At 60.9% G+C, this 55,599-nt stretch carries 57 protein-coding genes and 1 pseudogene (1 of these 58 cut by a window edge); 21 read left to right on the forward strand and 37 right to left on the reverse strand.

All coding sequences use genetic code 11. The features are described 5' to 3' along the window. Positions 1–185: 185 nt before the first annotated feature. Positions 186–335, forward strand: a pseudogene (locus AB1E33_RS18355) (integrase core domain-containing protein); the annotation flags it as partial. Positions 336–519: 184 nt separating this feature from the next. Here the strand turns inward: AB1E33_RS18355 and AB1E33_RS18360 are convergent. Then, positions 520–1,632 carry a hypothetical protein gene (locus AB1E33_RS18360; protein WP_372578721.1) on the reverse strand — a complete coding sequence of 371 codons (1,113 nt, stop codon included), beginning with the start codon at positions 1,630–1,632 and terminating at the stop codon, positions 520–522. A 1,422-nt stretch (positions 1,633–3,054) separates the two neighbouring features. Here AB1E33_RS18360 and AB1E33_RS18365 point away from each other — a divergent pair. From AB1E33_RS18365 to AB1E33_RS18380, 4 genes are read left to right on the forward strand one after another with little or no spacing between them, the layout of a single operon-like run. Continuing rightward, entirely contained in the window at positions 3,055–3,714 is a 660-nt protein-coding gene (locus AB1E33_RS18365) for an ABC transporter ATP-binding protein (RefSeq protein WP_372578722.1), read from the forward strand. Next, positions 3,692–5,272 (forward strand): KpsE/RkpR family capsule polysaccharide export protein, encoded by a 1,581-nt coding sequence (locus AB1E33_RS18370; protein WP_372578723.1) that lies wholly within the window; start codon positions 3,692–3,694, stop codon positions 5,270–5,272. Before AB1E33_RS18365 ends, AB1E33_RS18370 begins: the two co-directional genes overlap by 23 nt. Before the next feature lie 3 nt (positions 5,273–5,275). Continuing rightward, positions 5,276–6,109: a 3-deoxy-8-phosphooctulonate synthase gene (kdsA, locus tag AB1E33_RS18375; RefSeq protein WP_372578724.1), complete on the forward strand. Its 834-nt coding sequence runs from the start codon at positions 5,276–5,278 to the stop codon at positions 6,107–6,109. Positions 6,110–6,129: 20 nt separating this feature from the next. Further along, positions 6,130–7,626: a phosphomannomutase/phosphoglucomutase gene (locus AB1E33_RS18380; protein WP_372578725.1), complete on the forward strand. Its 1,497-nt coding sequence runs from the start codon at positions 6,130–6,132 to the stop codon at positions 7,624–7,626. 41 nt (positions 7,627–7,667) lie between these two features. Here AB1E33_RS18380 and AB1E33_RS18385 read toward each other — a convergent pair whose 3' ends face one another. Next, on the reverse strand, positions 7,668–9,644 hold the full coding sequence (locus AB1E33_RS18385) for an AsmA family protein (RefSeq protein WP_372578726.1): 1,977 nt from the start codon (positions 9,642–9,644) through the stop codon (positions 7,668–7,670). Positions 9,645–9,747: 103 nt separating this feature from the next. On the opposite strand from AB1E33_RS18385, the gene rimO reads away from it, so the two are divergent. Beyond that, entirely contained in the window at positions 9,748–11,136 is a 1,389-nt protein-coding gene (gene rimO / locus AB1E33_RS18390; RefSeq protein ID WP_372578727.1) for a 30S ribosomal protein S12 methylthiotransferase RimO, read from the forward strand. 31 nt (positions 11,137–11,167) lie between these two features. On the opposite strand, the gene AB1E33_RS18395 is transcribed toward rimO, so the two are convergent. Together AB1E33_RS18395 and AB1E33_RS18400 are read right to left on the reverse strand one after the other, a co-directional pair. Continuing rightward, on the reverse strand, positions 11,168–11,608 hold the full coding sequence (locus AB1E33_RS18395) for a fasciclin domain-containing protein (RefSeq protein ID WP_372578728.1): 441 nt from the start codon (positions 11,606–11,608) through the stop codon (positions 11,168–11,170). Between the two features lie 235 nt (positions 11,609–11,843). Then, entirely contained in the window at positions 11,844–12,236 is a 393-nt protein-coding gene (locus AB1E33_RS18400) for a hypothetical protein (RefSeq protein ID WP_372578729.1), read from the reverse strand. A 198-nt stretch (positions 12,237–12,434) separates the two neighbouring features. Between AB1E33_RS18400 and AB1E33_RS18405 the strand changes: the two genes are divergently transcribed. After that, complete coding sequence (locus tag AB1E33_RS18405; RefSeq protein ID WP_372578730.1) at positions 12,435–12,677, forward strand: CDGSH iron-sulfur domain-containing protein; 243 nt, start codon at positions 12,435–12,437, stop codon at positions 12,675–12,677. 1 nt (position 12,678) lies between these two features. Here the strand turns inward: AB1E33_RS18405 and AB1E33_RS18410 are convergent, their stop codons facing one another. The 3 genes from AB1E33_RS18410 to AB1E33_RS18420 form a co-directional block, all read right to left on the reverse strand. After that, positions 12,679–12,930, reverse strand: a complete 252-nt coding sequence (locus tag AB1E33_RS18410; protein ID WP_372578731.1) for a DUF6455 family protein — start codon at positions 12,928–12,930, stop codon at positions 12,679–12,681. 70 nt (positions 12,931–13,000) lie between these two features. Next, positions 13,001–13,363, reverse strand: a complete 363-nt coding sequence (locus tag AB1E33_RS18415) for a YigZ family protein (protein ID WP_372578732.1) — start codon at positions 13,361–13,363, stop codon at positions 13,001–13,003. Between the two features lies 1 nt (position 13,364). Continuing rightward, positions 13,365–14,072, reverse strand: a complete 708-nt coding sequence (locus tag AB1E33_RS18420; protein ID WP_372578733.1) for a M48 family metallopeptidase — start codon at positions 14,070–14,072, stop codon at positions 13,365–13,367. A 127-nt stretch (positions 14,073–14,199) separates the two neighbouring features. Between AB1E33_RS18420 and AB1E33_RS18425 the strand changes: the two genes are divergently transcribed. Then, the gene (locus AB1E33_RS18425; protein WP_249708321.1) at positions 14,200–14,454 is read left to right on the forward strand and encodes a DUF8831 family protein; all 255 of its coding nucleotides are present in this window, start codon (positions 14,200–14,202) and stop codon (positions 14,452–14,454) included. Here AB1E33_RS18425 and AB1E33_RS18430 read toward each other — a convergent pair. Then, positions 14,439–14,717, reverse strand: a complete 279-nt coding sequence (locus AB1E33_RS18430) for a DUF167 domain-containing protein (protein ID WP_372578734.1) — start codon at positions 14,715–14,717, stop codon at positions 14,439–14,441. The two genes, AB1E33_RS18425 and AB1E33_RS18430, sit on opposite strands and share 16 nt — an antisense overlap. Before the next feature lie 127 nt (positions 14,718–14,844). On the opposite strand from AB1E33_RS18430, the gene AB1E33_RS18435 reads away from it, so the two are divergent. Both AB1E33_RS18435 and AB1E33_RS18440 read left to right on the forward strand, forming a co-directional pair. Then, a complete protein-coding gene (locus AB1E33_RS18435; RefSeq protein ID WP_372578735.1) occupies positions 14,845–15,423 on the forward strand; it encodes a nitroreductase family protein in 579 nt (192 codons plus the stop codon). Next, on the forward strand, positions 15,408–16,124 hold the full coding sequence (locus tag AB1E33_RS18440) for an EI24 domain-containing protein (protein ID WP_372578736.1): 717 nt from the start codon (positions 15,408–15,410) through the stop codon (positions 16,122–16,124). Before AB1E33_RS18435 ends, AB1E33_RS18440 begins: the two co-directional genes overlap by 16 nt. On the opposite strand, the gene AB1E33_RS18445 is transcribed toward AB1E33_RS18440, so the two are convergent. Together AB1E33_RS18445 and mce are read right to left on the reverse strand one after the other, a co-directional pair. Next, a complete protein-coding gene (locus AB1E33_RS18445; RefSeq protein ID WP_372578737.1) occupies positions 16,125–16,400 on the reverse strand; it encodes a DUF1467 family protein in 276 nt (91 codons plus the stop codon). A gap of 40 nt (positions 16,401–16,440) precedes the next feature. Continuing rightward, entirely contained in the window at positions 16,441–16,845 is a 405-nt protein-coding gene (mce, locus tag AB1E33_RS18450; protein ID WP_372578738.1) for a methylmalonyl-CoA epimerase, read from the reverse strand. Positions 16,846–16,982: 137 nt separating this feature from the next. On the opposite strand from mce, the gene AB1E33_RS18455 reads away from it, so the two are divergent. Together AB1E33_RS18455 and AB1E33_RS18460 are read left to right on the forward strand one after the other, a co-directional pair. Beyond that, positions 16,983–17,702, forward strand: coding sequence for a response regulator (locus tag AB1E33_RS18455; RefSeq protein ID WP_372578739.1), 720 nt, complete (start codon positions 16,983–16,985; stop codon positions 17,700–17,702). Between the two features lie 3 nt (positions 17,703–17,705). Then, positions 17,706–17,849, forward strand: coding sequence for a hypothetical protein (locus AB1E33_RS18460; protein ID WP_372578740.1), 144 nt, complete (start codon positions 17,706–17,708; stop codon positions 17,847–17,849). Between the two features lie 281 nt (positions 17,850–18,130). On the opposite strand, the gene AB1E33_RS18465 is transcribed toward AB1E33_RS18460, so the two are convergent. The 7 genes from AB1E33_RS18465 to AB1E33_RS18495 form a co-directional block, all read right to left on the reverse strand. Next, positions 18,131–18,481, reverse strand: a complete 351-nt coding sequence (locus AB1E33_RS18465; protein ID WP_372578741.1) for an H-type lectin domain-containing protein — start codon at positions 18,479–18,481, stop codon at positions 18,131–18,133. Between the two features lie 119 nt (positions 18,482–18,600). Beyond that, complete coding sequence (locus AB1E33_RS18470) at positions 18,601–19,011, reverse strand: F0F1 ATP synthase subunit epsilon (RefSeq protein WP_372578742.1); 411 nt, start codon at positions 19,009–19,011, stop codon at positions 18,601–18,603. Positions 19,012–19,023: 12 nt separating this feature from the next. Beyond that, complete coding sequence (atpD, locus tag AB1E33_RS18475) at positions 19,024–20,448, reverse strand: F0F1 ATP synthase subunit beta (protein ID WP_372578743.1); 1,425 nt, start codon at positions 20,446–20,448, stop codon at positions 19,024–19,026. A gap of 20 nt (positions 20,449–20,468) precedes the next feature. After that, positions 20,469–21,344: a F0F1 ATP synthase subunit gamma gene (locus AB1E33_RS18480; RefSeq protein WP_372578744.1), complete on the reverse strand. Its 876-nt coding sequence runs from the start codon at positions 21,342–21,344 to the stop codon at positions 20,469–20,471. Positions 21,345–21,356: 12 nt separating this feature from the next. Beyond that, positions 21,357–22,895, reverse strand: coding sequence for a F0F1 ATP synthase subunit alpha (gene atpA / locus AB1E33_RS18485; RefSeq protein WP_372578745.1), 1,539 nt, complete (start codon positions 22,893–22,895; stop codon positions 21,357–21,359). Next, positions 22,896–23,456 (reverse strand): F0F1 ATP synthase subunit delta, encoded by a 561-nt coding sequence (locus AB1E33_RS18490; RefSeq protein WP_372578746.1) that lies wholly within the window; start codon positions 23,454–23,456, stop codon positions 22,896–22,898. 305 nt (positions 23,457–23,761) lie between these two features. Beyond that, the gene (locus AB1E33_RS18495; RefSeq protein ID WP_372578747.1) at positions 23,762–24,496 is read right to left on the reverse strand and encodes a methyltransferase domain-containing protein; all 735 of its coding nucleotides are present in this window, start codon (positions 24,494–24,496) and stop codon (positions 23,762–23,764) included. Positions 24,497–24,539: 43 nt separating this feature from the next. On the opposite strand from AB1E33_RS18495, the gene gloB reads away from it, so the two are divergent. The 3 genes from gloB (at position 24,540) to AB1E33_RS18510 (ending at position 28,785) form a co-directional block, all read left to right on the forward strand. After that, positions 24,540–25,325 (forward strand): hydroxyacylglutathione hydrolase, encoded by a 786-nt coding sequence (gloB, locus tag AB1E33_RS18500; protein ID WP_372578748.1) that lies wholly within the window; start codon positions 24,540–24,542, stop codon positions 25,323–25,325. A 176-nt stretch (positions 25,326–25,501) separates the two neighbouring features. Beyond that, positions 25,502–27,826: an ATP-dependent Clp protease ATP-binding subunit ClpA gene (gene clpA, locus AB1E33_RS18505; protein ID WP_372578749.1), complete on the forward strand. Its 2,325-nt coding sequence runs from the start codon at positions 25,502–25,504 to the stop codon at positions 27,824–27,826. Then, positions 27,826–28,785, forward strand: a complete 960-nt coding sequence (locus AB1E33_RS18510; RefSeq protein WP_372578750.1) for a M23 family metallopeptidase — start codon at positions 27,826–27,828, stop codon at positions 28,783–28,785. The genes clpA and AB1E33_RS18510 overlap by 1 nt, the downstream gene beginning before the upstream one ends. Positions 28,786–28,795: 10 nt before the next feature. Here the strand turns inward: AB1E33_RS18510 and AB1E33_RS18515 are convergent, their stop codons facing one another. The 3 genes from AB1E33_RS18515 to AB1E33_RS18525 all read right to left on the reverse strand — a co-directional run bounded on the left by AB1E33_RS18515 (position 28,796) and on the right by AB1E33_RS18525 (position 32,219). Further along, positions 28,796–30,448: a peptidoglycan -binding protein gene (locus tag AB1E33_RS18515; protein ID WP_372578751.1), complete on the reverse strand. Its 1,653-nt coding sequence runs from the start codon at positions 30,446–30,448 to the stop codon at positions 28,796–28,798. A 3-nt stretch (positions 30,449–30,451) separates the two neighbouring features. Then, positions 30,452–31,624 carry a biopolymer transporter ExbB gene (locus AB1E33_RS18520; protein WP_372578752.1) on the reverse strand — a complete coding sequence of 391 codons (1,173 nt, stop codon included), beginning with the start codon at positions 31,622–31,624 and terminating at the stop codon, positions 30,452–30,454. A gap of 64 nt (positions 31,625–31,688) precedes the next feature. Next, positions 31,689–32,219: a gamma-glutamylcyclotransferase gene (locus AB1E33_RS18525; RefSeq protein ID WP_372578753.1), complete on the reverse strand. Its 531-nt coding sequence runs from the start codon at positions 32,217–32,219 to the stop codon at positions 31,689–31,691. A 69-nt stretch (positions 32,220–32,288) separates the two neighbouring features. Here AB1E33_RS18525 and AB1E33_RS18530 point away from each other — a divergent pair, with 69 nt between their 5' ends. Further along, positions 32,289–33,290 carry a DUF2125 domain-containing protein gene (locus AB1E33_RS18530; RefSeq protein ID WP_372578754.1) on the forward strand — a complete coding sequence of 334 codons (1,002 nt, stop codon included), beginning with the start codon at positions 32,289–32,291 and terminating at the stop codon, positions 33,288–33,290. 16 nt (positions 33,291–33,306) lie between these two features. Here AB1E33_RS18530 and AB1E33_RS18535 read toward each other — a convergent pair whose 3' ends face one another. From AB1E33_RS18535 to AB1E33_RS18570, 8 genes are all read right to left on the reverse strand, one after another. Then, the gene (locus AB1E33_RS18535) at positions 33,307–34,119 is read right to left on the reverse strand and encodes a methyltransferase domain-containing protein (protein ID WP_372578755.1); all 813 of its coding nucleotides are present in this window, start codon (positions 34,117–34,119) and stop codon (positions 33,307–33,309) included. Between the two features lie 146 nt (positions 34,120–34,265). Next, a complete protein-coding gene (rpsD, locus tag AB1E33_RS18540; protein ID WP_372578756.1) occupies positions 34,266–34,886 on the reverse strand; it encodes a 30S ribosomal protein S4 in 621 nt (206 codons plus the stop codon). A gap of 180 nt (positions 34,887–35,066) precedes the next feature. After that, entirely contained in the window at positions 35,067–36,266 is a 1,200-nt protein-coding gene (locus AB1E33_RS18545) for a DUF1501 domain-containing protein (RefSeq protein WP_372578757.1), read from the reverse strand. 13 nt (positions 36,267–36,279) lie between these two features. Then, a complete protein-coding gene (locus AB1E33_RS18550) occupies positions 36,280–37,662 on the reverse strand; it encodes a DUF1800 domain-containing protein (RefSeq protein ID WP_372578758.1) in 1,383 nt (460 codons plus the stop codon). A 139-nt stretch (positions 37,663–37,801) separates the two neighbouring features. Then, the gene (aspS, locus tag AB1E33_RS18555; protein ID WP_372578759.1) at positions 37,802–39,577 is read right to left on the reverse strand and encodes an aspartate--tRNA ligase; all 1,776 of its coding nucleotides are present in this window, start codon (positions 39,575–39,577) and stop codon (positions 37,802–37,804) included. An 87-nt stretch (positions 39,578–39,664) separates the two neighbouring features. Continuing rightward, positions 39,665–40,333: a CPBP family intramembrane glutamic endopeptidase gene (locus AB1E33_RS18560; protein WP_372578760.1), complete on the reverse strand. Its 669-nt coding sequence runs from the start codon at positions 40,331–40,333 to the stop codon at positions 39,665–39,667. Then, on the reverse strand, positions 40,326–40,976 hold the full coding sequence (locus tag AB1E33_RS18565; RefSeq protein WP_372578761.1) for an aminotransferase class IV family protein: 651 nt from the start codon (positions 40,974–40,976) through the stop codon (positions 40,326–40,328). Before AB1E33_RS18565 ends, AB1E33_RS18560 begins: the two co-directional genes overlap by 8 nt. Then, on the reverse strand, positions 40,931–42,052 hold the full coding sequence (locus AB1E33_RS18570; RefSeq protein WP_372578870.1) for an aminodeoxychorismate synthase component I: 1,122 nt from the start codon (positions 42,050–42,052) through the stop codon (positions 40,931–40,933). The genes AB1E33_RS18565 and AB1E33_RS18570 overlap by 46 nt, the downstream gene beginning before the upstream one ends. Before the next feature lie 182 nt (positions 42,053–42,234). Between AB1E33_RS18570 and carB the strand changes: the two genes are divergently transcribed. Further along, complete coding sequence (gene carB, locus AB1E33_RS18575; protein ID WP_372578762.1) at positions 42,235–45,579, forward strand: carbamoyl-phosphate synthase large subunit; 3,345 nt, start codon at positions 42,235–42,237, stop codon at positions 45,577–45,579. A gap of 6 nt (positions 45,580–45,585) precedes the next feature. Here carB and AB1E33_RS18580 read toward each other — a convergent pair whose 3' ends face one another. Together AB1E33_RS18580 and AB1E33_RS18585 are read right to left on the reverse strand one after the other, a co-directional pair. Continuing rightward, complete coding sequence (locus tag AB1E33_RS18580) at positions 45,586–47,046, reverse strand: MFS transporter (RefSeq protein ID WP_372578763.1); 1,461 nt, start codon at positions 47,044–47,046, stop codon at positions 45,586–45,588. Positions 47,047–47,125: 79 nt separating this feature from the next. Beyond that, a complete protein-coding gene (locus AB1E33_RS18585) occupies positions 47,126–48,154 on the reverse strand; it encodes a bifunctional enoyl-CoA hydratase/phosphate acetyltransferase (protein WP_372578764.1) in 1,029 nt (342 codons plus the stop codon). Between the two features lie 169 nt (positions 48,155–48,323). Here AB1E33_RS18585 and AB1E33_RS18590 point away from each other — a divergent pair, with 169 nt between their 5' ends. Then, on the forward strand, positions 48,324–49,448 hold the full coding sequence (locus AB1E33_RS18590; RefSeq protein WP_372578765.1) for a beta-ketoacyl-ACP synthase III: 1,125 nt from the start codon (positions 48,324–48,326) through the stop codon (positions 49,446–49,448). A gap of 83 nt (positions 49,449–49,531) precedes the next feature. Here the strand turns inward: AB1E33_RS18590 and AB1E33_RS18595 are convergent, their stop codons facing one another. Further along, positions 49,532–49,972: a MarR family winged helix-turn-helix transcriptional regulator gene (locus tag AB1E33_RS18595; RefSeq protein WP_372578766.1), complete on the reverse strand. Its 441-nt coding sequence runs from the start codon at positions 49,970–49,972 to the stop codon at positions 49,532–49,534. Positions 49,973–50,125: 153 nt separating this feature from the next. Here AB1E33_RS18595 and AB1E33_RS18600 point away from each other — a divergent pair, with 153 nt between their 5' ends. Continuing rightward, the gene (locus tag AB1E33_RS18600; RefSeq protein WP_372578767.1) at positions 50,126–50,722 is read left to right on the forward strand and encodes a YceI family protein; all 597 of its coding nucleotides are present in this window, start codon (positions 50,126–50,128) and stop codon (positions 50,720–50,722) included. A 99-nt stretch (positions 50,723–50,821) separates the two neighbouring features. On the opposite strand, the gene AB1E33_RS18605 is transcribed toward AB1E33_RS18600, so the two are convergent. Then, positions 50,822–51,280: a hypothetical protein gene (locus AB1E33_RS18605; RefSeq protein WP_372578768.1), complete on the reverse strand. Its 459-nt coding sequence runs from the start codon at positions 51,278–51,280 to the stop codon at positions 50,822–50,824. A gap of 365 nt (positions 51,281–51,645) precedes the next feature. Here AB1E33_RS18605 and AB1E33_RS18610 point away from each other — a divergent pair, with 365 nt between their 5' ends. Continuing rightward, complete coding sequence (locus AB1E33_RS18610; protein ID WP_372578769.1) at positions 51,646–52,242, forward strand: thymidine kinase; 597 nt, start codon at positions 51,646–51,648, stop codon at positions 52,240–52,242. 15 nt (positions 52,243–52,257) lie between these two features. On the opposite strand, the gene AB1E33_RS18615 is transcribed toward AB1E33_RS18610, so the two are convergent. The 5 genes from AB1E33_RS18615 to AB1E33_RS18635 all read right to left on the reverse strand — a co-directional run bounded on the left by AB1E33_RS18615 (position 52,258) and on the right by AB1E33_RS18635 (position 55,420). Next, complete coding sequence (locus AB1E33_RS18615) at positions 52,258–53,208, reverse strand: 2-hydroxyacid dehydrogenase (RefSeq protein ID WP_372578770.1); 951 nt, start codon at positions 53,206–53,208, stop codon at positions 52,258–52,260. After that, positions 53,208–53,546, reverse strand: coding sequence for a tRNA-binding protein (locus AB1E33_RS18620; RefSeq protein ID WP_372578771.1), 339 nt, complete (start codon positions 53,544–53,546; stop codon positions 53,208–53,210). Before AB1E33_RS18620 ends, AB1E33_RS18615 begins: the two co-directional genes overlap by 1 nt. Further along, the gene (proC, locus tag AB1E33_RS18625) at positions 53,539–54,354 is read right to left on the reverse strand and encodes a pyrroline-5-carboxylate reductase (protein ID WP_372578772.1); all 816 of its coding nucleotides are present in this window, start codon (positions 54,352–54,354) and stop codon (positions 53,539–53,541) included. The genes AB1E33_RS18620 and proC overlap by 8 nt, the downstream gene beginning before the upstream one ends. Positions 54,355–54,389: 35 nt before the next feature. Continuing rightward, positions 54,390–54,890, reverse strand: coding sequence for a type III secretion system chaperone family protein (locus tag AB1E33_RS18630; RefSeq protein ID WP_372578773.1), 501 nt, complete (start codon positions 54,888–54,890; stop codon positions 54,390–54,392). A gap of 281 nt (positions 54,891–55,171) precedes the next feature. Further along, entirely contained in the window at positions 55,172–55,420 is a 249-nt protein-coding gene (locus tag AB1E33_RS18635) for an accessory factor UbiK family protein (RefSeq protein WP_372578774.1), read from the reverse strand. 95 nt (positions 55,421–55,515) lie between these two features. On the opposite strand from AB1E33_RS18635, the gene lgt reads away from it, so the two are divergent. Beyond that, positions 55,516–55,599: the beginning of a prolipoprotein diacylglyceryl transferase gene (gene lgt, locus AB1E33_RS18640; RefSeq protein ID WP_372578775.1), read on the forward strand. It continues 816 nt past the right edge of the window; only the first 84 of its 900 coding nucleotides appear in the window; its start codon is at positions 55,516–55,518; its stop codon lies beyond the right edge, outside the window.

The raw sequence follows: 55,599 nt of genomic DNA on the forward strand, positions 1-55,599 counted from the left end.
TCCTACGCCAAGAAGTTCCAAACTACGGTCGCGAGCTAGAAGCTCGACGATCAAGGCATGGACCACATCCGCGGCGCCCCGAACCATCCGCAGACCCAAGGCAAGATCGAGCGCTGGCATCAAACCTTGAAGAACCGCATCCTGCTGGAAAACTATCACCTTCCCGGGGCGCTCGAGCAGGCTAAGGCAAACCTTCCAGCATTGTCAGCGACAACGGCACAGAATTCACCAGTCGGGCGATCCTCAAATGGGCCAATGACAACGGCGTCGAGTGGCAGTACATTGACCCCGGCAAGCCACAACAGAATGCTTTCATCGAGTCATTCAACGGCAGCTAGCGTGATGAGTTGCTCAAAACGACCACAACGAATATGAAATTCAAACTCGCAAAATCTCGTTAGGAATGAGAGAGCAGCGGGGAACAGGTCATAGCTTAACGACAAATATCTGGGGTTCTTAGGTATCACATCGGGTTGCTGAGACCGCATCAGTCAAGCTTCAATTAATCGAACCAAGACGCTAAAGGGCTATTGGTGAAATACCGCCAGCGAAAGCTGCCAGAACCGGCGCTGTTACTGCGAAGCCAGCGCGCAGGTAATCTATCGCGCCATCTTGCAGTCCTCTTGAAGCCCTCCAGTCCTCAACATCGACTTGGTCGCCTGGAGGTGCGCCTTGCCCCACCTTCTCAGCAAGTGTTCGAGTTCGGCCATCCAATATCAGGGCCACAGGCAAGTAAAAGCTAAGTATCAAAAGGCTAAAATACGTGCCGGTAAACAGCGCTGAAGCGAGCACGAGCGCACCATAGGCGGCTTGCTCAGCCTCCTCTACCAATGGAAGCGGCCAGTACATCCAACTTGTCGCGAACAACATGCCGAAAGTAAGTACGATGCTGGACATATACAGTTGCTGGCGCATCTGCTTAATGTTTTGCACCAAGAGCGCGGCCTGTTCCTCAATATCGTCTCCGTCGGGTGTTTCCAGACAAAGAACCATTCCGACAATCAGAGCGCCAACAGCAAGACCTGCGAGGACGTTGACGATGTCCAATATGCGATTGAACAATGATATTGCAGGCACCTCGCCGCAGCGACCCAACAGCCAAAGATCTTCCGGCCCAATACATCCCGGTAAACCTCCTCGCGACAGAGCAGCCTCAAAAAAGGCCGCCCCAAGTCGATGATAAACTCGCGTTCCATCCGGGCTAATATTCTGCTGAACCGTGGGAATAACAGCTAACAACAGGACGATGATAACTGTGGCTATCGCTGCCGCCCTTGTTTTAGGCACTGTTGGACGAGCAAGGTTTCGAACCAACATTGCGACAGCAAGGACCGCCAGAGCGGCAAAGAACCAAGTCGCGGCAAGAAATCTATGCCGACCCACTGCCTCCAGCCAAGGACGCTCGGTTTGAAGAATGTCTGTTGGAACAGCTACGTCTACGGCAATCAAATGGTTGGTAATGAAGGCGTGAATCCAGAAGACGAGCATAGGGCCTAACGCTATGGCAAAATAGCGCATTCTCACTTCCCGATAGACCACGACCGGATTTCCCTTCTTGGCTGAATTCATGAAGAATGGATACCACAAAATCAGCACCCAATCTTTGGCAAATTTGAGCTCTTCCCGAGCCAAGATCAGCGGCGAGTCATCCGGGAACGAGCGGATATCAAACCACTTGAAGCGCGTACCGTCCGGGTTCCGCCAATCGCCCAGTCGGATTGAGCTGCCGCTTGACCCATGACAGGTCAGTGCGGCCCGAAATACACGCAGGTTAATAGGCCACCAGTTTCATAGCGACAGTCCGTCAACACCCGCGTGACCGTTAGGCATCCAATCGCCGTCCCCGTTCACTATCTTCGATGACCCTATCCTTGCACCTGCTGGCACCTGCGCGCGGATGATGAACTGGTTGGGGTAGAGCGCGTGTTGTTTGTGCGAATAAGAGCGCTATCGGCCTCGGGTTTTGCGTGGGCGTGCCGGCAGACCAAGCGGTAGTCGCCGGGTGAGCCGAAGTGTCAAAAGCACTGCGCCCTGCGACCCGTCAGAGGCGAAAGACCAACTCGCAACTGAATACGCTAAACTCCCGAAGCAACGGACGGCTCTAAGAGCAATGCCAGAAGGTCGAGGATTTATTCAACAGACTTTGACGGTTCCGCCGGATCGCCTTGTGTTGCGAGAAGACAATCAGTTCATTCAAGGTCTTGGTCGAACTCGCCAGCGCAATGGTTTGGATCCCTTAAATGCAGACGCCGCTTAACAGCTGCATCCTAATTGCGCGACGGGCGTCCATTCTTGACGGCTTTTGCTCAACGCATTCGCAATCGTGACGTGATTTCGTGCAACGGCGGTGCAAATGACTTTGTACGGCTTCCCGGCTTTGCGCAAACTATTAGTGCAAACATTCAGGTTCAGGTTGTGATGCGAGGCACCCAATATTGCCTGGATCATCAGGTGTTTCAGCGATGGGCGTTCTTACGCGAAGGGTTCCGCTGTCCTGCGCAAACGGAGCCGACCACGCAAGAGCCGCAGCTAGTTCGCAGGTCATGGCACCAAGTTCGGGCATTTCGGTAATCACCATTGTGCTGGCAATCAGGCTGATCCACGGGAAGTAACGGTGAACGACAGCAATCTCTGCCAGTGCATCCTTACTTGATATGGTTGCATTGATCCGATCTTCGAGTTTCCTTCCCCGGCGATCAAGAGCGCGCACTTGAACGGAACCAGACTACCGGGTTTGGCGCGTGGGCGGTGTTGGGGGGGCAAACCAGTCGACGCAGAGCCTGCAGGCCCTTATTTCGTTACTCAGGAGGGCTGATAGGATTCCTGGCATCTTTCGCGAAGGGATGGCAGACATGCGGCCTATCACGTTGCCGAATCTCTCTGCCGCCGTTCACATCTGCTACGGCAAGCGGTTTCGCGTTGATTATTTGTTTCATATTTCGACATAATGTGGCCCATATCAGCCCCTAGGCTGGAACCAACCCGAAAACGGGATAGCAACAGGGACCACAATTGCGTTCCCGGATGAACGACGCAGGCCAAAGCAGATCACCGATGCTTGAATTTGACACTGTCAGCAAGTCATTCTGGACGGGATCACAACGCAAGGTGATCCTCGACCGGGTGTCGTTCCGGGTCGAAATCGGAAAGTCCCTTGGCGTGCTGGCCCCGAATGGCACCGGCAAGACCACACTCATCAACATGATAGCCGGGTTGGAAAAACCCGATGAGGGCACGATCCGCCGCGAATGCAATATCTCGTTTCCGCTGGGTTTCATGGGCGGAGTCGTCTCGCGCGTCTCAGCAATGGAGAACTCCCGCTATATCGCGCGGCTCTATGGCATGGACCCCGACTATGTCGAGGCGTATTGCCGTTGGCTCTGTGATCTGGGGGAATATTTCGACCAGCCTCTGGGCACCTATTCGTCAGGAATGCGGGCCCGGTTTTCATTTGCCCTGATGCTTGCGCTGGATTTCGACATGTATCTAATCGATGAAGGGATGCCCGGCTCCACCGATGTGGAGTTCAATCGTAAGGCTGGCGCCATTCTGGAGGAACGTCTTCGCACCACCACAATCGTGATCGTCTCGCACAGCCCGGCCGTACTCGAAAAATTTGCCCGCCAAGCCGCTGTCCTTCTGGATGGGCAGCTCTATATATTCGACACCTTGGAAGAAGCGAAGCAGATCTATGACTACGAAACCCAAGGCTAGAAAATTCCGCATCCGGCGGACCGAGTCGGGCAGTGCCACACCCGAGGCGCCGGAGGCCATTGACAGCAAGGTAGAACCGGCGTCCCCCGCACCGGGCGCGGAACCTGAACAAGCTGCGCAGTCAGATACCAGCGCCATCAAACGCGAAGGCCTGACCGGCCGCCAGTTGCGGATGGCGCGGCGGATGGCGCAAAAGCACAACCTGCCTGCTACGTCCGATTACGATGCAGTCAGACTGCTGCGGGAACATGGCATCGAGCCGTTCAAGCGGCCGAACATGCTGGAATTGGTGGTACCACGTGAAGATGACGAGCCTGCCAAGACAGGCAAGGCGCGGCAGGACGTACAATTGCCGCAAACCGTGAAGCCCGGACAGCAGACGCTGCCCGCCCCGGACATGAGCCCTGCCAAGCGCCGGGAAATGGAAATCACCCAGATCCAGCGCGACATCGCCCGCCGACGCAGGCGCAAGATGATGATGCTGATGGCGCGGCTGGCGTTTTTTGTGCTGCTGCCAACGGCAATCGTGGGCGCGTATTTTTATAACATCGCGACACCGATGTATTCGACAAAATCGGAGTTTGTGATCCTTCAGGCCGATGGCGGGGGCGGCAGCGTCGGGGGCTTGTTTGCCGGCACCCAGTTTGCGACCGGACAGGATTCGATCTCGGTTCAGTCCTTTCTGGAATCAAAAGAGGCGATGTTGCTTCTGGACCGGGATCGAGGGTTCAAGTCGCATTTCTCGCAGCCCTGGGTCGATCCAATCCAGCGTCTTGCAGCGGACGCCACCAATGAAGACGCCTACAAGACATATTCGCGGATCGTCACAATCGGATATGACCCGACCGAAGGCGTGATCCGGATGGAGGTCAGCGCAGCCGACCCCGAAACCGCAACCGAGTTTTCCGAGAGCCTTCTGAGCTACGCGGAAGATCGGGTGAATGATCTGTCAGGGCAGAAACGCGACGACCAGATGCGCGAGGCGCATGAAAGCTTCGAGGGTGCGCAGCAAGAGAGGCGCAATGCTCAGGAAGCTCTGGTCGAACTGCAGATGAAAGGCGCCGTGTTGGACCCGCAGGGTGTGATCGCCGGACTTCGGGCCCGCATCAACACAGTTGAACTGGAGTTGCAGGAAAAGGAACTGCAACTGGCCGCCCTTCTGGATAATACCCGCCCCAACCGCGCCAAGGTGGAAGGCACGCAATCCGACATCAAACGATTGCAGACCCTGTTGGACGGGCTGAACGCCGAGATGGTGGACGCTTCGAACGGCGAGAACTCGCTTGCACAGCTGAGCGTGCGGATACAGATGGCCCAGGCGGATCTGGTCTCGCGCGATTTGATGCTGCAATCGGCCCTGCAACAGATGGAAACCACGCGGATGGAAGCAAACCGGCAGGTGCGTTATCTGACTGTGTCGGTCAATCCGGTGCCCAGCCAGGAGCCAAGCTATCCACGCAAGTTCGAAAATACGATTTTGGCATTCCTGGTCTTTGCTGGTATCTACCTGATGATCTCGCTTACCGCGTCGATCCTCCGAGAACAGGTATCTTCATAGACCATGAAACATGTGCAAGTGGCCGATCTGAGTATCGGCAATGACCGCCCGCTGACCATCATAGCGGGTCCCTGCCAATTAGAGTCCGCCGACCATGCGCAAATGATCGCAGGCCGGATGAAGGAAATCTGCGCCGAGCATGGCGCTCAGTACGTCTTTAAAGCCAGTTACGACAAGGCCAACCGCACCTCACTAAGCGGCGCGCGCGGCATGGGGATCGAAGCCGGGCTTCAGGTTCTGGCCGATATTCGGAGTTCGATGGATGTGCCCGTCCTCACCGATGTGCATTCTGAGGTGCAATGCGCGCAAGCCGCGCAGGCCGTGGACATCCTGCAAATCCCCGCTTTCCTGTGCCGCCAAACCGACCTGTTGCTGGCCGCCGGTAATTCGGGTGCCGCAGTCAACGTCAAGAAAGGCCAATTCTTGGCGCCATGGGAAATGGCAAATATCGTCACCAAGGTTGAAAGTACCGGCAATGAGCGCATCCTGTTGACCGAACGTGGTGCCTCGTTCGGGTATAACACGCTGGTGGCCGACATGCGGTCGCTCCCGATCATGGCCCAGACCGGTTATCCGGTGGTGATGGACGCCACCCATGCGGTCGCGCAACCCGGTGGCAAGGGCAGCTCTTCCGGCGGACAGCGCGAATTTGCGCCTGTCATGGCCCGGGCGGCCGTCGCCATTGGCACTGCCGCGGTCTTCATGGAAACCCATCAGGATCCGGACAACGCCCCTAGCGACGGGCCGAACATGATCTATCTGGATCACATGCCGAAACTCATCGGCACCCTGATGAAGCTCGACGCTCTGGCCAAGGCCGACCCGGTCGAAATCTGAATAGATCAAGAGATAGTGTCATGACCAAACCCCTGCCCGAGGTGTCACCCAACACCTGGAGTTTCCTACGCGATGCAATGATCAAACCAACCGGGTTTCGCGAATATGACGCGCGCTGGAAATACCCCGATGAGATCAATCTGCCCGGCATGACTGCGCTGGGTCTGGGTCTTGGCACGCAAATGCACAGGCGTGGAATTGCGCCGGTGATCGCGGTAGGCAACGACTATCGCGACTATTCTCTGGCCATCAAGAACGCACTGATGCTTGGGCTGATGCAAGCGGGCATTCAGGTTCGGGATATCGGCCCGGCGTTGTCTCCGATGGCCTATTTCGCTCAGTTTCATTTGGACGTGCCCGCAGTTGCGATGGTGACGGCAAGCCACAATCCAAACGGCTGGACCGGCGTCAAGATGGGCTTTGAGCGCCCGCTGACCCACGGACCGGACGAGATGGCAGAGCTGCGCGACATCGTTCTGAACGGCGACGGCCAACCCCGATCCGGCGGATCGTATGAGTTCGTGGACGGCGTGCGCGAGGCTTATATCGACGATTTGGTCGGCGATTTCCGTGTCTCGCGCCCGCTGAAAGTGGTCTGCGCCACCGGTAACGGCACAGCCTCGGCCTTTGCGCCCGAGATCTTCCAGCGCATGGGTGTTGAGGTCGTACCCAGCCACAACACGCTCGACTACACCTTCCCCCACTACAATCCCAACCCCGAAGCCATGGAGATGCTGCATGACATGGCCGATACCGTCAGGGCCAGCGGCGCCGATCTGGCGCTAGGCTTTGATGGCGACGGCGACCGCTGCGGCGTGGTGGACGACGAGGGCAAAGAAATATTCGCCGACAAGGTGGGTGTGATCATGGCCCGCGATCTGGCCAAACTGCATCCCGGCGCCACCTTCGTGGCGGATGTAAAGTCGACCGGGCTCTTTGCGTCGGACCCGGAATTGCAGGCGCTGGGGGTCAAGGCCGATTACTGGAAGACCGGCCACAGCCACATGAAACGCCGGGTCAAGGAAATCGGCGCGCTGGCCGGGTTTGAAAAATCGGGTCACTACTTCCTCGCCGAGCCGATCGGGAGGGGCTATGACTGCGGAATGCGCGTGGCAGTCGAAATCTGCAAACTGATGGATCGCAACCCCGGCAATTCCATGTCGGATCTGCGCAAGGCTCTGCCCAAGACCTATTCGACCCCGACCATGTCACCCTATTGCGCCGATACCGAGAAATATGAGGTGCTTAAACGTCTGGTCAGCAAGCTTGAGGCGCGCACCGCCGAGGGCGGCTCCATCGCGGGTCGCAAGATCGCACAGGTGGTCACCGTCAACGGCGCTCGGGTGATCCTCGACAATGGCGCCTGGGGACTGGTCAGGGCCAGTTCCAACACACCCAATCTTGTGGTGGTCTGCGAAAGCCCGGAAAGCGATGCCGAACTACGGGCGATCTTTTCGGATATCGATGCGGTGATCCGCACCGAACCTCTGGTGGGGGATTACGATCAGACAATCTGAACTTGCGGCAGGCATTGCTCCTGCCGCGCGTGCAGCGCAGATCAATCGCCTCCGAACAGTTTCAGAAGACCCTTTTTGGCTTCATCTTCCAGCTTGTTCTTCAGTGCTTCTTCGGCATCCTCGGTGCTTTCGATAGGGGCATCCAACTCTTCGCTCAGCTTACCGTGCAGCGCCTTCTTCGCCGTATCTCCGACCTTGTCCAGTTCCGCCTCCGCCGCCGCTTCAATCACCTTTTTCAGGTCGGGCTTGATCGACGGGTCCGCCCAAGGGCCGACGATGCGAATAGGCACCTCACGCCCCCTGCCCGAATTGGCGCGCAGCAGCACTGGCGTGAACAGGTAGTCGATATCGCGCGCGCCGATACCGACGCGCCCCTTGCCGTCGGCGCGGTAATTGTTCAGCGACAGGAGCAGGTCCTGATTGTCCAAATTGCCCTTTTCCATGGTGAAGCTGGCGGTCAGGCTGTTGAACACGGTGGTGCCGCCCGTGCGTGTATGGCCGTCCATCAGGCGGTGCAGATCGAAACCCGTGATGACACCACGGCCCATCTTCAAGCTTCCGGAGCCCGATAGCGAGTGCATGATCTGGTCTTCCGTCTGTCCGGCGCCGAGAAATTTTAACGTGCCAGAGGCATGCCCCGAAAAACGACTGACATCCGCAATCGCAGTCAGTGCCTGGTTAAGGTCGACATCCTTGGCACTCAGATCGCCGCCAACAGATAGGCCGTTGCGGTTATTGGCCACGAGCCGCCCGCTTATCAAGCCGGAAAACACCGAGACCTCTTTCAGCCTGAGCACCGCACGAGAGCGTTCGATCTTCAGGGTCACCAGGGTCTTTCCCAGATCGAATTCCGGCAGTTTGACCGCTTGCGCCGTCAGGTTGATGGTTCCGTCGACAAGCCCGAGCGGTGAAACGTCAATCGGGGACTTCGACCATCCGGCTTCCTGACCCGAGCGTGCGGCACCTCCGCCGCCACCGCCTGACGACTTGGTCCCTGTCGAGGCCAGCATCGAGAAATCCAGCGTCTTTGCCCTCAGGTTTACCTTGATGTCGGGTTTACTCGCTAACATCACATCCGCGCCCCCGTTCAACTGGTTGCCGTCCAGCTTCAGAACCATCTTGCGCAAGGACAAGCGGCCATCATGGGTATAGGTCGCCTTGCCCGTGATCCGGGCGGACCGGCCCAGACCGTGGGGAATATCGACCTTGCTTTGCCCAAACGCCGCGAGCAAGCGCGCTGTGTCGCTGCTGTCCACCGACACTTGCCCTTCGGCATCGCCCTCACGCGAGAACCGGCCATCGAAACCAACCGTTCCGGCGGCGCTGCTTACGCCGAGGGTGACCGGCGAGGCGAGGCCATCATTCAATATCTGCGGGTTCGCCAGTTCAGCCGTGATCGCAAGCGGGTCGCCACCCAGAGACAGATTGGCCTCCAGATCAAGGGGCCCATCAGCCTTTGGCCAGCTGGCCGTCAGGTCTACGCCTGCCTGTTGCAGCTCGACCTTGCCGTCGCGGGTATAGATCAGTTGCGCATCTGTCAGGATAAGCTGTTCCAGCGAGAAATCCGCTGGTGCCGCGTCACCCTCCCCGCCTGATCCAGCTGAGCCCCCCGATGCGCTAGAACCTGCCGCCTGCGGTTTTGACAGATCCCAGTTCGCCTTGTCACCCTGCACATCCAGCCGCAGGGTTGGGCGTTCCGCCAGCAGTTTTTTGACCCGGATTGCACCGGTCAGCAGATCAGGGGCGGACACCCCGACCGAAAGCTGGTCGGCGCTCAACATGGGGCCGGATGTGGCCCAGGACGCGTTGGCGATGGTGACCGGCCCGGCCTCCAACCCCAGAACCGGCCAGAGTGACACTTTCACCTTGCCGTCGAACGTGACCTCGCGCCCGGTTTCGGCGCGGATCTGATCGGCGGCAATCTGTGCCAGTTTCTCGCCCGGCAGCAGCAGCAAAGTGCCGACGACAAGACCCAGCACTGCAACAACGACAAAAACGATACGAAACAACCAGCGCATGCCCTGCTCTCACCTTTTTTGGAAGGGTTTTTCGAATTATGGCAAGCGCCGCCCCGCTGCGCAACGTTTGCACGTGCGCGGCAACGCCTCTATATGCGCGAGCATGAGCACCAATCCACCTGATCTCCGCCCCGACCTCGCCCCCGCAGCCCGGATCGCCGATGCCCCCCGAACTGGCCAGCCGACCATCGGCATGGTCTCGCTCGGCTGCCCCAAAGCGCTGGTGGATAGCGAGCGCATCCTCACAAGGCTGCGCGCCGAGGGGTATGGAATCTCGCCCGACTATTCCGGGGCCGATGCGGTGATCGTTAACACCTGCGGGTTTCTCGACAGTGCAAAGGCGGAATCGCTGGATGCGATTGGCGAGGCGCTGACCGAAAACGGCAAGGTGATCGTGACCGGCTGCCTGGGGGCCGAACCGGACTATATCCGAGACCACCACCCGCGCATTCTGGCCGTGACCGGCCCACATCAATACGAACAGGTGCTGGATGCTGTGCATGGGGCGGTGCCACCCGACCCGGACCCGTTCGTGGACCTGCTACCCGCCTCGGGCGTCAAACTGACACCGCGTCATTACAGCTATCTGAAGATCTCGGAAGGTTGCAATCACAAGTGCCGCTTTTGCATCATTCCCGACATGCGCGGGCGCTTGGCCAGCCGCCCCGCCCACGCGGTACTGCGCGAGGCGGAAAAACTGGTCGACAACGGCGTGAAGGAGTTGCTGATCATCAGTCAGGACACCTCTGCCTACGGGCTGGATCGCAAATATGACGTGAACCCATGGAAAGACCGTGAGGTACGCAGCCATATTACCGATCTGGCACGCGAACTAAGCCAGTTCGATGCCTGGGTGCGGCTGCATTATGTCTACCCCTACCCTTACGTGCGCGACCTGATCCCGCTGATGGCCGAAACCGGTGGGTTGCTGCCTTATCTCGACATCCCGTTCCAGCACGCCCACCCGGATGTTCTGAAACGCATGGCCCGGCCTGCGGCGGGGGCTAAAACTCTGGACGAGATCGCCGCCTGGCGCGCGATCTGCCCGGATATCATCCTGCGATCCACATTCATCGTGGGCTATCCCGGTGAGACCGAGGCAGAGTTCCAAACCCTGCTCGACTGGATGGATGAGGCACAACTGGATCGCGTCGGTTGTTTTCAGTACGAGAATGTGGACGGTGCCCGTTCCAACAACCTGCCTGATCATGTCGCCCCCGAGCTCAAGCAGGAACGCTGGGACCGCTTTATGGAAAAAGCGCAGGCGATCTCCGAGGCCAAGCTGGCCGCCAAGGTCGGCCAGACGCTGGATGTGATCGTCGATGAGATCGACGCCGAGGCCGCCACATGCCGCACAAAGGCTGACGCGCCCGAGATAGACGGGAACCTGTTCATCGATGAAGGGTTCGAGGGGTTGAAACCTGGCGATATCGTTACGGTCGAGGTGGATGAGGCCGGGGAATACGACCTTTGGGGGCGTCTCTCGGCCTAGGGTTGCGGCCCCTTGCGGCGCCGCGTTGCCCTTAGCTAGCGGGCAGGATGACCTTGTCGATCACATGGATGACGCCGTTTTCGGCCTCGATATCCGGCGTGACGACGTTGGCGTCATTGACCATGACACCATTGTCGAGGTCGATGGTCACGGTGCCGCCCTGCACCGTTGCAGCGGACATGTCATCGGTCAGGTCTCCGGACATCACCTTACCCGGCACAACGTGATAGGTCAGAATCGCGACCAGTTGGTCCTTGTTCTCGGGCTTGAGCAGGGTCTCAACGGTGCCCTCGGGCAGCGCGGCAAAGGCTTCGTCCGTGGGGGCGAAGACGGTAAACGGGCCCGCGCCCTTGAGCGTGTCGACCAGATCGGCGGCCTGCACGGCCGCGACAAGCGTGGTGAACGAGCCAGCTCCGGCGGCGGTGTCGACGATATCCTTGGCATGACCCCCGGCAAAACCGGCAGTGGACATCACAATGGTGGTTGCGGATGCGATGGCGAGTTTGCAGAAGATGGTGGGTTCTCCTGTGGTTCAGACGCTTCGAGTGCATCACAACCGATACGGGTCCAGCCGCGCTGCGGTTCATGTCCGTGAGCCAGAAAAATCGCTTGATCCCTGAGCCGGTCGCACTAAGCCGCGCGAGTTGGAATCATCCAATCACAATGATGTGAATGCCTGCGGCCTGACTGGCCACCGCAGCACCATATCAGTGGCTGTGATCGACGACATAGGCGGCCAGTTCGGCGTCGCCATCAACCTTTTCCCACATCAGCACCCGCAGTTCATAATCCGTGCTGAGCAGACCAAAGTGATAGTCCGAATAAACCCGTAGCACCTGTGTGTCCTGATCGATCAGCGCCGACCGGATGTCAGACGAGAGTTCCGGATCATTTACATGGTATGGCGTCCACGCCGCCATATTGCTCTGAAAGAACGAGACCTGGTCTTCGACCCCGGCCGTGTCCAGAAAGTTCAGAACTTCAGTGGTGGCGACCGGCTGACCGTCGGACTGATGCTGCCTGATCGTCTCTCGGGAAAATCGTTGAAATTCGGATGAGAATGGATCCGCTGCATAAACAGATGCTGCTGTACCAAGCATCAAAGGGATGCTGCATTTTATTAACAATGAGATCATAACTACTCCTGCAACTCTTCTTAAGGTTGTCATGAGCCAATTTGTTTAAAAAGTCATGAATTCCCAACTTGAGACTTTATTTTTCTTCGATAACCGCGCTCTACCATTCCCGGCGGCCCGCGTTATCCTTGGACCAAGACATCAGCCAGCAAGGAGAGCCACATGTCAGACGCGCCCGTCGTTGCGCAAAAAGCGCCCTATCCGGTCGAGGTCACCGAAGGGAAAACCTATTTCTGGTGTGCCTGCGGCAAATCGGCAAAGCAGCCCTTTTGTGACGGGTCCCACAAGGGCAGCACGATCACGCCGGTGAAATACACCGCCGAGGCCGACAAGAAACTGTTCTTTTGCGGTTGCAAGCACTCACATAAGAAGCCTCTTTGCGACGGCAGCCATTCCAAGCTTTGACTTAGGGTTTGAGACGTTTCAGCAATTCAGTGTTCCGGCAATATCCCGGGGCGGCCCCGGCGCTGTCGTTCACAGACAGCCAGGATTCGCAATGCTCCGGGTTCGAGCAACCGGTGCAGGTAAGCACGGCATCGGCGATCTCGTCGAATTTGAGGTCCCCGCACATCGCCGATTCCTCAAGGTCGACGCCGACTGCGCGGGCCATCCGATCCACCAAAGATGCATGACGTTTCAGTACTTTCGGGCTTTGCATGATCTTCCCTTCGCGCGTTGCTGGCCAGGGACAGGCTATCGCGGCCCGCTGGCGCGAAATATGATTCAGGTCAAATGCCACATTGATCGAGATAGGCGCGCACCGCGTCCTGAACCCTGCGGAACCGGTCGCCGCCCAGCTTCTTGCCACCATACCAACGTGTCACGACGATCACGTGGTTCTGCAGCTCGGCACGTTCCATCATCCGCAGAATCACCATCGACGCGCCGCTTTCGCCGTCATCGGCTTTGAGCGCCCCGCTGGGTAGAAGCGCCGCCCAGGTGTTGTGGGTAGCTTTCGCATAGGCGCGGTCGGATTTGAGTTCCGCCAGCACCGCGTCCACCCCGGCCCGGCAGTCGACTGGTGCGCCGGATACTGCGTATTTCGATCCGCGATCAGCCAGCACAACCCCAAGCTGTGTGAGCTTTGACACTTCAGAACCCCACCTGAGCTGAAGTGCGGCGCACGATCTCGACCCGTTCCGCATTCGGCGGATGCGTGCCAAGGAAACGGTCACCGGGATCCGGCAAACGTGAGAAGAACGCGGCACCCACGATCGGGTTGTAACCGGCACGGGCGGTGATGATGGTGCCCAACTCATCCGCCTCAAGTTCGAACTCCTTGGAATAGCTGCGTGCGCCCACCACCGCGCCAATCTTCTGCGCATCCTCGACGGCGGCTTCATTGCCGCCGGTGATCGTCGCGAGTTCGGCAAAAATCGCGGCACCGGCCGCCGCGTTTTGGGCCTGCCGGTCCAAGTGCCCCTGAATATGATGTGCGGCTTCATGGCCCATCACAAAAGCCAGTTCATCGGGGTTGTGCACGGTTGCGATCATCGAGGCGGTGAAGGTGAGGACCGGGCGGCCATCCTCGTCGAGACTCTGAAAGGCATTGACCGGGGCGCGGGGGTCGGGATCGACCACGATACGGAAATCGCAGTTCACATCACGGGTCCGGCGGCGGCATTCCTCAATCGCGCGCGGGGTTACCGCACGGCTGACCTCGGTAAAGGTGCGCGCGGCCTCTTGCGGCGTATAGACCGGAGCGGACGACCCGTCCGCCGGAGGCCTGCCAGCAGTCTGGGGTGGCAACTCAAGGCAGGCCGTCAAACTGAGGGCCAGAAAAAGCACGAGGCGGCGCATAACATGGGGGCCTTTCGGTGGAACTGCTCGTGGCGGAACCTAGCCCGTCCTCCCACCGGCTGCCAGCCCTGCGAGAACACGATCTGTTTTGCTTGCAACCCACCGCCCACGTCGTCACTCTGAGCGCATGTTTACCATTGAGCACGAATTCGACGCCACGGTCATCACCTTGATGGATGAGGGCGAAACGCCGCTGCTGGAGGATGTGACCATCAACTCCTTTGCCGAATGCGTCACGCTGGAGCAGTTGGATCCCCGAACCGACCAGGTCCAGAAAATCACCCTGTCGCCCGAACAATTGCGAGATCTGGCCGCAGCCCTTGACCTGCCCGAAGGGGTCTATCAGATGCGCGAGGCCCCGCGCGGTCAGCCACCCTCATAACGAAAGGTCTTGTCCCGTGCAGTCTGGCCGCGAATCAGCGTCAGGTGGCTTGGCGCGATGCCGATGGCACGGGCCAGCAAGGCGCGCACCGCCGCATTGGCGCGCCCATCCGTAGGCGGGTCGGTCACCGTCACCCGCAACGCCCCTTCCCGGCGGATCAGACTGTTGCGCGCTGCCTTGGGCGTGACACGCAGATTGATCTCTGTGCCCGAAACCGCGAGATCCCGCAGATCGGCCAGGTCTTTGGCTTTGGGTTTTCCCATGACTCGCACTCTCTCCCGGATAGGGGAGAAGGACCAGCGAATTTCCCGGCAGATGCGGCCAAATTGCCCTTGAAACCGGACGCCAGGTGACAGAGATAGCAGGAACGGATGTAAAAAGAGTTTACATATGCCCCAGAACGATCAGACCGTCCTTGATTTCCTGCAGTCGCGCCGCTCGCGCCCGGCCAAAACGCTGGTTGCCCCGGCGCCGACCCGCGCGGCGTTGATGCCGCTGCTGACCGCCGCCGCGCGCAGCCCCGATCACGGCAAGCTGGAGCCGTGGCGCTTTGTCGTGCTGGAACAGGGCGCGATGCACCGACTTGCCGAACTTACTGCACAGCGCGGCGAAGCTCTGGGCAAATCAGCCGAGGACATCGCCAAGGGCCGCAGCCAGTTCGATCAGGGCATTCTGGCGGTGGCGGTGATCGAAGTTCAGAAACCGTCGGAAAAAATCCCCGCCATCGAACAAAGCTATTCCGCCGGTGCGGTTTGTCTTGCGCTGCTCAACGCGGCGCTGGCCTCGGGCTGGGGGGCCAACTGGCTCAGCGGGTGGCCCTCGCATGATCGCGGCTTCTGCAAGGCCGGACTGGGCCTGGCGGAGAACGAGCGCATCGCGGGTTTCATCCATATCGCCACCGAAGGCAGCAAGCCGCCGGAACGCCCGCGCCCCGATCTGGATGCGATCACCGAATGGGTGTCGCAATGATGATCCTGAATTCCTTCTTTCTGGCGCTGGGTCAGATAGGCGATCCCAGGTTTCGGGGCGTGCTATTGCGCGGGGTCGGCCTGACCATCGCCCTGCTGATCGCTGCCTGCATCGCCGCGATCTGGCTGATCAATTGGCTGTCGGGCAGCGAAATCTCACTGCCGTTCATTGGTGCCGTTCCCTGGCTGAACGATGTGCTAAATTATTCCGGCATCGTTCTGGTACTGATCCTGCCGGTGTTTCTGATGGTGCCGGTTGCCTCAGCCATCACCTCGCTGTTCCTCGATGAGGTGGCGCAAGCGGTCGAGGACCGGCACTATCCCACCCTGCCCCGGGTGTCCGCCGTTACCGTCTCCGAGGCGATCCGGGATTCGCTGAGCTTCATGGGTATCCTGATCGTCGCCAACATTCTGGCGCTGATTCTCTATGTCATCTTCACGCCACTGGCGCCCTTCATCTTCTGGGGGCTGAACGGGTTCCTTCTGGGGCGTGAGTATTTCACGCTGGCCGCCATGCGCAGGCTTGGCCGTGAGAAAGCTTATGAACTGCGCGCACGCCATACCGGCACGATCTGGCTGGCCGGAACGCTGATGGCGATCCCCTTGTCAGTGCCATTGGTGAACCTGCTGATCCCGGTTCTGGGAGCCGCGACCTTTACCCATATCTATCACGCGCTGAACGACCAGCGCGCGCGTGCCTGATCACTGAACCGGCGGCAGATTTTCGGTCCAGTCGAAATCGCTTACGCTGATGACGCCGGACAGGATTGTCCCGGCGATGATCACCCACAGGATCGCCGCCACACCGGTGGTGATCCAGGCCTTTTTCTTCAGGTGATGATGCTCCGGAGCCCCCGCATGGGTGCCCGGAACGATGTCGCCCAGATCGCCCTGGGTCTTGATGCGGATCGGAAGCACGACGAGGAAGGTCATGAACCAGATCACCGCATAAAGCACGATGCCGGATGTGATGCCCATGTCGCTGCGTCCTTTCGCGTTGGGGTTTCCCGTGTCGGGCTCAGACCTGTTCCAGTTCCACCAGACAGCCGTTGAAGTCCTTGGGATGCAGGAACAGGACCGGCTTGCCATGGGCGCCGATCTTGGGCTCGCCCGACCCCAGCACCCGCGCGCCGGTCTCTTTCAGGTGATCGCGCGCGGCAAGGATGTCCTCGACCTCATAGCAGACATGGTGAATGCCGCCAGCCGGGTTCTTTTCCAGAAACCCGTTGATCGGGCTGTCCTCGCCCATCGGATAGAGCAGTTCGATCTTGGTGTTGGGCAATTCGATGAACACCACCGTGACGCCGTGATCGGGTTCGTCCTGCGGCGCGCAGACCTTTGCGCCCAGAGCGCTGCGATACTGCTCGGACGCGGCCTCCAGGTCAGGAACGGCGATGGCTACATGGTTCAGTCGGCCAATCATGGCGGGTCTCCTCATTGCTCGGTCGGACGGTTTTGACCACGCGCGGCCCTAAAGGGCAAGAGCGGCAGGTGCGGCATTAACTCCGCATTAGCCGCCATGACCTAGCGTTGGGCGGATCTGCTGAGAGGAGTTTCACCATGGACGATTCGGATCCCTTCGCCACCGCCCATGTCACGCCCACCATCGACCGGCCGCTGCTGGGCCTGACCATTCTGGTGGTCGAGGACAGCCGCTATGCCTGCGAGGCGATGCGCCTGCTTTGCCTGCGCAGCGGGGCGCGCATCAGGCGGGCTGACAATCTGCGATCGGCGCGGAGGCATCTGCGGGTCTATCGCCCGTCCTGCCTGATCGTCGATATGGGGCTGCCGGACGGATCGGGGGCCGATCTGATCGCAGAACTGGCGTTATCCGTGCCCCGCGTGCCGGTGATTCTGGGCATCTCGGGCGATGATCAGGGCGAGGCTTTGGCCATCGCCGCCGGGGCAGACGGATTTCTTGCCAAACCGGTACATTCACTGGCCGCTTTCCAGAACGCGGTGCTGTCGCGCATGCCGACGGACAATCACTATCCGCCGCTGGTGTCGATCAGCGACGAAATGGTCGAACCCGATCGCGTTGCCTATCACGACGACATGGCCCACGCCGCCACGGTGATGACCGAAGAAGCCAATGACAAGATACTGGACTACGTGGCGCAGTTCGTGCGTGGCGTGGCCCGTAGCGTACAGGATACCGCACTGGTCGATGCGGCGGAACGGCTGGCCCGCGCCCGCGCCCGTGGCGCGCCGGTCACCAGCGACGCCGCCCGGTTGGCCGGGCTGGTTCAACAACGCTTACAGGACAGAAAGGCGATATGAGGCATGTTTGAGGTGATTCTGGCAGCACTGGCAACAATTGCACTGGGGCTATACGGACAGGTCCGCATGCGGGCACGCAACATCCGGCGCAACCGCGCACGCCAACAGGTGGGCCCGACAGTTCCGTTGAGGCTGGGCCGGGGCTGAACCGGCCTCGACCCAGCGTAGTTCAAAGGATCGGAATAAATGCGGCGGATCAACCCGGCGCGTTCAAAGAGCATCTGAGCATCTCATTCGCACCACTTGCACTGGGATTCTGGCTTTGCGCCTTGCAATCCCAGCCAATGCTGTCGGCCGAGCCGTCATAGCGATCCGCAATCACGTCAATTTTGGCAGTGCAGAGCAACAGGATCAGGATTTTGTCAAATTCCGATTTGGGCACGTTTGGGCAGGAGCGGACACCGCGCGAAATCTATCAAGGCGCGCAGTCAATAGACCTCCCAATCGTCGTCATGCGGCACGTCGCCGATCGCGGTCCAGGCCACCCGCAGGCGCGCGACGCGGGTATCGGCCCAGGTTCGAAATACGGCATCAAAACCGTGTTCGGTGACGTTCTCGGCATTCAACTCGGCCCGCACCGCCGAACTGGTATCGAAATCCCACAGCGACATGCTGAGTTGAACGGCAGGAGCAGTTCGGAATGGCTCTTGGAACTGAACCTTTGCACGGCGCTCACGCGGACCATTGCCGGTCCACATCTCACCGCCATCCTCGAAATCCGAGAACAAGCCAAGCTCGCCCTGTAGAATGCCCACTGGGTGGGTCGAAAAAATCTGCATCACGTCAACTGGATTACTGCGTCCGACGGACACTAGAGACGGATTTCGTCAATTCCAAGGAAACAAATGGCCGGCCCCAGAGGGAACCGGCCATTTTCAAGTATTGCAAAAAACCCGCATCACAAGCTCATATGTGTGCCCAGAGCTTCCATATCGGCCAGCAGCTTGGCTGCCTCGTCCACGATGGTGTGTTGGCCCTGATCGACAGCGCTTTGATGCGAGGCGCGCGCCTCAGCGATCATGTCGTCCAGATGCGCCCGGGTCACTTCGCCCACCGGGATCGCCTTTTCGGCCAGAACCGACATGGCATCCGCGTTGATCTGGGCAAACCCACCGGTCACCAGAAACTCGGCACTGCCATCGGGCCCTTCGGCCTTCAGGATACCGGGCCGCAACGTGGTAATGGTGGGGGCATGATCGGGCATTGCCGTCATGTCACCATCCGCGCCGGGGATCTGGACCGCGCTGACCGGGAACGAAGCAAGGCTCCGTTCCGGGCTGACGAGGTCGAATTGCATGGTGTTTGCCATCAGGTTTTCTCCTTAGGCGGCTTCTGCAGCCATCTTCTCGGCTTTGGCGATCACTTCGTCGATGCCACCAACCATCAGGAAGGCTGCCTCGGGCAAGTGATCGTACTCGCCGGCCACAACGGCCTTAAACGACGCGATGGTAACATCCAGAGGAACCTGAACGCCGGGCGAACCGGTGAACACCTGGGCCACGTCAAAGGGTTGCGACATAAAGCGTTCGATCTTACGGGCGCGGGCAACGGTCAGCTTGTCCTCTTCGGACAGTTCGTCCATGCCGAGGATCGCGATGATGTCCTGCAGCGACTTGTAGCGCTGAAGGATCTGCTGCACGTCGGTTGCAACGGCGTAATGCTCTTCTCCAACGATGGCCGGATCAAGCAAGCGCGAGGTCGAATCGAGCGGGTCAACCGCCGGATAGATACCTTTTTCCGAGATCGCGCGGTTCAGAACGGTGGTCGCGTCGAGGTGTGCAAACGAGGTGGCCGGCGCGGGGTCGGTCAAGTCATCTGCGGGAACATAAACGGCCTGAACCGACGTAATCGAACCGGCTTTGGTCGATGTAATCCGCTCCTGCATCGCGCCCATATCGGTCGCCAGCGTAGGCTGGTAGCCCACCGCTGAAGGAATACGACCCAGCAGAGCCGAAACCTCGGAGCCAGCCTGAGTAAAGCGGAAGATGTTGTCGACAAAAAACAGAACATCGGTGCCGGTTGCGTCACGGAACTGTTCCGCCAGGGTCAGACCCGACAGGGCGACCCGCATACGCGCACCCGGAGGCTCGTTCATCTGGCCATAGACCAGTGCGATTTTTGAATCTTCAAGCTTATCAGGAACGATAACACCGGATTCAATCATCTCGTGGTACAGGTCATTCCCTTCACGGGTCCGTTCTCCAACACCCGCGAACACGGACACGCCCGAGTGCACCTTGGCAATGTTGTTGATCAGTTCCATGATCAGAACGGTCTTGCCAACGCCAGCGCCGCCGAACAGACCAATCTTGCCACCTTTTGCATAAGGGGCCAGCAAGTCAACAACCTTGATGCCAGTGACCAATACTTCGGATTCAGTTGCCTGATCCGAGAACTCGGGGGCTTCTTGGTGAATGGCGCGGGTTTCAGTGGTTTCGACAGGTCCCTTTTCGTCGATGGGCTCACCCACAACATTCAGAATACGACCCAGCGTGGCGTTGCCGACCGGAACCGCGATCGGTGCGCCGGTGTCTGTCACGGGCGCACCGCGGACCAGACCTTCGGTTGCGTCCATTGCGATGGTCCGCACAGTGTTTTCGCCTAGGTGCTGTGCAACTTCCAGAATCAGCTTCTTGTCGTTGTTGGTTGTTTCCAGCGCGTTCAGAATTTCAGGCAGTGCGTCATCGAACTGCACGTCGACGACGGCCCCGATGATCTGAGTGACTTTGCCTTTTGCATTCGCCATGTTTCGTCTCCGGTTTGTCTCTACAGCGCTTCGGCGCCGGAAATGATTTCAATCAACTCGTTGGTGATCACGGCCTGACGCGAGCGGTTGAACTGGATGGTCAGCTTGTCGATCATCTCGCCCGCGTTGCGGGTTGCGTTGTCCATCGCGCTCATCCGGGCACCCTGTTCCGAGGCCCCGTTTTCAAGCAGGCCCGAGAAGATCGCGGTTGCGACCCCTTTTGGCAGCAGGTCGGCCAGGATGGCCTCTTCGCTGGGCTCGTAATCATAGAGCGTGCCGCTGTCATCCCCTTCGACCTCGTCAAAGGCGGCGGGGATGATCTGTTGCACAGTCGGGATCTGGGTCACCACGTTCTGGAACTTGGCGAAGAAGATCGTCGCCACGTCGAACTCGCCCGCATCAAAGCGGCCCAGAATGTCGCGCGCGATATCCTGCGCATTGGTATATCCAAGGCGCTTTACTTCGCTCAGATCCACGTGGCCGACAAAGAATTCGCCGAGATCACGCTTGAGCGCGTCGCGGCCTTTCTTGCCGACAGTCAAAACCTTGACGGTTTTGCCTTTACCGCGCAGTTCCTCTGCCTTCACACGGGCCAGCTTGGCGATGCTCGAATTGAAGCCGCCGCAGAGCCCGCGTTCAGCGGTCATAACGACCAGCAGATGCACATCGTCCTTGCCGGTACCGCGCAACAGCATCGGCGCGCTGTCGCTGCCGCCGACCGAGACCGCCAGCCCCGCCATTACGGTGTTGAACCGTTCGGCATAGGGACGCGAGGACTCGGCCGCTTCCTGAGCGCGGCGCAGTTTTGCAGCCGCGACCATCTGCATGGCCTTGGTGATCTTGCGGGTCGATTTGACCGACTCGATCCTGTTTTTTAGGTCCTTAAGACTTGGCATTGCCGCCTCTCCTTAAGCGAAGGTTGCGGCGTATTCGTCCAGCGCAGCCTTGATCTTGTCGGACGCATCACCCTTGATCTTGGGATCTTCGGTGGTGATCCAGTCCAACAAATCGGCGTGCTTGCCACGCAGATGCGCCAGCAGACCGGCCTCGTACCGGCCAACTTCCGTTACGTCGATCTTGTCGAGGTAGCCGTTGGTGCCCGCGAAGATGACGCATACGATTTCCGCGTTGGTCAGCGGCGAATACTGCGGCTGTTTCATCAGTTCGGTCAGGCGCGCACCCCGGTTCAGCAGCTGTTGGGTTGCGGCGTCGAGGTCAGAGCCGAACTGCGCAAAGGCCGCCATTTCGCGGTACTGAGCCAGTTCCAGTTTCACCGGACCGGCAACCGATTTCATCGAGTTGGTCTGAGCCGAGGAGCCCACACGCGACACCGACAGACCGGTGTTCACAGCAGGACGGATGCCCTGATAGAACAGCTCGGTTTCCAGGAAGATCTGGCCGTCGGTGATCGAGATCACGTTGGTCGGAATAAAGGCCGACACGTCGCCACCTTGGGTTTCGATAACCGGCAGTGCGGTCAGCGAACCGGCACCGAAATCTTCGTTCAGCTTCGCCGAACGCTCCAGCAGGCGGGAGTGCAGGTAGAAAACGTCACCCGGATAGGCTTCGCGTCCCGGCGGGCGGCGCAGCAGCAACGACATCTGACGATAGGACACGGCCTGTTTGGAGAGGTCATCATAGATGATCAGCGCATGGCGACCATTGTCACGGAAGAACTCGGCCATCGCGGTTGCGGCGTAAGGTGCCAGGAACTGCATCGGCGCCGGGTCGGACGCGGTTGCGGCAACCACGATCGAATAGTCGATGGCCCCGGATTCTTCCAGACGCTTAACCAGCTGTGCCACGGTCGAACGTTTCTGGCCGACGGCGACATAGACGCAGTAAAGCTTCTTGCTCTCGTCATCGCCTGCGGCTTCGTTCACCGATTTCTGGTTCAGGATGGTGTCCAGCGCCACGGCGGTCTTGCCGGTCTGGCGGTCACCAATGATCAGTTCCCGCTGGCCGCGGCCAATCGGGATCATCGCGTCGACCGATTTCAGGCCGGTCGACATCGGTTCGTGCACCGATTTACGCGGGATGATGCCCGGCGCCTTGACGTCGGCCACGCCACGCTCGGTCGCGTTGATCGGGCCCTTGCCGTCAATCGGGTTGCCCAGACCGTCCACAACACGGCCCAGCAGTTCGTTCCCGATCGGAACGTCCACGATCGCGTTGGTGCGCTTGACGGTGTCGCCTTCTTTGATGTCCCGGTCGGAGCCGAAGATCACGACGCCGACGTTGTCGCTTTCCAGGTTCAGCGCCATGCCCATGATGCCGCCGGGAAACTCGACCATCTCACCGGCCTGCACGTTGTCGAGGCCATAGACGCGGGCAATCCCGTCACCGACACTCAGCACGCGACCGATCTCGGCCACTTCTGCTTCCTGACCAAAATTCTGGATCTGGTCCTTCAGGATTGCAGAAATCTCTGCAGCTTGGATACCCATCTATCCGACCTCTTTCATTGCATTCTGTAGGGAGTTGAGCTTGGAGCGGATCGAGCTGTCGATCATCTTCGAGCCCACTTTGACGACAAGACCGCCAATGAGGCTTTCATCGACGGTCGCGTTGATACTTATGGTTTTGCCCACCTGCTCACCGAGCGTCGCGGACAGCTTTTCCATCTGGGTCTTGGTCAGCGCCTTGGCCGACGCCACCTCAGCGGTCACTTCGCCACGCTCGTCGGCCAGCGCCGTGCGCAGCGCCGCGATCAGTTGCGGCACGACGAACAGGCGGCGCTTCTGCGCCATCAGGCCCAACGCGTTGCCCAGCACCGGGTCCAGGTTCATCTTTTTGGCAATTGCGCCAATGGCCGCAGCCTGATCAGCCCGCGAGACCAGCGGCGAGTGGATCAGGTCGCGCAGATCGGCACTGGCGTCCAAGGCTTCGGCCAAATCGGTGACGCCTGTCTCCAGGCCGTCAAGGTTCTTGTTCTCTTTCGCGATCTCGAAGATCGCGGTGGCGTAACGCTCGGCGATGCCGGCGGAAATCGAAGCTGGTTCGGACACGTCCACCCTTCCGCTACTTGGCCCCGAATTCGTGCAAAACAGCCAAACCGGGGGTGTGATAAAACCCCGCCAGGACGGCAGGGCATCAAAATCACCGGGGATGTAGCAGAGCGTTCACAACGTCGCAATACAGTATAACTGCGGCGCACTTATCCTCAAATCATTTGTTTTCAGAGGGTTAGGTGAAAGTGTGACGCTTTGCCCTCACTGTCTGCCTGAAAAATGTTACGAGATTGCAAGTTTTCGCGATTCCTACCGCATGTTTATTCGCCTGGAAGGGCGCAGAATGATACCTGTCTTTGCGATCAAGCTGGCTTGAGCAGCCCATCCAAAGCCTTAATGGGACGCTTCTGCTCGGGCCGAACGACGCGCCCGCTGGGCGGTTGTATGCGTTTGCTGGCCTCGACCATGAAAACGCCACCCGCCATGATCGTCGGCAAGCGTGTTCCGGTTTTTTCGATGAGCGCCCCGGATTTCAGCCAGAACCGCCGGAAGGATGGCGGTTGGTACAGCGCCGAGCAGTGCGCGTCGGGCAGAAAGTGATGCTCTTTCAGTTGTGCTTCCAACTGGCCCAATGTGTAGGGCCGCCCGAATCCAAAGGGTGTCTTGTCTGACCGCGACCACAGCCCGGCGCGATTGGGCACGATAAACATCGCCTTGCCGCCCGGGCCCAGCGCACGCCAGCATTCGTCCAACACGTTGCTGGGTCGTTCCGAGGTTTCCAGCCCGTGCATCACCACCAGCTTGTCCACATGGCCGGTCTCGACCGGCCACATGGTTTCTTCGGACAAGACCGACACATTGGGCATTCCGGCAGGCCAGGGCATCACGCCCTGCGGTCCGGGCATCAGCCCGATCACCCGGCGCGCCTCCTTCAGATAAGGGCGCAACAGCGGTACCGCAAAGCCGAACCCGGCCACAGTCTGACCATGCGCCTCAGGCCACAGCTCCAGCAGCCGCCCGCGAATGGCCGCCTGCGCCGCCCGCCCCAGCGTGCTGCGGTAGTAGAAATTCCTCAGATCCTGGACGTCCAGATGCATTGCAGGCGCTCGCTTGATCGGCTTAGCTTGGCGCAGTCTAGCAATGAAAGGGCAAAAGGCCATGCCTCTTGAGATCGTCACAATCCCCTGCCTCAGCGACAATTATGCCTTTTTGATCCATGCGCCGGGCAGCGGGCTGACCGCGCTTGTGGACGCGCCCGAGGCCACCGCCATCGAGGCCGAGCTTGACCGCCGCAGCTGGGCGCTGGATCAGATCTGGCTGACCCATCACCACTGGGACCACGTGGACGGGGTCGAGGCGCTGCGTGCGCGCTACGGTGCCACCGTGGTGGGCGCGGCAGCGGATGCGCAGCGCCTGCCCAAACTCGATCTGGAGGTGCGCGAAGGCAGTGTCTTTTCCATGTCGCGTGAGGATGTGCAGGTGATCGATGTGCCCGGCCACACCGTTGGGCATATCGCCTATTATATGCCACAAAGCCATGCGCTGTTCACTGCCGACAGCCTGATGGCACTGGGATGCGGGCGGTTGTTCGAAGGAACGCCCGAACAGATGTGGACCTCGCTGTGCAAGCTGGCGTCGTTGCCGGATGACACCATCGTTTACTCCGGCCATGAATACACGCAGGCCAATGGTCGTTTCGCGGAAACAATCGAGCCTGAAAATGCGGCATTGAAAAAACGCATCGCGGATATAGCTGAGGCAAGATCGGCCGGGCGGCCCACCGTCCCCTCCGAATTGGCCTTGGAAAAGGCCACAAACCCCTTCCTGCGGGCCAAGGAACCGGAAATTCAGGCGAATCTGCGGATGAGCGGCAAGGCACCGGTTGACGTGTTTGCGGAAATCCGGGCCCGCAAGGACAGATTCTGACGCGCGTTTTCCCGACTTCACCGCATCAGTCACATTAAATGTGAGGATGATTTAGCAAAAAACCCTTGAAGCCGCCGCATGTTCAACCAAACTCTAATAATATGAGGACATGGTTGGTCTGGGGGGACCAACACCAAATCCGCCCCCTGCCAACCCCAGTATAGAGGAGCACGCCGGTGCCTTCATTCTCGAGCACACTAGAACAAGCCATCCACGCGGCTCTTGCAGCTGCGAATGAACGGCGCCACGAATTCGCAACGCTCGAGCACCTGCTTCTGGCACTGCTCGACGAACCCGACGCGGTGCGGGTGATGAAAGCCTGCAGTGTCGATCTGGATGAGTTGCGCGGAACCCTGGTCGAATTTATCGACGAAGACCTGTCAAACCTGGTAACCGATATCGACGGGTCCGAGGCGGTGCCGACCGCAGCGTTCCAGCGGGTTATCCAGCGTGCCGCGATCCATGTGCAAAGCTCTGGCCGGACCGAAGTGACCGGCGCCAATGTCCTGGTCGCCATCTTTGCCGAACGCGAAAGCAACGCGGCCTATTTCCTGCAAGAACAGGATATGACCCGCTATGACGCGGTGAACTTCATCGCTCATGGCGTGGCCAAGGACCCCGAATATGGCGAAAACCGCCCGGTCTCAGGCTCTGATGAGGCCGAGGAAGAGACCCAGACGACAGCAAGCGAACCGGAACAGAAGGAAAGCGCGTTGTCGAAATACTGCGTCGACCTGAACGCCAAAGCGCGTGACGGCGATGTCGATCCGCTGATCGGTCGTGACCTTGAGGTGGAGCGCTGCATTCAGGTGCTGTGCCGCCGCCGCAAGAACAATCCGCTGCTGGTGGGCGACCCCGGAGTTGGCAAGACCGCCATCGCGGAAGGTCTGGCGCGCAAGATCGTTAATGGCAACACACCCGAGATTCTGTCGGGCACCACGATCTATTCGCTCGACATGGGCGCGTTGCTTGCGGGCACCCGGTATCGTGGCGATTTCGAGGAACGGCTCAAGGCCGTCGTCTCGGAACTGGAGAACCACCCCGACGCAGTGCTGTTCATTGACGAGATCCACACGGTGATCGGTGCCGGTGCCACTTCGGGCGGCGCGATGGATGCCTCGAACCTGCTCAAACCCGCCTTGCAGGGCGGCAAGCTACGCACCATGGGCTCGACCACCTACAAGGAATTCCGCCAGCATTTCGAAAAGGACCGTGCTCTGTCGCGCCGGTTTCAAAAGATCGATGTGAACGAACCCACGGTCGAAGACAGCATCAAGATCCTGCGCGGCCTGAAACCATATTTCGAAGAACATCACGACATCAAATACACCGCCGACGCGATCAAGTCTGCGGTCGAGCTGGCGGCGCGCTACATCACCGACCGCAAACTGCCCGACAAGGCCATCGACGTGATTGACGAGGCTGGCGCAGCCCAGCATCTGGTGGTGGAAAGCAAGCGCCGCAAGACTATCGGCGTGAAAGAGATCGAGGCCGTGGTCGCCAAGATCGCCCGCATCCCGCCAAAAAACGTCACCAAAGACGATGCCGAGGTTCTCAAGGACCTCGAAGCCTCGCTCAAGCGCGTGGTGTTCGGACAGGACAAGGCCATCGACGCACTCTCCAGCGCGATCAAGCTGGCCCGCGCGGGCCTGCGCGAGCCTGAAAAGCCCATCGGCAACTACCTGTTTGCCGGTCCCACCGGTGTCGGCAAGACCGAGGTGGCGAAACAGCTGGCCGATACGCTGGGGGTCGAACTGCTGCGTTTCGATATGTCGGAATACATGGAGAAACACGCGGTCAGCCGCCTGATCGGTGCGCCTCCGGGCTATGTCGGATTTGACCAGGGCGGCATGCTGACTGATGGCGTCGACCAACACCCGCATTGCGTGCTGCTGCTGGACGAGATCGAAAAGGCGCATCCGGATGTGTTCAACATCCTGCTGCAGGTGATGGATCATGGCGAGTTGACCGACCACAATGGCCGGACGGTGAATTTCCGTAACGTTGTCCTGATCATGACCTCGAATGCCGGGGCGCAGGAACAGGCCAAGGAAGCCATTGGCTTTGGTCGTGACCGTCGCGAAGGCGAGGACACCGCTGCGATCGAGCGGATGTTCACGCCGGAGTTCCGTAATCGCCTGGACGCGGTGATCTCGTTCGCGCCGTTGCCGAAAGAGGTTATCCTGCAGGTGGTCGAGAAATTTGTCCTCCAGCTTGAGGCGCAGCTGCTGGATCGCAACGTGACCATCGAACTGACCCGACCGGCCGCCGAATGGCTGGCTGACAAAGGCTACGACGACAAGATGGGCGCCCGCCCGCTGGGCCGCGTCATTCAGGAGCACATCAAGAAACCGCTGGCCGAAGAGCTGCTGTTCGGCAAACTCGCCAAGGGCGGGGTGGTGAAGGTCGCTATAAAGAACGGCGAGTTGGATCTGCAGATCAACGGCCCGCGCCAGCCGCGCATTCCGGGCGACAAGCCTCCGCTGCTGACCGCGGATTGATGTACGGGCGACTGCTCGCAACACTTGCGCTCGCTGCCGGTCCGGCGGCGAGCGATCCGGTCCTGAGCTTCCCGGTTGACTGCAATCTGGGTGAAACCTGCTATATCCAGCAATTCGTTGACCGTGATCCCGGCGCCGGTGCCCGGGATTTCATGTGTGGCGCGCTGTCTTACGACGGCCACAAAGGCACCGATTTCGCACTACCCACTTTACGCGCCATGCAGCAGGGCGTGGATGTACGCGCCGCCGCCCCAGGTATCGTGCAGGGCACCCGCAATTCAATGCCCGACCAGCTTTATTCCAATGACACGACCGCGCAGGTCGACGGGCGCGAATGCGGCAATGGCGTGGTGCTGAAACATCCCGATGGCTGGGAAACCCAGTATTGCCATCTGCGTCAGGGGTCGGTCCGCGTCAGCTCCGGCGAGATCGTCGATGCTGGTACCGTGCTGGGTCAGATCGGGCTGAGTGGTAAGACCCAATTCCCGCACCTGCACCTTTCGGTGCGCAAGGGCGGACAGGTGATTGACCCTTTTGACACCTCCGACCGGGCACAGTGTGGACAAACCGGTGCAAGCCTCTGGGCCGACACGCCAGATTATATCCCGGGTGCGCTGATGGATGTGGGCTTCGCCCCGCAGGTTCCCGAATTCATCGATGTTCTCGCGGGCGACGCCGCGCAGCAGGTGCTGCCCGAGCAAAGCTCCGGCCTGGTCTTGTACGGCCTCGCCTATGGTGGACTGAAAGGCGATGTACTGCGGATCGAAATCATCGGCCCGGACGGACCTTTCGGCGGGCAACAGGTCGCATTGGAGCGCAACCGCGCGCGATTCTTTAGGGCTTACGGCAAACGTTTGACCGCTGATCGCTGGCCGTCCGGCACCTATACCGGCACGGTGAGCCTGCTGCGGAATGGGCAGGTGATCAGCCGGAAATCGACGACGGCGACCGTCCAGTAACCATCGCCTTTCACTTCTCGGTCAGTTTCAATTCGATCCTCCGGTTCTGCGCGCGGGCTTCATCGGTATCCGCTGTATCGAGCGGCTGGAATTCACCAAATCCGTTCGCCGCCAGCCGGTTGGGCGCGATCCCCAGCGCGTTCACCATATAACGAACAACCGACAGTGCCCTGCCCTGGCTGAGCTCCCAATTGTCGCGATAACGCCCGGTGCCGCCAAGCGGCGTGTCGTCGGTATGGCCATCGACCCGGATCACCCAGTTGATCTCGGGCGGGATATCGCGTGCGATGCCACGCAGGATCTCGGCGATCTTGGCGATCTCGAACCGCCCCTCGGGTGACAATGTCGCCGAACCGGGCGCAAACAAAACCTCGGAGGAAAAGACAAAGCGGTCGCCCTCGATCCGCACGCCTTCCTGCTGACCCAGCACATCGCGCAGCCGTCCGAAAAACTCTGACCGGTAGCGTTCCAGATCCTTGGCTTGCGCCTGCAGGTCCTCGGCCTCCGCTTCCAGCCGCTTGCGTTCTGCTTCTTCCAAGAGGCGCCGCCGCCGCTCTTCGGATGCGGCACGGGCCAGCGCGGTGTTGAGGTCCTGACCCAGCGACTGCAACTGCACCTGTGCCGCCTCATCGCGCGCCTTGTAATCGTCCAGCAGCGCCTGCAACCCGCCCAACTGGCTGCGCAGCGCCGCTATCTGCTGGTTCAGCAGCGCCGTCTGGCGCTGCGCCTCGGCCGAGACCTCCTGCTCTGCCGCGAGCAAGGCGCGGGCCTGCGCCAGCAGCGCGGCGCGGGTATCGGCCTCATCGGCCTTGGATCGGGCAGCCTCCAGATCGCCCTTCAGCGCATTCCTGGCCGCATCCGCTGCCGCCAGCAGCGTCAGCGTCTCTTCGGCCTCCTTGCGCTGCGCCTCAAGCGCCAGCGTCATTGCGGTCAGTTCAGTATCGGCATTGCGCAGCCGCGCCCGCAGCGCTTCGGCTGCGGCAGCTTCGGCCAGCCGCGCCGCCTCTTCCGCGTCAATCTGGCTCTGCAGCGCTGCGATCTGCTCACTGCTTTCCGTGCTTTTGCTTTGCAGATCGGCCACCAGCGCCTCAAGCGCTTCACGGCGCGCAGCAGCAAGGCGGGCCGCCTCGACCTGCGCATCGACCTCGTTGCGCGATTGCGCCAGCGCAATGTTGAGTGCCTCTTGTTCCGAGAGCAATTGCTCCTGCAGGGCCGCGAGATTGTCCACATTGGCCAGGGCCGCATCGCGATCGGCGATCAGTGCCGCAACCTGTACCTCAAACGCGGTGATCTGTGTCTGCGCCTCGGTCAGGGCGGCATCCTGCCGATCCCGTTCCGCCGTCAGGGTTGCGATCAGGGTCTGCGCCTGCGTCAGACTGCCCTGCGCCTCGGACAGCGTGGCGTTCAGCGCACCCACCCGTTGCCGCAACTGATCGTTTTCCTGTTCTTCCAGCCCTAACGCCTGGGCCAGCGCCGAGACCTCATTCGACAGCGCGTCCAACTCGCTTTCCTGCCCCGAAATCGTTTCGCGCAGCACGAATTGCACCACCATGAAGATGGTCAGCACAAAGGTCAGCACCATCAGCAGCCCGGTCATCGCGTCAACGAATCCGGGCCAGACCGAGCCCTGGAACCGTTGACCTGTGCGCCGGGACAGAGCCATGGGTCAATCCTCGTCCACGATGGGCGTGTCGCTGCGGCGAGTCAGCGCCGTGACGAGCGTGTCGATATCCCTGCGCAGCTCGGCCATGCTTTCCTGCCGTCCGGCCGAAATCTCTTCGAGGATGCGCAGCATTTGCACATCGATCGAGCGCAGCCGCATCCGGCTTTCGGCATCAAATCCGTCGCTGTATTCATGGCTGCGCAGCAGTTCCACATGCGCTTCCTGATTGGCGGCAAGACGTTCCAGCGCGCGGGTGACACCGTCTGCATCGGATTGGCGCTGGTTCATCTGGGCAATCGTGTTGACCAGATCGCCCATCTTTCCCGCAAGCGCTGCACGGTCCTGTTCGGAGCTTTCGAACATCACCCGCAGCCCATCCATCTGCTCGGTCATCGCCTCCATCACGCCATCCATGACGCCCGCATCGGACCCGCCATCATCGCCGGATGAGAACCCGACCCGGGTGATGGTCGACAGCCATTCCTCCAACTCGCGATAGAACCGGTTCTGGCCGTGGCTGGCAAAAAGCTCCAGCAAGCCGACGATCAGCGACCCGGCAAGACCCAACAGGGATGACCCAAAGGCAACGCCCATACCCTGTAGCTGCGTTTCCAGACCAACCATCAGCCGGTTGAACACCGCCAGCCCCTCTTCACCCTCTTGGGGATTGAGGCTGCGGATGGTGTCGACAATGGCAGGAACCGTCGTGGCAAGACCAAAGAAGGTGCCCAACAATCCCAGGTAAATCAGCACATTGGTGATGTATCGGGTGATCTCACGTTCTTCTTCGATCCGCTCGGCCACCGAATCAAGGATCGAGCGGGTCGAGGTAGAGCTGATCTGCATCCGCGCACTGCGCGCGCTGAGCAGCGTGGCCAGCGGCGCCAGAAGCTGCGGCGCGGGAATGCCCTCGCGTTCAAACCCGCCGACAAAACCATCGATCCAGCGCACCGATCCGATCAGCTGGAAGACCTGCCAGAAACAGGCCAGAACGCCGATGACAAAGACCAGTAGGATAAAGCCGTTCAGATACGGGTTCGCTTGAAACACCGAGGCGACGCGCGGCAGCGCCACGAAGACGCCGAACCCCGACAGGCCAATTACGACCAGCATCATGATGATCTGCCGGAAGGGGCGCGAGAATTGCGGTCTCGCCTCGAAACGTGCCTGCGCCATGCGCGTGTCCTGATTTTCTGCTCTGGCTTGAACCTACCGAAAAGCCACCCGCAAGGCCAAGGCTTTATGCGGTCAAGGCGCGGACACGCGTGGTCAGCCAGTCCAGATCAGGGTCGCTCAGCCCGATCTCGGCCAAATGTTGCGCCGTATTGTAGAGATAGTCGGTATTCGGCCCGCGCCCGCCCGCTGCGCGGGCAATGATATGGGCCTGGTCCTCAAGCGCGAGGCCGCCGCAATATTGCACATGATGGGGGTCGATCACATAGGTGACAGCGGTGACCTGCTCGCCGCTTGCCAGTTCAACCTCCAGAATCCGTTCCAGATAGGCAGACGAGATCAATTCGCGTTCGCGCAGCTCGGCCAGCGTCTGGTCCTCGTGCCCCGCCTGCACTGACAGGGCAAGGCCCTGGCAATGGGCCCCAGCAACCTCGTCCAGCGCCAAAACCAGCCCCGGCTTTTCTTCGGTACCCCGGTGGTGAATGGAACTCATGCAGAAAGATCGCGCATAGCCATGCAACGTCGCAACCGCGCTCCGGTCCACCGGAAAGCCGGGGTTCCACAAAAGCGAGCCATAGCCGAATACCCACATCGTCATCGCACTGGTCCTTGCCTGTTTCGCCCTATAAATACCAAATCAAAGCCGGTAAAAAGGGGCCAATCGAGCATGCGCCGTTTGCTGAAACTCGCCATTCTGGTGATCGTGCTGTGGTCAGGCTATTGGTTTGCCGCCGCCTACGGGCTGCGCAGCAGCATTGCGGCGTGGTTTGCCGCACAAGAGGCACGTGGCTGGCAGGCCGATTACGCCGCGATCTCGACCGCTGGTTACCCGCTGCGCCACCGGACCACGCTGACCAGCCCGGCCTTGGCCGACCCGCGTACCGGGACCGCCTGGCAGGCCGACCGGATCGCGCTGGACAGCCCCGCGATCTGGCCCGGGCGGCAGACCCTGCGCTTTGCCGACACGCCGCAGCGCCTGTCCTATTTCGACCAAACCGTCGTAGTGACAGCGCAGGACATGACCGCCGACCTGCATCTGCATCCCGGTATCCGGCTCGAATTGCGGCGCATGTCCCTGACTTCGGGTGGCTGGAGCATCGATACCGCGGACGGCACGGTTCTCGAGGCCGACACGCTGTCCCTTGCCATGGCGCAGGAGGGTCAATCCGACAGCTACACGTTCGGGGTCACCGCCGAGGGGTTTTCCCCCGGAAACACCCTGCGGCGCTTGCTGCACTCTGACAGCGCCCTGCCCCGCAGCTTCGAGGCGCTTGAGCTTGATATGGTGGTCCGCTTTGACAAGCCCTGGGACCGCAGCGCGCTAGAGGAGCGCCGCCCGCAGCCGCAGATGATCGACCTACGCCTGGCCGAGATGCGCTGGGGTGAATTGCGGCTTTTCGCGACCGGAGAGCTGGATGTCGACCCGCAGGGCATCCCCACCGGAGAGATCGCGCTCAAGGCGGAAAACTGGCAGGAAATGCTGGCCATGGCGCAGGCGGCAGGCGCCATTCCCGAACAGGCGGTCGGCCCAACAAGCCGCGTTCTGGGCATGCTGGCGGGGCTAGGCGGCAACCGCAGTTCACTGGACGTGCAGCTGAATTTCCGCGACGGGTTCGTCGCACTTGGCCCGATCCCACTGGGACCGGCACCCCGGCTGATCCTGCGCTGAAGACGCCCTTGCCCGTTCACAGGTTGTTAGGCTTGATCGCAATCTGGCTGACATAGGACATGAAGCCAAAGAACTTGTCGGCCTCAACCCGCCGCCGTGCCTCTTGCTTCAGCGCGTCGGCCGTTTCCGGGAACAGTAGGCCGGTTTCCACCATCCGATCCGCACCTCTTTCAATCACGGTCATGAAATAGGCGGCCTCGCCTTCCGCGACATAGCCGTGTCCCTGCCGTGACCCGAGCGCAAATCCCGCCCCCGTCAGCATCTCGGTGATCTGGCGCATGATCCACAGATTCGTCACGTTCTGGTTGATCATGAAACGGATGATCTGATCCAGCGGGTCAAAATCCGAGATCTGGGCTGTGGCGGTATCGTAATCCCCGTCACAGATCACCAGCGTTCCCCCGGGTTTTAGTACCCGAAACGCTTCGGTAACGGCCTCTTGCGGCTCGGGAACATGGCACAGCAATGTATGCATCAGGACAAGGTCAACCGAAGCGTCCCGCAACTCGGTCCGCTTGGCGTCACCTGTTTCAAAACTTAACCGGGGATCACCTGAAAAATGGGATTGCGCCCGCGCCACCATCACCGGCGACGGCTCGATACCAAGCGCCCGCGCGGCCCCGGCCATGGAAACCAGATCACGTGTCACATGACCGGTTCCCGAACCAAACTCGACAGCGAACGCACCTGCGTGCAGTGAAAGCCCGCTCAAATAGGCACGCCGGATCTCGATCTGGGCAGGCTCCAGACAGCGCGCCTCCATCGCGTCTGCGATCTGGGCTTGGGTGCTCTGGTTCTGTGCTGCAAGGTTTGAATAGGGGTCTGACATGGTGCGGCATCCAATGTTGAAGCTGGGCGCAGCATATCAGATTTTCTCAAAGACCTCTCATCCACCACAGTTTACGCGCAGCGGGCAAACGAAGAAGGGCCGCGCAATCCGCGCAGCCCTTCCAAATTCCGTGAATCTGGCGAAGATCAGTTCTTCGCGTAGAATTCCACGACCAGGTTCGGTTCCATCACCACCGGATAGGGCACATCGCCCAGCCCAGGTGCGCGCACGAACGTGGCAGTCATTTTCGAATGATCGACATCGATGTAATCGGGCACGTCACGCTCGGCCAGGCCAGCGGCTTCCAGCACGATAGCCAGTTGCTTGGATTTGTCGCGCACTTCGATCACGTCGCCTTCCTTGACCCGGTAGGACGGGATGTTGACGCGCTTGCCGTTCACCTTCACGTGGCCGTGGTTCACGAATTGACGGGCAGCAAAGACGGTCGGCACGAACTTGGCGCGATAGACGACGGCGTCCAGGCGGCGCTCCAGCAGGCCGATCAGGTTTTCGCCGGTATCGCCGGTCACACGCACAGCATCGGCATAGATGCGGCGGAACTGCTTTTCGGTCAGATCGCCGTAGTAGCCCTTGAGCTTCTGCTTGGCGCGCAGCTGGATACCGAAATCGCTGAGCTTGCCCTTGCGGCGCTGACCGTGCTGGCCGGGGCCGTATTCGCGGCGGTTGACGGGGGATTTGGGACGGCCCCAAATGTTTTCGCCCATGCGGCGGTCGATTTTGTGCTTGGCAGACGTGCGTTTGGTCACGGCTGATCTCCTTCTTTAGGTCGAGGTCCGGATGGACCACTATGAAGGGCGTTGTCCTCTTGGGTCTGACCCCATGACAGGCATCCCCTTGCGGGGGCCACCAACACCAATGAATCCGCGCTTATAGAGATGCCGTGGGGCGAGTCAACCGTGTTTTTGCACCAGCCGGCGCGCGGTAGGTCAGAGCAGCAGGCCGGTTTGGCCGCCCATGTCCAACCCCGGGAACACCGTGCGTTCCAGCGTGGATCGGTCCAGCCCCGCAACACCCTGCAATACGCCCGCGACATAGGCCCTGAGATCGGCGGTTGGCATCAGGTCGCGCCGGTCGAGCAACGCGCTTTCCTGCAGGCCCGGCCAGTCGCCCAGCACCTGACCGCCCCGCACCGCGCCACCGGCAAAAAGCAGCGCGCCGCCAGTGCCATGATCGGTGCCACCGGTACCGTTCTGACGCACGGTGCGGCCGAACTCGGTCATGGCCAGCACCACGGTCTTGCCCCAGACCGGCGCGCCCAGCTCACGCTTGAGCGTCAGGATGGTCTGCGACAGTCGCTTCAGCGCCCGGGTCAGCCCTTTGGTCTGCGCCCGGTGAGTGTCCCAGCCATTGAGCGAAAAGCCGACGACCCGCGCTTCGCCGCGTAGCTGCTCTGCGGCATAGTTGGCGATGTTCACATGCTCGGACACTCGGCTGCGATGTCCTTTGGCAGGTCCATCGGCACCGGCCTCACCCTCCTGTCCGTCCCCCATCAGCGCCATGGCCTGTGCATAGGCCCCATGGAACAACGGGTCTTCGGCCATCATCTGTTCGGCAAGCAGGGCAGCCTGCGGGCTGAGTAACAGGGCCGTATCGGGGTACCAGTCGGTCACCGAGGTGTCTCCTGCCAGCAGCTTCATCTCGCCATGACCCAGCGCGAAACCGGTGCGCGCCGACACGCCCGGCACCTGCCCCATAGCCCGATTCAGCCAACCGCCTGCCACATCGCCCAGCCCCATGCTGCCCGCTTCCAGCAGGTCCTGGCCGTCGAAATGGCTGCGCTTGTCGCGATACGGCGTGGCAACCGCCTGCACTGCACCGAGTTCGCCGGCCCGCCAGAGCGGCAGCAGCGGTTGCAGCGCCGGATGCAGCGCATAGAACCCGTCCAGATCAATCACAGGATCTTCCGGTCGCAAAAGTCTCTTCCGCGCGCCGGCATAATCGGGGTCACCATGGGGGCGCACCACGTCCAGCGCGTCCATGCCGCCGCGCAGGATGATCACCACCAGCCTTGTGTCCCAGGGGGCGGCGGCAAAGCTGACGCGGGTCAGCAGAGGGCTGGCCGCTGCCGAGCAACCGACAAGGGTCGATCGGGTCAGAAAGCCGCGTCGTGTCAGATCAGGTATCATCGCATGCCCTCTCCTATCGCCTCTGAAACGTCGGCGATGCCAGCACCAGACCCACCCCTTCGGCCCGCGTTTCTGCGGCCTGCGCCGCAAACCGCACCGATGCAGGCGCATAAGAGCCCAGTGCATCCCACTGGAACCGCCTCGGGTCGGGCAGGTCGTCAACCAGTTGCCTGGGCCGGTTCATGGCCCATGATATCCGGCTTGCCAGCCCCTGTGGTGTGATCCAGGCGGTATCCTCTTCGGGCCAGCCATCCGGACCGTCTGGCGACAACCAGGGCTGTCCCATCCGGGTCAGTGGCTGCCCAATCCGGCGACGCAACCGGCCGGGACGGTCCAAATCCAACCGGTCGGGACGCACATGCAGCGCCCGGCAGGCCGAGGCCACAAAGTCGGCCGGGGGCTTCACATTCATCAACGCGGGCTGCCAGGCCGCCGGGTGTTCCAGCAACGCGCCATAAACCGTCAGCAGATGGCCGTCGCTTTCACGGTAGCGCCGCGCCACATGCGCGACCAGATCGGGATCGGGCTGATCCGAGACAAAATGCACCACCATCTTGCGGGCAATGTGGCGGGCGGTATCGGGATGAACCGACAGATCGCGCAGGAACTCCAAAACCGGAGACAGAGTCGCCTGTGCACCGCCATAGGCCTGGCCCAGAACCGTCTCGCCCCCGGGTTGGGCAAAGTCGGCCCGGTAGCGGAACCCGCCCGCCCAGTCATAGCTCAACCCGGCGAACAGCTCGGCCAGGGCGCGGATATCGGCCTGTGTATAGGCGCCATCGACGCCCATCGTGTGCAGTTCCAGCACCTCTCGTGCGAGGTTTTCGTTCAGTCCCCGGCCCGGCCTTTTCCGGGCGATCGGGCTATCGGGACCAACCGAATAGGCCTGATCGAGATATTGCAGCATCAGCGGATGGGTGGTGACGGAAATCAGCAAATCCGAGAAATACCCGGTCATCTTCGGGCGAATCGCCTGCTCCAAATACGGCAGGCTTGAATACCGGATCGCGCCATTCTTGCCGCGCGCGGTAAAATGATCTGCCCAGAAAAACGCCAGCCGTTCGCGCAGCCCCGTGCGGGTATCGGTCCAGCGCATCAGTGTATGGGCAAACCAAACCGACGCGTCGCGCCGGGCCTGATTGCGCGTCGCGTCAATCTGGTCGCGCAGCTTGCCTTTCGCCTCATCCCCTTTGGCCTTGCGAAACGCCTTCCAGAGGGCGGCGAGGTCGATCATCCGGTCCTGGTACCGGTCAAACGGTTCGATCGGATAAGTCCGGGCCATCTCATCCGGCCCGGTCAGCCCGTCCAGCAGGTCACTGACCGATCGTGGCGGAGGCACAATCGGAGACAACCCGCAGCCAAACCGGATCGCCGCCAGTTCCGGAGAATATCGCACCGCTGCCCTCCTCAGATCGCGGGTGAACCAAGACCTAACATAAGGGTCCGGACCACCGAAATCACGTTCTCAAGAACATTAAACGCGGACCGGTGCGTTTTCCGTCGCACGCTGGCAGATGTTTGCGAACAGGACGTGGTTATTCCTGCGGGATCACGCGCAGGCCAAGCTCCATCAACTGGTCGCTGGTGGGCTCTGACGGCGCCGACATCATCAGGTCCTCGGCACGCTGGTTCATCGGGAACATGATGACCTCGCGGATGTTCGCCGTATCGGCCAGCAGCATCACGATCCGGTCGATGCCTGCCGCGCAGCCACCATGCGGCGGGGCACCGTATTGGAACGCGTTGACCATACCGCCGAAACGCTTCTCGACCTCGTCTTTGCCGTAACCGGCGATTTCGAAAGCCTTGAACATGATCTCAGGCTTGTGGTTCCGGATCGCGCCCGAGACCAGCTCGTAGCCGTTACAGGACAGATCATACTGATAGCCCAGCACCTTGAGCGGGTCACCTTCCAGCGCGGCCATGCCGCCCTGCGGCATCGAAAACGGGTTATGTTCGAAATCGATCTTGCCGGTTTCCTCGTCCTGTTCGTAGATCGGGAAATCGACGATCCAGGCAAAAGCAAAACGGTCTTTGTCGGTCAGGCCCAGCTCTTCGCCGATCACATCGCGCGCCTTACCTGCAACCTTTTCAAAGGCTTTCGGCTTGCCGCCGAGGAAGAAAGCGGCGTCGCCGACCTCAAGCCCCAGTTGCTGGCGGATCGCTTCGGTGCGTTCCGGGCCGATGTTTTTGGCCAAAGGCCCTGCGGCCTCCATGCCATCGCCCTGATCGCGCCAGAAAATATAGCCCATGCCGGGCAAGCCCTCGGCTTGGGCGAACTTGTTCATCCGGTCGCAAAACTTGCGGCTGCCACCTGTGGGCGCGGGAATGGCGCGGATCTCGGTGCCGTCCTGTTCCAGCAGCTTGGCGAAGATGGCAAAGCCCGAGCCACGGAAATGCTCAGAGCAGTCCTGCATCTTGATCGGGTTGCGCAGGTCGGGCTTGTCGGTGCCATACCAGAGCGCCGCGTCGCGATAGGAGATTTGCGGCCAGTCCTGATCGACCTTCTTGCCCTCTCCGAACTCTTCGAACACGCCCTGCAGCACCGGCTGGATCGTGTCGAACACGTCCTGCTGTTCGACAAAGGACATCTCCAGGTCGAGCTGGTAGAAATCGGTGGGTGAGCGGTCGGCGCGCGGGTCTTCGTCACGGAAACACGGCGCGATCTGGAAATACTTGTCAAAGCCCGAGACCATGATCAGCTGTTTGAACTGCTGCGGGGCCTGCGGCAGGGCATAAAACTTGCCCGGATGCAGGCGCGAGGGCACGAGAAAGTCGCGCGCGCCTTCGGGGCTGGAGGCGGTGATGATCGGCGTTTGGTATTCGCGGAACCCCTTGTCCCACATGCGACGGCGCATCGAGGCCACCACGTCCGAGCGCAGGGTCATGTTGGCCTGCATCGCCTCGCGGCGCAGGTCGAGGTAGCGATAGCGCAGGCGGGTTTCCTCGGGGTATTCCTGATCGCCGAACACCATCAGCGGCAGTTCGCCCGCATCACCCAGCACTTCGATATCTCGGATGAAAACCTCGATCTCGCCGGTTGCGATCTTGGGGTTGATCAGGCTCTCGTCGCGCGCCTTCACGTTGCCGTCGATGCGGATGCACCATTCGGACCGGACCTTTTCGATCTCGGCAAAAACCGGGCTGTCAGGGTCGGCCATCACCTGCGTCACGCCGTAATGGTCGCGCAGGTCGATGAAAAGCAGCCCGCCGTGATCTCGTACCCGATGCACCCAGCCGGACAGGCGGACGGTCTCGCCGACATTGGCGGCGGTCAGGTCGTTGCAGGTGTGGCTGCGATAGACATGCATCGGAGAATTCCCTTCGGGCGCAGAAATGATCGCGCCGATACACCCCGGCTTGCGCGGGAAGTCAAGGGAGCACGGGGTGGAACCGGCTCAAAACGGGCGCACAACGTTTCCGGAATAGAAATAGACGCCCAACCCCACCGCAAACAGGATGTTTCCGGCAACAGCGTGTAGCAGCACCGCGTAAACAAACGAGCCACGCTGCCGGTACGCCCAAGAGAACAGCAAGCCACCGGCAAAGGTCATCAGTGCGACCAGCCAGCTCCAATACATCAGATGCGCGAAGGCGAAGATCGCGGCGTTCAGAATGTCGGCGCGCGCACCCTCGGGCAGGATCGTGCCGTAGCGGCGGAAGAACAGCGGCCGGAACAGCAATTCCTGCGGCAGGGCCGACACCAGCGGGTATCCAAGCCAGATCATCGCCAGCAGTTCGGGGCGCTGGCGCAGCAGAAAGAACGCAGCCTCGGGCCGCAGGGCATAGATCAGGCCCGTGCAGAACCCCAGCGTCACAACCGCAAAGAACGCCACCTCGCGCCACGTCCATTCACGCCAGCCATGGCGCAGTTCGGCCCAGCGGAAATCAGGGGTGAAATTCAACAGCCCAAGACCCAGCCCGGTGAAGGCAAAAAGTGCCGGAAACATCATGGTTGGTGGCAGGAGCACTGCAATGGACACAGGAGCCGCCAGATAGAACAGAGCAAACTCAAGCTTCAGCCGCCGGTCGCTCGGCGTGTTGTAGAGGGAAAGATCGTTAAACAATATCAACCAGCTCCGCCCGGATCAGCCCCCGCAGGGAATTGCCCATTGATATGAGCCGGGCCGCGTGCAGGTCGTCAAGAGTGACAATCTGCTCGCGGGCATTGCCCTGCGCCAAAATCTCCTGCCGCAGGATGCCGGGCAGCAAACCGCATGAGAGTGGTGGTGTCATGACCTGTCCAGACTTTTGCGTGACAAAGAGGTTGGTGATCGTGCCTTCGCATAGCTCGCCCTTTGTGTTCAGGAACAGCCATTCATCCACACCCTCCGGCAACGCCTTGCGGGCCGCATCATAAAGCGCGCGCCGCGTTGTCTTGTGGCGCAGCCAAGGGTTATCGGGGTCCAGGCGTTCGGGAGCGATGGCCACCCGCCAAGGATCGGGCGAAGGCGTCAACGCGCCGGTGGTCAGGTTAAACCCTCCCATCGCGTCCAGCGTCAACCGGCAGCGCAACGGCGCGTCCCCCTCCACCCCGCGCAGGCAAGTCATCGCTGCGGCCCGGTCGAACGGCATGCCCAGCGCCTGCGCCGAGCGCGCCATTCGGTCCAGATGCAGATCCACCCGAACAAAGCTGCGTGCCGGATCGTAGCCCAGCGTTTCAATCAGGCGGAAATCAGGCTCAGTTGGGTGGCGAAGCGGGCTTTCCATAGCGCCTCCTCATATTCCGAGGCGCAGGTGCTGTCCCAAACGACACCGCCGCCCACATTCAGGGTCACCGCGCCATCCTCGACCATCAGCGTGCGGATCGCCACGTTGAACTCTGACCGCCCGTCCGGCGCAGCCCAGCCAATGCTGCCGCAATATATGTCGCGCGGCCAGGGTTCCAGATCGCGCAGGATCTCCATCGCCTTTATCTTGGGCGCCCCGGTGATCGAGCCACATGGAAAAAGCGCCCGCAGGATATCCGACAATTGCATACCCGGCGTCAGATGCGCCCGCACCAGCGACGTCATCTGATGCACCGTGGCGTAGGTTTCGACATGGAACAGTTCCGGCACCTTCACCGTGCCCGGTATCGACACCCGGCTGATATCGTTACGCAGCAGGTCCACGATCATCAGGTTCTCGGCCCGGTTCTTGATGTCTCCCGCCAGAAACACGCGGTTTCGTTCATCCTCGTCGGGATCGACGCTACGCGGCTGAGTGCCTTTCATGGGGCGGGTCTCGATCACGCCGTCCGCGTCTGTGCGAAAGAACAGCTCGGGTGAGCGGCTGAACAGATCGGGCAGCCCCACTTGCGTGACCAGCGCGCCATGAAGGACTGGCTGCACGCCGCAGAGCGCGGAATAGAGCGCGGTTGCCTCGCCATCGATGTCCAGATCGATCGGAAAGGTCAGATTGGCCTGATAAATATCGCCGGCCCCAATGGCCTCATGCACACGGTCAAAGGCACGCAGATAGCGGGCCTCGTCCCAGCGCGGCCTTGGCTGCGAGAGCGCCGCAGCAGGCATCTGCGCGTCCTGCACTTCGGGCGCGTCATAGACGCCAAAGCACAAAAGCGGCAGCCGTCTGCCCTCGGGCAGCAGCGGTGTAAGCCGGGGTTCCAGCACATAGCCCAGCTCATAGCTGGCATAGCCTGCTAGCCATTTACCGGATGCGCGCGCGGCATCGATGCGTGCCAATGCCGCTGGCACATCCGCCGCCGCATCCGCGCGGATCACCTCAATGGCAGAGGTAAACGCCGTGCCCGGACCGGCCGGGCCCTGATCAAAGCGTATGTCCACATCCAGCCCCGTGTCAGAGGGCTCCGGATATAGAGGAACCACAGAAAACTGGAAGGGGGAAAGCGGCAGGTCGTCACCGGTTTCCGATACCCCTTGCACCTTTTCGCGCGCTCCCTATAACGCAGAACAATTTGGGCGCAGGCGTGCGCCCGTTGACTCGCGACATCACAGGGGTTTGGGCCATGCCGAAGAGAACCGACATCCAGTCGATCATGATCATCGGGGCGGGACCCATTGTCATCGGACAGGCCTGCGAGTTCGACTATTCCGGCGCACAGGCCTGCAAGGCCCTGCGCGAGGAAGGCTACCGGGTCATTCTGGTGAACTCGAACCCGGCCACGATCATGACCGATCCTGGGTTGGCGGACGCCACCTATATCGAACCTATCACGCCTGAAGTGGTCGCCAAGATCATCGAAAAGGAACGCCCCGATGCGCTGCTACCCACAATGGGCGGGCAGACCGGCCTGAACACCTCGCTGGCTTTGGAAGAGATGGGCGTGCTTGACGAGTTTAATGTCGAGATGATCGGCGCGACTCGCGACGCCATCGAAATGGCCGAAGACCGCAAACTGTTCCGCGAAGCGATGGACCGGCTGGGTATCGAAAATCCCAAGGCCACTATCGTTACCGCGCCCAAGAACGAAGATGGCAGCACCGATCTGGATGCGGGCGTGCAGATCGCGCTGGGCGAACTGGAAGGCATCGGCCTTCCGGCCATCATCCGTCCCGCCTTTACCATGGGTGGCACCGGTGGCGGCGTGGCCTATAACCGCGAGGATTACATCCATTTCTGCCGCACGGGCATGGATGCGTCACCGGTGAACCAGATCCTGGTCGATGAAAGCCTGCTGGGCTGGAAAGAATTCGAGATGGAGGTGGTCCGCGACAAGGCGGACAACGCCATCATCGTCTGTTCCATTGAAAACATCGACCCGATGGGCGTGCATACCGGTGACTCGATCACTGTGGCCCCTGCCCTGACGCTGACCGACAAGGAATACCAGATCATGCGCAACGGCTCGATCGCCGTGTTGCGTGAGATCGGCGTGGAAACCGGCGGGTCGAACGTGCAATGGGCGATCAACCCAGATGACGGCCGGATGGTTGTGATCGAGATGAATCCGCGCGTGTCACGCTCGTCCGCGCTGGCGTCCAAGGCGACCGGGTTCCCGATTGCCAAGATCGCGGCGAAACTGGCTGTGGGGTACACACTTGACGAGCTGGACAATGACATCACCAAGGTCACGCCCGCCTCGTTCGAGCCGACCATCGACTATGTCGTCACAAAAATCCCGAAATTCGCCTTTGAGAAGTTCCCCGGCGCCGAGCCGTACCTGACCACCGCGATGAAATCGGTGGGTGAGGCGATGTCCATCGGCCGCACCATCCATGAATCGATGCAAAAGGCGCTGGCCTCGATGGAATCCGGTCTGACCGGCTTTGATGAGGTCGCCATTCCCGGCCTCAGCATTGGTCCCTGGGACGAGGCCGACGACAAAGCCGCCGTGATCAAGGCGATCAGCCAGCAAACGCCCGACCGGTTGCGCACCATTGCGCAGGCCATGCGGCACGGGCTGAGCGACGAAGAGATCTTTGGCGTCACCAAGTTCGACCCCTGGTTCCTGGCCCGCATCCGCGAGATCGTCGATACCGAAGCGCAGGTCCGGCGCGACGGCCTGCCGGTCACCGAAGAGGGCCTGCGTGCGCTCAAGATGCTGGGCTTCACCGATGCCCGCTTGGGCGCGCTCTCGGGCCGGGACGAAGACAATGTGCGCCGCGCCCGGCACAATCTGGGCGTTTCGGCCGTGTTCAAGCGCATCGATACTTGCGCTGCCGAATTCGAGGCGCAGACGCCTTACATGTACTCGACCTACGAGGCGCCGATGATGGGCGATGTGGAATGCGAAGCGCGGCCCTCGGATCGCAAGAAAGTCGTCATTCTGGGCGGCGGCCCGAACCGGATCGGACAGGGCATCGAGTTCGACTATTGCTGCTGTCACGCCTGTTATGCGCTAACTGACGCGGGCTACGAGACCATCATGGTCAACTGCAACCCCGAGACCGTGTCGACCGATTATGACACCTCGGACCGCCTGTATTTCGAACCGCTGACCTTTGAACACGTCATGGAGATTCTGACCAAGGAACAAGAGAACGGCACCCTGCACGGCGTGATCGTTCAGTTCGGCGGCCAGACCCCGCTGAAACTGGCCAATGCGCTGGAGGCCGAGGGCATCCCGATCCTGGGCACCACGCCGGACGCGATCGATCTGGCCGAAGACCGCGAGCGCTTTCAGGCACTGGTCAATGACCTGGGCCTGAAACAGCCCCGGAACGGTATTGCCTCGACAGACGCGCAGGCGCTCGCGATCGCCGAGGAAATCGGCTTCCCTCTGGTGATCCGCCCCTCCTATGTGCTGGGCGGTCGCGCGATGGAGATCGTGCGCGACATGGCTCAGCTGGAACGCTACATCAGCGACGCCGTGGTGGTCTCGGGGGACAGCCCGGTGCTGCTCGACAGCTATCTAGCCGGGGCCGTGGAGCTGGACGTTGATGCGATCTGCGATGGCACCGATGTGCATGTGGCGGGCATTATGCAGCATATCGAAGAGGCGGGCGTGCATTCGGGCGATTCAGCTTGCTCGCTACCGCCCTATTCGCTGTCGAAAGAAATTATCGCACAGATCAAGGACCAGGCGTACCAGCTGGCCAAGGCGCTGAACGTGGTCGGGTTGATGAACGTGCAGTTTGCCATCAAGGACGACGAGATCTACCTGATCGAGGTCAACCCCCGTGCCTCGCGCACCGTGCCGTTTGTGGCCAAGGCCACTGACAGCGCCATTGCCTCGATCGCCGCGCGGGTGATGGCCGGTGAGCCGCTCAGCAACTTCCCGATGCGCCCGCCCTACAAACATGTCGACGACACCAAGATTGCCGACCAGATGACACTGGCCGATCCCAATATGCCGTGGTTCTCGGTCAAAGAGGCAGTGCTGCCCTTTGCTCGATTCCCGGGCGTCGACACGATCCTTGGCCCCGAGATGCGCTCGACCGGTGAGGTCATGGGATGGGACCGCGACTTCCCCCGCGCCTTCCTCAAGGCGCAGATGGGCGCGGGCATGGTGCTGCCCTCCTCGGGCTGCGCCTTCATCTCGATCAAGGATGCCGATAAAGGCCCAGACATGCTGGAGGCTGCGACCGTGCTGGTGGATCAGGGCTTTACCCTGGTAGCGACCCGCGGGACGCAAAGCTGGCTGGATGGGCATGGTGTGCCCTGCGGTGTGGTCAACAAGGTCTATGAGGGGCGCCCGGATGTCACCGACTTGATGAAGAACGGCGGCGTGCAGCTGGTGATGAACTCGACCGAGGGCGCACAGGCGGTCGAGGATTCCAAATCGATCCGCTCGATCGCGCTTTATGACAAGATCCCCTATTTCACCACCGCCGCCGCGTCCCACGCCGCCGCGTTGGCAATCCGCGCGCAGGCAGACGGGGATGTCGAGGTGAAGTCGCTGCAGATGTGAGTGCGGCTAGACGGCATCCTCGCGCGGGCATCCTGCCTGCGCCGGAGGTCGCTCGCGGATAAACATCACCATCGCCGCAAGTCCGACCATCGCGAAGGGGATACAGGCGAGAAAGACCCAGTTGGAGACGGTGGCAGCGGTGCCCTCGCGCTCCAGTTCTAAAAAACCGGTCGCATTCGCCACCATGCCGACGCAGACCGCGCCCAGCGCGTATCCAGCGCGTTGCACCGTCGGGATCGCGCCCGATACGCGCTGTACCTCACCCGATGGCGCCAGCGCCGTGCAGCGGCGCAGGATGAATGTCCAGGCCATGCCGAACCCGCCGCCTTCGAGCACGGCCATCATCGCGATCAGCCAGAGTGGGCCGCGCGGCACTGCATAAAGGAAGCCGGGGATGCTGAGACAGACAAAGCTCATGCCCAGCGCGATGAAAAGCCGGTCATAGCGCTCGGGTGAGCCGCTGACCAGAACCGCCGTCAGCGTCCAGCCGACCGAAGAGCAGACGATGATATAGCCCACCGCAAGGGGTGCGGCATCGTGGATGGCGGTGATCAGCAAGGGGCCGAAGGCGGTGATCGCGATCGTGGCCATCGACAGGCCCAGGATCATCAGCAGTGCCGCCCCGGTCGGTTGGCGGAGGTCGAACGGGGCCAGCGGCAGCAACCGGGTCTCGACGGCGCGACCGTCCAGCCACAGGAACGCGGCCAGGCAGGTCAGCCCCGCGACCATCAGCGCAGGCGTGCGCAGGGCGCCGATCTCAACCCCCGCCGAGGCGACCAGGACGACCCCCGCCGACAACAGCGCCAGACGTTTGAGAGGGAACCGGCCCGGTGCGTCTGCACCGCGCGCGGCATCCGGTTCCGGTCGCAGCATGATCCAGAGCGCCAGCGCAACCGCTTGCAGACCAAAAAACGCGAACCCCCAACGCCAGCTGGCATATTCCACGAACAGCGCCGCGATCAGTGGCCCGATGAAGGCCGACACACCCCAGAGGGTGGAAATGGCCGCCATGACCCGCGCCGTATGGCTGCGCGGAAAGATCACGCCCGCCGCTACAAAACCCAGCGCAACCAGCCCGCCGCCGCCCAGCCCCTGCAACAGCCGGCCCGTCAGCAGCAACGGCATGGTCGGACTGAGCGCACTGGCAAGACAGCCCGCGGCAAAAAGCGACGCGGCGCAGATCATCGGCCTGCGCAGCCCGTGGCGCATCGCCAGCAAGGCGCTGGCGCTGCCTGCGATGATCGACCCGATCTCATAAAGCGACACCGACCAGCCCACCAGCGCGGCGCCGCCGACCTCAGCCACGATGGCGGGCAGCATGGTCGCGACCATCAGGCTGTCGGCGGCATGCAACCAGACCGACAGGCAGATCAGCGCCAGCGCGGCGGCATGGGACCCGGTCAGCAACGCATGCCAGGACACGCCGCCCGAAGCCGGAGATTCAGGGAGTTCGGACAGGTCGGTCATGGTCTTCTCCGCGTGACTATGACCTTGCTACGACCTCAAGTCTGGTTGAGGTCAAGCCCTTCCTGCCTCTTCCGACCCGTCAGTCCTCGGCTATCGGCTTGGCCAACGTCCCCGGCAGCGCTCCTTGTCGGTTACGGACGTAAAGCTGGGCCAGCGCCGCCGACATCACCCGGGCAATAACGCCATCAGCCCGGCTGGTCAGCATGATCGGCACCCGCGCACCCAGAACCAACCCGGCGCTGCCCGCGCCCGCCAGATAGGTCAGCTGCTTGGCAATCATGTTGCCCGCCTCCAGATCCGGAGCGATCAGAACGTCGGCCTGCCCCGCCACCGGTGAGACGATCCCCTTGGATGCAACAGCCTCGGGCGAGATCGCATTGTCGAAGGCCAGCGGCCCGTCCAGCGCGCCGCCCTTGATCTGGCCGCGATCCGCCATCTTGCACAGCGCCGCCGCCTCGACCGTCGAGGGGATTTTCTCGGTCACCGTTTCCACCGCCGACAGGATTGCGACCTTGGGCACGTCAATGCCCAACGACTGCGCCAGTGCGATCGCGTTGCGGATGATATCTGCCTTGGTTTCAAGATCGGGAAAAATGTTGATCGCCGCGTCCGTCACCAGCAGCGGCCGGGGATAGCGCGAGACATCCAGAACAAAGACATGGCTCATCCGCCGTTCGGTGCGCAGCCCGGTTTTCGAATGCACGACCGCACCCATGATCTCGTCGGTATGAAGCGCGCCTTTCATCAACGCCTCGACCTTGCCTTCGCGCACCAGTTCGACCGCGCGTTCGGCAGCGGCATGGCTATGCGGCGCGTCCTCGATCTCGATCCCGGTCAGGTCGATACCGGCCTCGGCGGCGACGGCCTCGATCCGGGGGCGCGGACCAACCAGCACTGGCACGATCAGGGTTTCCGCGCGCGACTGCAGCGCGCCGTGCAGCGAATGCTCGTCACAAGGGTGCACAATCGCGGTGCGGATCGGATCATGCGGCCGCGAGCGCAACAAAAGCGCCTCGAAACAGGGCATGTTCCGCCCTTCCAGCAAACCGCTTTTCGGGGCGGATTTGGTGGAGGGATCGTCGTCGTTGGGGGAATACGTCGGTGTCATCGCACTCTCTCTGCGCTGATGGGTTGCATTGGCATCAGCCTAGGTCCGTTCACCGCGTGTGTGCAGTGTGAAAAGCCCCTTTCGGTCAAGATGACGCGGCGCAACGCCTCTTGAACCCTGATGTCGCCCACAGCATCTTAAGCGAGTCGTCATTTTGCAGGAGCAAGCCATGTACACGCCCGCCATCACAGGCACCGGTGTTTTCACGCCAACCGATGTGGTCACCAATGCCGAGCTGGTTGCGGCGTTCAACGCCTATGCGGACAAGTGGAATGCCGCGCATGCCGACGAAATCGCCGCGGGCACTGCAGAGCCGATGCAGCATTCGTCGGAAGAGTTCATTCTCAAGGCCAGTGGGATCGAGAATCGCTATGTGATGGACAAGACCGGCATCCTGAACCCCGACGTGATGCACCCGTTGCTGCGCCAGCGCAGCGATGACGAACCTGGTCTGATGACCGAAATGGCGGTGGATGCGGCTGAAAAGGCTCTGGCACAGGCCGGTCGTGGGCCGGGTGATATCGATGCGGTGATCTGCGCCGCCTCGAACCACGAACGCGCCTATCCGGCAGTGGCGATCGAGGTGCAGAACGCGCTTGGCATCGACGGATTCGCTTTTGACATGAACGTGGCCTGTTCCTCGGCCACTTTCGGTCTGCAGGCCGCCGCCGATATGATCCGGTCGGGCAGCATCCGCGCGGCCCTTGTGGTTAACCCCGAAATCTGCACCGCGCATCTTGAGTGGCGCGACCGGGACTGCCACTTCATCTTTGGTGACGTGGCCACGGCGGTGGTGCTGGAACGCGCCGAGGACGCAAAGGGCACGCATTTCGATGTGCTCTCGACCCGCTGCGCCACCAAATTCTCGAACAACATCCGCAACAATAACGGCTTTCTGCGCCGCTCGCGTCCGGATGGCATGCAAGACCGGCGCGACATGCAGTTCATGCAGAACGGTCGCAAGGTGTTCAAGGAAGTGCTGCCAATGGTCAGCCAGCACATCGCCGATCACATGGCCGACGAAGGCGTCACCAGCGCCGATCTGAAGCGCCTGTGGCTACATCAGGCCAACAAGACGATGAACGACTTCATCGGCAAGAAGGTCCTTGGTCGCGATCCCGAGGCGGGCGAGCAGCCCAACATCCTGCAGGATTACGCCAACACCTCGTCGGCAGGATCGATCATCGCGTTTTCCAAATACTCCGATGATCTTTCCGAAGGTGACATTGGCCTGATTTGTTCCTTCGGCGCGGGCTATTCCGTGGGGTCGGTGATTGTCCGGCGGCAGAGCTGATCACATAGCGCGAAACCACTCCCGACGTCGGTCTGGTAAGTGTACGAGACCCGCACCCGACCAGTTTTGAGCTTAGACTCTGACTATTCATCCTTGGGTCGAAGCGCGTGGAGCGCTCGCAGCAGCGCGCCTGCATTTTCGTCGGCGGTGAGCTTTATCATGCTAGTGTGTATCTGCGGCCCGTAGATACCCCACATGCGCAGCCGCAACTCAGCACCCTTGTCAGTGACCCGCAGGATTTTTGCCCGCTTGTCGGTGTCGCTGGCGGTTTCATGCACCAAGCCGCGCTCAATCAAGCTGCGCAACACGCGCGACAGGTTGGATTGCTCAAACAAGAGCCAGTCTCGCAGATTGCTGGCCCGCACCCCGTCCGAACCGGCCATCTCTATCGCCCAAAGCACATCATACCATTTCAGAGGTGGCAGCCCGCCCGCGGCAAGCGCGCGCTCCATCTCGCGATGAACCATTCGATGTGCCCGGTTGAGAGCAATCCAGAGACGCGTTTCTTCTTCCGTAGGCAACATGTCGCAGATTTCCGATCGGTTTTCGGGACAATTGCGTCTGTCATGGATTTACAAAATTAGATGCATTATCATCTATTTTTGAAGCAGAATCCATACGCCCCTTCGAACCCCGGATCTGTTTCCTCACCATTCTATTCTTCAAAGAGGTGTCCAATGACCCAATTCCAGATGATTTTCTCGGCTGCCGCACTTGCAACGGCCTGTCTGGCCGGGGCTGCTGTTGATGCGAAAACCTACAAAACCGACCAGGGACATACAGAAGTGCGGTTCAGTTGGAGCCATGCAGGTGTATCCGTTCAGGCGGCAGAATTCACGGTTGCTGACGGTACACTGGAACTTGATCCGGAAAACCCCGATGCGGCGTCCCTGAACGTCACCATCGCGGCCAACAGCCTGTCGAGTGGCTTCGGCCCGCTGGACGACCATCTGAAAAGCGCCGATTTCCTGGAGGTGGAGACATTTCCCGAAATTACCTTTGTCAGTACCGGCGTTGAAAAAACCGGAGAAAACACGGCCAATGTGACCGGCGATCTGACAATTCACGGCACCACGCAATCCGTAACACTGGAAACGACGCTCACCCATATCGGCGAACATCCGCTGGGAGGCGCAATCGACTATTACAAGGGTGACTGGGCCGCCTTCACAGCAACCACCGTGCTGGAGGATCACATGGCGTTTGGCGTTGGCGGGTTCTCGACTGGCCCGATCACCATCAACATCGTGACAGAGATGAAAGCGACCGACTGAGCCTCGGACGTCAAACGCCGTCCCGTCGACAACCTCGGCCAAGGTTGCTGACGGGAGGGGTAGGTTATGTCGAAAAACGGACGGAGCAGGTCCGCCGCGTCAGGTGCTTTCTTCCTGCAGGTGCAGCTTCATGTCGATCAGCACCTGCTGCAGTGCCACGGTTTCCCTGAGCAGCCGCTTGGCTTCGTTCACGGTGATGATGCCGTCCTCGATCGCTTCCTGGTATTCCGTCATCAGCATCGCAAAGCGCTGACTCAGCGCGATCACATCGGCGTTGACCCCGCCCTGTCGCTCGCTATTGGCCTTGGGGCTGCCATGGGACAGCGTGATGTTCTTCAACTCGGCCAATGCCGAGGTCACATGCGGGTAACTTGCCGCCTGCTCCAGCCGGGCCACCGCATCAACCGGCATGAACCGGTCGAGATGCTCGGAATTGTCCGAATAATACCGCCCCAGCGTCGCCTTGGATTTCCCTGTCAACTCGCAGGCCGCCTCGATGCCCACATCCTTGACCAGCGCCTCGGTGTGCTTTTTCAGGTAGGACCCGATCTCGGCCATAGTTATCCTCTCTCAACTGTCGCCCCCCCAACAGTCATTAAGAGGGGAAAGGCCCGGGATATTTCCCATTCCTGACTCTTAAAACAAATGCAACAAATTGGCTATCCCTCAGGTTTTCCGGGGGTTTTTAAGACAGTGGGGGCGTCAAACGGCGTCGGTTAACTAGTGGGCTCTGGCGGGCAATTCTTATGCCCTCCGGACCCGTTGCTGTGATTAGAGAGTAGGCTGGGTGTAGCTGTCTCCGCCATCCAACGCGGCTTGCTGCGGATCCCGCAGCGCAAGAGTTGCGAGGATGCGCGGAGACGGTGGTTTTCGCCTCAAACCCGCTGCTTGCCCCGGCCCGCCTCCCGATCTAGACCGGGGATATGGCCAAGCTCTATTTCAACTATTCGACGATGAATGCCGGTAAATCGACCGTTTTGCTGCAGGCATCCCACAATTACCGCGAACGCGGCATGCAGACCTATCTGATGACCGCCGCAATCGACGGGCGCGCCGGCAAGGGCCGAATCGCCTCGCGGATCGGTATCAGCGCCGATGCCGACACCTTTACGATCAGCGACGATGTGTTTGCGATGATCGCGCAGCAACTGGACCAGACGCCGCTGGCCTGCGTCTTTGTGGACGAGGCCCAGTTTCTGACCCCCGATCAGGTCTGGCAACTGGCGCGCGCGGTCGACGATCTGGGGGTGCCCGTTCTGGCCTACGGGCTGCGGGTCGATTTTCAGGGCAAGCTGTTTCCCGGTTCTGCCACGCTGCTGGCGCTGGCCGATGAAATGCGCGAGGTGCGCACGATCTGCAAATGCGGCAGCAAGGCCACGATGGTGATCCGCCAGGATGCGCAGGGGCAGGCGATCACCGAGGGTGCGCAGGTTCAGATCGGCGGCAACGAGACCTATGTGTCGCTTTGCCGAAAACACTGGCGCGATGCGATGGGCGACCTTGTGACACCCGCGCCCTGACTCGTCGGAGCCAGATCACACGAGGTTCGGCAGATCGGTTCCGGCGATGCACGCCGCCACGTTGTCCAGCGCCATCTGGCCCATGGCAGTTCGTACCTCTTCGGTTGCGGTGCCCAGATGCGGCAGCAGGGTTACGTTCTCCATCCCTATCAGAGCCTGCGGAACCTTTGGTTCGAACTCATAGACATCAAGTCCCGCGCCCGCGATCTCTCCGGTTTGAAGGGCTGCAATCAGCGCAGCCTCGTCTACCACCTCGCCGCGGGCAATGTTGACCAGCAGCGCCGAGGACTTCATCGCAGCCAGCACATCGGCGTTGATCAGATGGGTGGTCTTTGCCCCGCCAGGCACTGCAACGACCAGAAAATCAACCGAGGCCGCAAGGCTGCGCAGATCATCGGCTTGCGTGGCGGGAAAACTCAGGCTCTTTGGACTGCGGGCCAAATACGACACCTCCATGCCAAAGCCGAAATGGCAGCGCTGCGCGATCGCCTGCCCGATCCGGCCCATGCCGACAACGCCCAGCCGCTTGCCTGTGACGTGATGGCCCAGCATCTGCGTCGGGTGCCAGCCCTTCCAGTCGCCAGAGCGCACCAACCGCTCGCCCTCGCCCGCGCGCCGCGCGGTCATCAGCAGCAGCGTCAGAGCGATATCGGCGGTGGCATCGGTGACCGCGCCGGGGGTGTTGGTCACGGCGATCCCGGCCGCTGCCGCCGCCGTGACGTCGATGTGATTGTAGCCAACCCCGAAATTGGCCAGCAGGCGACAGCGCGGCTGCTGTACCGCTCCAAACACCTCGGCGCTGAACCTGTCGCCCAGCGTCGGCACCACGATGTCGAAATCAGTCATGGCCCGGCGAAGTTCGTCCGGGTCGAGCGGTGTGGTATCCGCACGGAATTCCACATCGAATGCGCCCCTCGCCCGCGCCTCGACTGCTGCGGTCATGGGCCGCGTGATCCAGACCCGCATCAGTGCATCCTCCCGCCTTTGGGGACGGCACCATCAGGACCGATCAGCACGATCTCTTTTTCTGCGTCGGGCAGGCCCAGCACCAGAACCTCGGACATGAACCGGCCGATCTGGCGCGGCGGAAAGTTCACTACCGCCATCACCTGTTTGCCGATCAACGCCTCGGGCGTGTAATGCGCGGTGATCTGGGCCGAACTTTTGCGCACCCCCATCTCATCGCCGAAATCGATCCACAGCTTGATCGCCGGTTGGCGCGCCTCGGGATATGGCTCGGCGCGGATCACCTCGCCAACGCGAATATCGACCTTCTGAAAGTCATCAAACGAAATCTCAACCACGGGACAGTTCCTTTGAGCGTTCAGTTGCGGCGGTGACCGCGCGGTGCAGCAGGTCGGGAAAGCCCTGCTGTTCATGCATTAGCACCTCGAGTGCTGCCTGTGTGGTGCCGTTGGGGCTGGTCACGTTGACGCGCAGTTGCGCAGGACTTTCCTCGGCGCTTTCGGCCAGCGCGCCGGCACCTGCCACGGTGGCCCGCGCCAGTTGCAACGCCAGTTCCGGCGGCAGACCCTGCGCCTCGCCTGCCGCCGCAAGCGTTTCGATCAGGTGAAAGACATAGGCCGGGCCGGAGCCGCTGACGCCGGTGACCGCATCCATCTGGCCTTCGTGATCCAGCCGGACGGTCTGACCAACGGCGGCTAGCAACGTTTCGGCGAGGGAAAGGTGATCTTCGGCGGCATGGGAATTGCCGATCAGCGCCGTGATACCGCGCCCGATGGCGGCGGGCGTGTTGGGCATGGCACGGATGATCGGGGTGCGGTCGCCCAGAGCCTCTTCATAGGTGGCAATCGCCGTTCCTGCGGCGACCGACACAAACAGCGTGTCCCCGTTCCCCAGTGCCTGCAGCACCGGCAGCGCATCACCCATCATCTGAGGTTTGACCGCGACCAGTACGATGGCGGGCGCATCTGGCAGCGGTTGGTTCAGATGCACGCCAGTGCTGCGCAGCCAGTCCGACGGATAGGGATCGATTACCCAAACGGACGAAGCGGGCAGCCCTTCCGAGAGCCAGCCCGCCAGCATTGCCGATCCCATCTTGCCGCAGCCCAGCAGAACAAGCCCCTGCGCCGCGATATGTGATAGTGCCATGATACCCCTCCCGTCGGTGCGTTCGGGGTCAAGGTTTATGCGCGGCCGTACGCCTCTGCAATGGCGACCTGCATCGCATCGGCCGGGCTGCGATCGCCATAGACCATCAACTGGATCGCCGGGTAGTAGCGCTCGGCGCTCAGCACGGCGGCATTGATCATCGTGTCGATCTGCTCGGGGCTGGCCACCTGGCCTCCCGCCAGAACCAGACCGTAGCGATAGACCATCAATTTCTGTCCACCCCAATAGGTGAAGGCCCCCGCCCAGCACTGATCGTTCATCGCGTTGATCAGTTCATAAAGTTTCGGGATCTTGTCCTCGGGCGGCTCCATTTCGAAGGTGCAAACCATCCGCAGCGTCTCGTCATAGCCCGACCAGGCGAGCGTGATGGAGTAGGTTCGCCACTGTCCCTCAACCGCCATGGCAATCTGATCGTCCCCGATACGATCAAAATCCCAGTCATGGTGCTCGGCGATATGTTCGACGATGTCGATGGGGTGAATGTCTTCTTCCAGATACTGCTCGGAAAGGGCCATGATGCCACCTCACTGATCTCTAGCGGTTTGGGGCTGGCAGCGCCCCAGCGCTAGTTGCCTGCTCTACAAACCGGGGCGTTTCCCGCAGCTTGTACAAGATATGGTGCTGCGTCACAGCCCATGTGGCAACCCCTAATTTTGGGGATAACAGCAATAAGTTGTGGAGCGTTTGTCACGCGGCCCGAAATATTGGGGTCACTACCCCGGATTTCCTTGCAAATCAGGTACGGCGGTGCATGATACACCGCGCGTACCGGACGTGTAACAACTGTAATGTAACGTCAGTCGCCCTGCTTTTCTTCCAATGCGGCGATCCGCGCGGCCAGCGCCTCGTTTTCTTCACGGGCCTTTTGCGCCATGGCGCGCACGGCGTCGAATTCCTCACGGGTGACAAAATCGCGGTCAGCCAGCCAGCGGTCGATCATCGACTTCATGGCGGTTTCGGCCTCTTCCCTAGCACCCTGCGCCACGCCCATCGCGTTGGTCATCAGTTGCGAGATGTCGTCGAGTACTTTGTTGCGGCTTTGCATGTCATGTCTCCGGTTTCGCGGTTGCCCTCTATATGGGCAAGAATGCCGCGCGTCTCAAGGTTGACTTGCGCCTCGTCGCAGGGGATTGAGGCGCCATGCAGGCTGTTCTCTCCTTCCCGGATCTGTCGCCCGAGATCTTCACGATCTCGCTTCTTGGCATCGACTTTGCGCTGCGCTGG

The sequence above is a fragment of the Ruegeria hyattellae genome, assembly GCF_041537925.1.
Classification (GTDB): Bacteria; Pseudomonadota; Alphaproteobacteria; order Rhodobacterales; family Rhodobacteraceae; genus Ruegeria_C.

Coding starts and splice junctions, on each gene's coding strand:
- AB1E33_RS18365 (WP_372578722.1), top strand. CDS start 3,055: ATGCTTGAATTTGACACTGTCAGCAAGTCATTCTGGACGGGATCACAA.
- AB1E33_RS18370 (WP_372578723.1), top strand. CDS start 3,692: ATGACTACGAAACCCAAGGCTAGAAAATTCCGCATCCGGCGGACCGAG.
- kdsA (WP_372578724.1), top strand. CDS start 5,276: ATGAAACATGTGCAAGTGGCCGATCTGAGTATCGGCAATGACCGCCCG.
- AB1E33_RS18380 (WP_372578725.1), top strand. CDS start 6,130: ATGACCAAACCCCTGCCCGAGGTGTCACCCAACACCTGGAGTTTCCTA.
- AB1E33_RS18385 (WP_372578726.1), bottom strand. CDS start 9,644: ATGCGCTGGTTGTTTCGTATCGTTTTTGTCGTTGTTGCAGTGCTGGGT.
- rimO (WP_372578727.1), top strand. CDS start 9,748: ATGAGCACCAATCCACCTGATCTCCGCCCCGACCTCGCCCCCGCAGCC.
- AB1E33_RS18395 (WP_372578728.1), bottom strand. CDS start 11,608: ATGTCCACTGCCGGTTTTGCCGGGGGTCATGCCAAGGATATCGTCGAC.
- AB1E33_RS18400 (WP_372578729.1), bottom strand. CDS start 12,236: ATGCTTGGTACAGCAGCATCTGTTTATGCAGCGGATCCATTCTCATCC.
- AB1E33_RS18405 (WP_372578730.1), top strand. CDS start 12,435: ATGTCAGACGCGCCCGTCGTTGCGCAAAAAGCGCCCTATCCGGTCGAG.
- AB1E33_RS18410 (WP_372578731.1), bottom strand. CDS start 12,930: ATGCAAAGCCCGAAAGTACTGAAACGTCATGCATCTTTGGTGGATCGG.
- AB1E33_RS18420 (WP_372578733.1), bottom strand. CDS start 14,072: ATGCGCCGCCTCGTGCTTTTTCTGGCCCTCAGTTTGACGGCCTGCCTT.
- AB1E33_RS18425 (WP_249708321.1), top strand. CDS start 14,200: ATGTTTACCATTGAGCACGAATTCGACGCCACGGTCATCACCTTGATG.
- AB1E33_RS18430 (WP_372578734.1), bottom strand. CDS start 14,717: ATGGGAAAACCCAAAGCCAAAGACCTGGCCGATCTGCGGGATCTCGCG.
- AB1E33_RS18435 (WP_372578735.1), top strand. CDS start 14,845: ATGCCCCAGAACGATCAGACCGTCCTTGATTTCCTGCAGTCGCGCCGC.
- AB1E33_RS18440 (WP_372578736.1), top strand. CDS start 15,408: ATGGGTGTCGCAATGATGATCCTGAATTCCTTCTTTCTGGCGCTGGGT.
- AB1E33_RS18445 (WP_372578737.1), bottom strand. CDS start 16,400: ATGGGCATCACATCCGGCATCGTGCTTTATGCGGTGATCTGGTTCATG.
- mce (WP_372578738.1), bottom strand. CDS start 16,845: ATGATTGGCCGACTGAACCATGTAGCCATCGCCGTTCCTGACCTGGAG.
- AB1E33_RS18455 (WP_372578739.1), top strand. CDS start 16,983: ATGGACGATTCGGATCCCTTCGCCACCGCCCATGTCACGCCCACCATC.
- AB1E33_RS18460 (WP_372578740.1), top strand. CDS start 17,706: ATGTTTGAGGTGATTCTGGCAGCACTGGCAACAATTGCACTGGGGCTA.
- AB1E33_RS18465 (WP_372578741.1), bottom strand. CDS start 18,481: ATGCAGATTTTTTCGACCCACCCAGTGGGCATTCTACAGGGCGAGCTT.
- AB1E33_RS18470 (WP_372578742.1), bottom strand. CDS start 19,011: ATGGCAAACACCATGCAATTCGACCTCGTCAGCCCGGAACGGAGCCTT.
- atpD (WP_372578743.1), bottom strand. CDS start 20,448: ATGGCGAATGCAAAAGGCAAAGTCACTCAGATCATCGGGGCCGTCGTC.
- AB1E33_RS18480 (WP_372578744.1), bottom strand. CDS start 21,344: ATGCCAAGTCTTAAGGACCTAAAAAACAGGATCGAGTCGGTCAAATCG.
- atpA (WP_372578745.1), bottom strand. CDS start 22,895: ATGGGTATCCAAGCTGCAGAGATTTCTGCAATCCTGAAGGACCAGATC.
- AB1E33_RS18495 (WP_372578747.1), bottom strand. CDS start 24,496: ATGCATCTGGACGTCCAGGATCTGAGGAATTTCTACTACCGCAGCACG.
- gloB (WP_372578748.1), top strand. CDS start 24,540: ATGAAAGGGCAAAAGGCCATGCCTCTTGAGATCGTCACAATCCCCTGC.
- AB1E33_RS18510 (WP_372578750.1), top strand. CDS start 27,826: ATGTACGGGCGACTGCTCGCAACACTTGCGCTCGCTGCCGGTCCGGCG.
- AB1E33_RS18515 (WP_372578751.1), bottom strand. CDS start 30,448: ATGGCTCTGTCCCGGCGCACAGGTCAACGGTTCCAGGGCTCGGTCTGG.
- AB1E33_RS18520 (WP_372578752.1), bottom strand. CDS start 31,624: ATGGCGCAGGCACGTTTCGAGGCGAGACCGCAATTCTCGCGCCCCTTC.
- AB1E33_RS18525 (WP_372578753.1), bottom strand. CDS start 32,219: ATGACGATGTGGGTATTCGGCTATGGCTCGCTTTTGTGGAACCCCGGC.
- AB1E33_RS18530 (WP_372578754.1), top strand. CDS start 32,289: ATGCGCCGTTTGCTGAAACTCGCCATTCTGGTGATCGTGCTGTGGTCA.
- AB1E33_RS18535 (WP_372578755.1), bottom strand. CDS start 34,119: ATGTCAGACCCCTATTCAAACCTTGCAGCACAGAACCAGAGCACCCAA.
- AB1E33_RS18545 (WP_372578757.1), bottom strand. CDS start 36,266: ATGATACCTGATCTGACACGACGCGGCTTTCTGACCCGATCGACCCTT.
- aspS (WP_372578759.1), bottom strand. CDS start 39,577: ATGCATGTCTATCGCAGCCACACCTGCAACGACCTGACCGCCGCCAAT.
- AB1E33_RS18565 (WP_372578761.1), bottom strand. CDS start 40,976: ATGGAAAGCCCGCTTCGCCACCCAACTGAGCCTGATTTCCGCCTGATT.
- carB (WP_372578762.1), top strand. CDS start 42,235: ATGCCGAAGAGAACCGACATCCAGTCGATCATGATCATCGGGGCGGGA.
- AB1E33_RS18580 (WP_372578763.1), bottom strand. CDS start 47,046: ATGACCGACCTGTCCGAACTCCCTGAATCTCCGGCTTCGGGCGGCGTG.
- AB1E33_RS18585 (WP_372578764.1), bottom strand. CDS start 48,154: ATGACACCGACGTATTCCCCCAACGACGACGATCCCTCCACCAAATCC.
- AB1E33_RS18590 (WP_372578765.1), top strand. CDS start 48,324: ATGTACACGCCCGCCATCACAGGCACCGGTGTTTTCACGCCAACCGAT.
- AB1E33_RS18595 (WP_372578766.1), bottom strand. CDS start 49,972: ATGTTGCCTACGGAAGAAGAAACGCGTCTCTGGATTGCTCTCAACCGG.
- AB1E33_RS18600 (WP_372578767.1), top strand. CDS start 50,126: ATGACCCAATTCCAGATGATTTTCTCGGCTGCCGCACTTGCAACGGCC.
- AB1E33_RS18605 (WP_372578768.1), bottom strand. CDS start 51,280: ATGGCCGAGATCGGGTCCTACCTGAAAAAGCACACCGAGGCGCTGGTC.
- AB1E33_RS18610 (WP_372578769.1), top strand. CDS start 51,646: ATGGCCAAGCTCTATTTCAACTATTCGACGATGAATGCCGGTAAATCG.
- AB1E33_RS18615 (WP_372578770.1), bottom strand. CDS start 53,208: ATGCGGGTCTGGATCACGCGGCCCATGACCGCAGCAGTCGAGGCGCGG.
- proC (WP_372578772.1), bottom strand. CDS start 54,354: ATGGCACTATCACATATCGCGGCGCAGGGGCTTGTTCTGCTGGGCTGC.
- AB1E33_RS18630 (WP_372578773.1), bottom strand. CDS start 54,890: ATGGCCCTTTCCGAGCAGTATCTGGAAGAAGACATTCACCCCATCGAC.
- AB1E33_RS18635 (WP_372578774.1), bottom strand. CDS start 55,420: ATGCAAAGCCGCAACAAAGTACTCGACGACATCTCGCAACTGATGACC.